The sequence below is a fragment of the Aureimonas ureilytica DSM 18598 = NBRC 106430 genome, assembly GCF_000382705.1.
Lineage (GTDB): Bacteria > Pseudomonadota > Alphaproteobacteria > Rhizobiales > Rhizobiaceae > Aureimonas > Aureimonas ureilytica.
The window spans coordinates 1-56842 of the sequence record NZ_ARQE01000014.1 but is presented as its reverse complement, the minus strand read 5'-3'; the positions used below and the strand labels follow the sequence as shown (position 1 = coordinate 56842).

General features: G+C 62.4%; 53 protein-coding genes and 5 pseudogenes (1 of these 58 cut by a window edge). 34 read left to right on the top strand and 24 right to left on the bottom strand.

The annotated features are described in order from the left end of the window. Positions 1–152: the 3' end of a fatty acid desaturase gene (locus B146_RS0121555; RefSeq protein ID WP_019998562.1), read on the top strand. 883 nt of this gene lie to the left of the window's left edge; the window shows 152 of its 1035 coding nt (coding positions 884–1035); the start codon falls outside the window, past its left edge; its stop codon occupies positions 150–152. A 27-nt stretch (positions 153–179) separates the two neighbouring features. On the opposite strand, the gene B146_RS29980 is transcribed toward B146_RS0121555, so the two are convergent. Together B146_RS29980 and B146_RS0121545 are read right to left on the bottom strand one after the other, a co-directional pair. Then, on the bottom strand, positions 180–1283 hold the full coding sequence (locus B146_RS29980; protein WP_274532751.1) for an extracellular catalytic domain type 1 short-chain-length polyhydroxyalkanoate depolymerase: 1104 nt from the start codon (positions 1281–1283) through the stop codon (positions 180–182). An 80-nt stretch (positions 1284–1363) separates the two neighbouring features. Continuing rightward, positions 1364–1783, bottom strand: a complete 420-nt coding sequence (locus tag B146_RS0121545; RefSeq protein ID WP_026358840.1) for a CopG family transcriptional regulator — start codon at positions 1781–1783, stop codon at positions 1364–1366. Between the two features lie 218 nt (positions 1784–2001). On the opposite strand from B146_RS0121545, the gene B146_RS0121540 reads away from it, so the two are divergent. Further along, the gene (locus tag B146_RS0121540; RefSeq protein ID WP_019998559.1) at positions 2002–3309 is read left to right on the top strand and encodes a cation:proton antiporter; all 1308 of its coding nucleotides are present in this window, start codon (positions 2002–2004) and stop codon (positions 3307–3309) included. 301 nt (positions 3310–3610) lie between these two features. On the opposite strand, the gene B146_RS0121535 is transcribed toward B146_RS0121540, so the two are convergent. After that, on the bottom strand, positions 3611–4498 hold the full coding sequence (locus tag B146_RS0121535; RefSeq protein WP_244498262.1) for an EamA family transporter: 888 nt from the start codon (positions 4496–4498) through the stop codon (positions 3611–3613). Positions 4499–4762: 264 nt separating this feature from the next. Here B146_RS0121535 and B146_RS26980 point away from each other — a divergent pair. Then, positions 4763–6045: pseudogene (locus B146_RS26980) on the top strand (transposase). Between the two features lie 274 nt (positions 6046–6319). On the opposite strand, the gene B146_RS28015 reads toward B146_RS26980, so the two are convergent. Beyond that, on the bottom strand, positions 6320–7948 hold the full coding sequence (locus B146_RS28015; protein ID WP_060577690.1) for a methyl-accepting chemotaxis protein: 1629 nt from the start codon (positions 7946–7948) through the stop codon (positions 6320–6322). Positions 7949–8521: 573 nt separating this feature from the next. Between B146_RS28015 and B146_RS0121520 the strand changes: the two genes are divergently transcribed. Next, a complete protein-coding gene (locus B146_RS0121520) occupies positions 8522–8776 on the top strand; it encodes a hypothetical protein (protein WP_019998555.1) in 255 nt (84 codons plus the stop codon). Between the two features lie 20 nt (positions 8777–8796). On the opposite strand, the gene B146_RS29405 is transcribed toward B146_RS0121520, so the two are convergent. Next, positions 8797–9006: an integrase core domain-containing protein gene (locus B146_RS29405; protein ID WP_019998554.1), complete on the bottom strand. Its 210-nt coding sequence runs from the start codon at positions 9004–9006 to the stop codon at positions 8797–8799. 238 nt (positions 9007–9244) lie between these two features. Here B146_RS29405 and B146_RS29600 point away from each other — a divergent pair, with 238 nt between their 5' ends. Beyond that, complete coding sequence (locus tag B146_RS29600; protein WP_040408859.1) at positions 9245–10477, top strand: IS110 family RNA-guided transposase; 1233 nt, start codon at positions 9245–9247, stop codon at positions 10475–10477. 23 nt (positions 10478–10500) lie between these two features. Here B146_RS29600 and B146_RS29975 read toward each other — a convergent pair. The 3 genes and pseudogenes from B146_RS29975 to B146_RS30310 all read right to left on the bottom strand — a co-directional run. Next, a pseudogene (locus B146_RS29975) lies at positions 10501–11401 on the bottom strand (IS3 family transposase); the annotation flags it as partial. Positions 11402–11588: 187 nt separating this feature from the next. Further along, positions 11589–11975 (bottom strand): type II toxin-antitoxin system VapC family toxin, encoded by a 387-nt coding sequence (locus tag B146_RS0121495; RefSeq protein WP_019998551.1) that lies wholly within the window; start codon positions 11973–11975, stop codon positions 11589–11591. A 4-nt stretch (positions 11976–11979) separates the two neighbouring features. After that, positions 11980–12228 carry an AbrB/MazE/SpoVT family DNA-binding domain-containing protein gene (locus B146_RS30310; RefSeq protein WP_019998550.1) on the bottom strand — a complete coding sequence of 83 codons (249 nt, stop codon included), beginning with the start codon at positions 12226–12228 and terminating at the stop codon, positions 11980–11982. Between the two features lie 217 nt (positions 12229–12445). Here B146_RS30310 and B146_RS0121485 point away from each other — a divergent pair, with 217 nt between their 5' ends. Continuing rightward, positions 12446–13030: a recombinase family protein gene (locus tag B146_RS0121485; protein WP_019998549.1), complete on the top strand. Its 585-nt coding sequence runs from the start codon at positions 12446–12448 to the stop codon at positions 13028–13030. Positions 13031–13172: 142 nt separating this feature from the next. On the opposite strand, the gene B146_RS0121480 is transcribed toward B146_RS0121485, so the two are convergent. Further along, positions 13173–13613, bottom strand: a complete 441-nt coding sequence (locus B146_RS0121480) for a BLUF domain-containing protein (protein ID WP_019998548.1) — start codon at positions 13611–13613, stop codon at positions 13173–13175. Then, positions 13610–15283: a putative bifunctional diguanylate cyclase/phosphodiesterase gene (locus B146_RS0121475; protein WP_019998547.1), complete on the bottom strand. Its 1674-nt coding sequence runs from the start codon at positions 15281–15283 to the stop codon at positions 13610–13612. The genes B146_RS0121480 and B146_RS0121475 overlap by 4 nt, the downstream gene beginning before the upstream one ends. A gap of 376 nt (positions 15284–15659) precedes the next feature. Between B146_RS0121475 and B146_RS0121470 the strand changes: the two genes are divergently transcribed. From B146_RS0121470 to B146_RS0121440, 7 genes are all read left to right on the top strand, one after another. Continuing rightward, complete coding sequence (locus B146_RS0121470) at positions 15660–16571, top strand: LysR substrate-binding domain-containing protein (RefSeq protein ID WP_019998546.1); 912 nt, start codon at positions 15660–15662, stop codon at positions 16569–16571. Between the two features lie 282 nt (positions 16572–16853). Next, positions 16854–18230 (top strand): NAD(P)H-dependent oxidoreductase, encoded by a 1377-nt coding sequence (locus tag B146_RS0121465; protein ID WP_019998545.1) that lies wholly within the window; start codon positions 16854–16856, stop codon positions 18228–18230. Then, positions 18227–18556 carry a putative quinol monooxygenase gene (locus B146_RS0121460; protein WP_019998544.1) on the top strand — a complete coding sequence of 110 codons (330 nt, stop codon included), beginning with the start codon at positions 18227–18229 and terminating at the stop codon, positions 18554–18556. The genes B146_RS0121465 and B146_RS0121460 overlap by 4 nt, the downstream gene beginning before the upstream one ends. After that, positions 18549–19445: an NAD(P)-dependent oxidoreductase gene (locus B146_RS0121455; RefSeq protein WP_019998543.1), complete on the top strand. Its 897-nt coding sequence runs from the start codon at positions 18549–18551 to the stop codon at positions 19443–19445. The genes B146_RS0121460 and B146_RS0121455 overlap by 8 nt, the downstream gene beginning before the upstream one ends. A 38-nt stretch (positions 19446–19483) precedes the next feature. Continuing rightward, positions 19484–20482 (top strand): DctP family TRAP transporter solute-binding subunit, encoded by a 999-nt coding sequence (locus tag B146_RS0121450; protein ID WP_019998542.1) that lies wholly within the window; start codon positions 19484–19486, stop codon positions 20480–20482. A gap of 75 nt (positions 20483–20557) precedes the next feature. Continuing rightward, positions 20558–21115, top strand: a complete 558-nt coding sequence (locus tag B146_RS0121445; RefSeq protein ID WP_019998541.1) for a TRAP transporter small permease — start codon at positions 20558–20560, stop codon at positions 21113–21115. After that, the gene (locus B146_RS0121440; protein WP_026358838.1) at positions 21115–22398 is read left to right on the top strand and encodes a TRAP transporter large permease; all 1284 of its coding nucleotides are present in this window, start codon (positions 21115–21117) and stop codon (positions 22396–22398) included. Before B146_RS0121445 ends, B146_RS0121440 begins: the two co-directional genes overlap by 1 nt. 384 nt (positions 22399–22782) lie before the next feature. On the opposite strand, the gene B146_RS0121435 is transcribed toward B146_RS0121440, so the two are convergent. Continuing rightward, on the bottom strand, positions 22783–23595 hold the full coding sequence (locus tag B146_RS0121435; RefSeq protein WP_019998539.1) for an oxidoreductase: 813 nt from the start codon (positions 23593–23595) through the stop codon (positions 22783–22785). 82 nt (positions 23596–23677) lie between these two features. Between B146_RS0121435 and B146_RS0121430 the strand changes: the two genes are divergently transcribed. Beyond that, a complete protein-coding gene (locus tag B146_RS0121430; protein WP_019998538.1) occupies positions 23678–24121 on the top strand; it encodes a winged helix-turn-helix transcriptional regulator in 444 nt (147 codons plus the stop codon). A gap of 383 nt (positions 24122–24504) precedes the next feature. On the opposite strand, the gene B146_RS0121425 is transcribed toward B146_RS0121430, so the two are convergent. Then, a complete protein-coding gene (locus tag B146_RS0121425; protein ID WP_019998537.1) occupies positions 24505–27978 on the bottom strand; it encodes a YhaN family protein in 3474 nt (1157 codons plus the stop codon). Next, on the bottom strand, positions 27978–29231 hold the full coding sequence (locus B146_RS26965) for a metallophosphoesterase family protein (protein ID WP_040408858.1): 1254 nt from the start codon (positions 29229–29231) through the stop codon (positions 27978–27980). Before B146_RS26965 ends, B146_RS0121425 begins: the two co-directional genes overlap by 1 nt. 260 nt (positions 29232–29491) lie before the next feature. Between B146_RS26965 and B146_RS26960 the strand changes: the two genes are divergently transcribed. From B146_RS26960 to B146_RS0121395, 3 genes are read left to right on the top strand one after another with little or no spacing between them, the layout of a single operon-like run. Next, complete coding sequence (locus tag B146_RS26960; RefSeq protein ID WP_051091617.1) at positions 29492–31756, top strand: ATP-dependent nuclease; 2265 nt, start codon at positions 29492–29494, stop codon at positions 31754–31756. Further along, on the top strand, positions 31753–33696 hold the full coding sequence (locus tag B146_RS0121400) for a UvrD-helicase domain-containing protein (protein WP_019998532.1): 1944 nt from the start codon (positions 31753–31755) through the stop codon (positions 33694–33696). Before B146_RS26960 ends, B146_RS0121400 begins: the two co-directional genes overlap by 4 nt. Before the next feature lie 52 nt (positions 33697–33748). Next, positions 33749–36154, top strand: coding sequence for a hypothetical protein (locus tag B146_RS0121395; protein ID WP_019998531.1), 2406 nt, complete (start codon positions 33749–33751; stop codon positions 36152–36154). 386 nt (positions 36155–36540) lie between these two features. Here B146_RS0121395 and B146_RS28575 read toward each other — a convergent pair. Further along, positions 36541–37293 (bottom strand): annotated as a pseudogene (locus B146_RS28575) (IS5 family transposase). Positions 37294–37826: 533 nt separating this feature from the next. Here B146_RS28575 and B146_RS28570 point away from each other — a divergent pair. The 3 genes from B146_RS28570 (at position 37827) to B146_RS0121375 (ending at position 39161) form a co-directional block, all read left to right on the top strand. Next, positions 37827–38285, top strand: coding sequence for a helix-turn-helix domain-containing protein (locus B146_RS28570; RefSeq protein ID WP_081631072.1), 459 nt, complete (start codon positions 37827–37829; stop codon positions 38283–38285). A gap of 146 nt (positions 38286–38431) precedes the next feature. Next, positions 38432–38869 (top strand): hypothetical protein, encoded by a 438-nt coding sequence (locus tag B146_RS30305; protein WP_081631081.1) that lies wholly within the window; start codon positions 38432–38434, stop codon positions 38867–38869. A 19-nt stretch (positions 38870–38888) separates the two neighbouring features. Continuing rightward, complete coding sequence (locus tag B146_RS0121375; RefSeq protein WP_019998527.1) at positions 38889–39161, top strand: hypothetical protein; 273 nt, start codon at positions 38889–38891, stop codon at positions 39159–39161. On the opposite strand, the gene B146_RS0121370 is transcribed toward B146_RS0121375, so the two are convergent. From B146_RS0121370 to B146_RS28010, 3 genes are all read right to left on the bottom strand, one after another. Continuing rightward, positions 39148–39609, bottom strand: a complete 462-nt coding sequence (locus B146_RS0121370) for a hypothetical protein (RefSeq protein WP_019998526.1) — start codon at positions 39607–39609, stop codon at positions 39148–39150. The two genes, B146_RS0121375 and B146_RS0121370, sit on opposite strands and share 14 nt — an antisense overlap. A 6-nt stretch (positions 39610–39615) precedes the next feature. Further along, on the bottom strand, positions 39616–40218 hold the full coding sequence (locus B146_RS0121365; protein ID WP_019998525.1) for a thermonuclease family protein: 603 nt from the start codon (positions 40216–40218) through the stop codon (positions 39616–39618). Between the two features lie 88 nt (positions 40219–40306). Continuing rightward, on the bottom strand, positions 40307–40705 hold the full coding sequence (locus tag B146_RS28010; RefSeq protein WP_155897631.1) for a helix-turn-helix domain-containing protein: 399 nt from the start codon (positions 40703–40705) through the stop codon (positions 40307–40309). 451 nt (positions 40706–41156) lie between these two features. Here B146_RS28010 and B146_RS0121355 point away from each other — a divergent pair, with 451 nt between their 5' ends. The 10 genes from B146_RS0121355 (at position 41157) to B146_RS28005 (ending at position 50446) form a co-directional block, all read left to right on the top strand. Continuing rightward, entirely contained in the window at positions 41157–42062 is a 906-nt protein-coding gene (locus tag B146_RS0121355; protein ID WP_019998523.1) for an ArdC family protein, read from the top strand. Positions 42063–42130: 68 nt separating this feature from the next. Next, a complete protein-coding gene (locus B146_RS26945) occupies positions 42131–42397 on the top strand; it encodes a hypothetical protein (RefSeq protein ID WP_019998522.1) in 267 nt (88 codons plus the stop codon). Between the two features lie 72 nt (positions 42398–42469). Then, positions 42470–43144 carry a hypothetical protein gene (locus B146_RS0121345; protein ID WP_019998521.1) on the top strand — a complete coding sequence of 225 codons (675 nt, stop codon included), beginning with the start codon at positions 42470–42472 and terminating at the stop codon, positions 43142–43144. Then, positions 43141–43764: a hypothetical protein gene (locus B146_RS0121340; RefSeq protein ID WP_019998520.1), complete on the top strand. Its 624-nt coding sequence runs from the start codon at positions 43141–43143 to the stop codon at positions 43762–43764. Before B146_RS0121345 ends, B146_RS0121340 begins: the two co-directional genes overlap by 4 nt. A gap of 11 nt (positions 43765–43775) precedes the next feature. After that, positions 43776–44561, top strand: coding sequence for a hypothetical protein (locus B146_RS0121335; protein WP_019998519.1), 786 nt, complete (start codon positions 43776–43778; stop codon positions 44559–44561). A gap of 74 nt (positions 44562–44635) precedes the next feature. Then, positions 44636–44890 carry a type II toxin-antitoxin system Phd/YefM family antitoxin gene (locus tag B146_RS26940; protein WP_040408862.1) on the top strand — a complete coding sequence of 85 codons (255 nt, stop codon included), beginning with the start codon at positions 44636–44638 and terminating at the stop codon, positions 44888–44890. Beyond that, positions 44844–46829 (top strand): hypothetical protein, encoded by a 1986-nt coding sequence (locus tag B146_RS29595; protein ID WP_192843352.1) that lies wholly within the window; start codon positions 44844–44846, stop codon positions 46827–46829. The genes B146_RS26940 and B146_RS29595 overlap by 47 nt, the downstream gene beginning before the upstream one ends. Positions 46830–46910: 81 nt before the next feature. Then, positions 46911–47348 carry a hypothetical protein gene (locus B146_RS0121320; RefSeq protein WP_019998516.1) on the top strand — a complete coding sequence of 146 codons (438 nt, stop codon included), beginning with the start codon at positions 46911–46913 and terminating at the stop codon, positions 47346–47348. Continuing rightward, positions 47345–48178 (top strand): DUF7007 domain-containing protein, encoded by an 834-nt coding sequence (locus B146_RS26935; protein ID WP_019998515.1) that lies wholly within the window; start codon positions 47345–47347, stop codon positions 48176–48178. The genes B146_RS0121320 and B146_RS26935 overlap by 4 nt, the downstream gene beginning before the upstream one ends. Positions 48179–48382: 204 nt before the next feature. Next, on the top strand, positions 48383–50446 hold the full coding sequence (locus tag B146_RS28005; protein ID WP_019998514.1) for a methyl-accepting chemotaxis protein: 2064 nt from the start codon (positions 48383–48385) through the stop codon (positions 50444–50446). Positions 50447–50473: 27 nt separating this feature from the next. Here the strand turns inward: B146_RS28005 and B146_RS29170 are convergent, their stop codons facing one another. After that, positions 50474–50659, bottom strand: a complete 186-nt coding sequence (locus B146_RS29170; RefSeq protein ID WP_026358835.1) for a hypothetical protein — start codon at positions 50657–50659, stop codon at positions 50474–50476. A 234-nt stretch (positions 50660–50893) separates the two neighbouring features. On the opposite strand from B146_RS29170, the gene B146_RS0121300 reads away from it, so the two are divergent. Together B146_RS0121300 and B146_RS30300 are read left to right on the top strand one after the other, a co-directional pair. Beyond that, positions 50894–51352, top strand: a complete 459-nt coding sequence (locus B146_RS0121300) for a LexA family protein (protein ID WP_244498264.1) — start codon at positions 50894–50896, stop codon at positions 51350–51352. 6 nt (positions 51353–51358) lie between these two features. Beyond that, a pseudogene (locus B146_RS30300) lies at positions 51359–51472 on the top strand (Y-family DNA polymerase); the annotation flags it as partial. 125 nt (positions 51473–51597) lie between these two features. Here B146_RS30300 and B146_RS26925 read toward each other — a convergent pair. Then, positions 51598–52485, bottom strand: coding sequence for a LysR substrate-binding domain-containing protein (locus tag B146_RS26925; RefSeq protein WP_019998511.1), 888 nt, complete (start codon positions 52483–52485; stop codon positions 51598–51600). 68 nt (positions 52486–52553) lie between these two features. Between B146_RS26925 and B146_RS0121285 the strand changes: the two genes are divergently transcribed. After that, complete coding sequence (locus B146_RS0121285) at positions 52554–53543, top strand: EamA family transporter (protein WP_019998510.1); 990 nt, start codon at positions 52554–52556, stop codon at positions 53541–53543. Positions 53544–53610: 67 nt separating this feature from the next. Here B146_RS0121285 and B146_RS0121280 read toward each other — a convergent pair whose 3' ends face one another. The 5 genes and pseudogenes from B146_RS0121280 to B146_RS26920 form a co-directional block, all read right to left on the bottom strand. Then, positions 53611–54117, bottom strand: coding sequence for a hypothetical protein (locus tag B146_RS0121280; RefSeq protein WP_019998509.1), 507 nt, complete (start codon positions 54115–54117; stop codon positions 53611–53613). Positions 54118–54337: 220 nt separating this feature from the next. Further along, positions 54338–54949: a LysE family translocator gene (locus tag B146_RS0121275; RefSeq protein ID WP_019998508.1), complete on the bottom strand. Its 612-nt coding sequence runs from the start codon at positions 54947–54949 to the stop codon at positions 54338–54340. Further along, positions 54946–55623 carry a B3/B4 domain-containing protein gene (locus tag B146_RS0121270; RefSeq protein ID WP_019998507.1) on the bottom strand — a complete coding sequence of 226 codons (678 nt, stop codon included), beginning with the start codon at positions 55621–55623 and terminating at the stop codon, positions 54946–54948. The genes B146_RS0121275 and B146_RS0121270 overlap by 4 nt, the downstream gene beginning before the upstream one ends. Before the next feature lie 96 nt (positions 55624–55719). After that, a pseudogene (locus B146_RS29965) lies at positions 55720–55908 on the bottom strand (helix-turn-helix domain-containing protein); the annotation flags it as partial. A 15-nt stretch (positions 55909–55923) separates the two neighbouring features. Beyond that, positions 55924–56532, bottom strand: coding sequence for an AraC family ligand binding domain-containing protein (locus B146_RS26920; RefSeq protein ID WP_019998506.1), 609 nt, complete (start codon positions 56530–56532; stop codon positions 55924–55926). Positions 56533–56627: 95 nt separating this feature from the next. Between B146_RS26920 and B146_RS0121260 the strand changes: the two genes are divergently transcribed. After that, positions 56628–56842, top strand: a 215-nt coding sequence (locus tag B146_RS0121260) for a helix-turn-helix domain-containing protein (protein WP_244877430.1), incomplete at its 3' end; no start/stop codon positions are given.

Genomic DNA, 56842 nt, shown 5'->3' with positions numbered 1-56842 from the left:
TAAACCCGCGGATCCCAAACTACCGGCTGCAGGCCTGCCTCGACGCCGAACCGGCGTTGGCGTCCCTATCGCGTCTCACGATCCTTGAAAGCCTCCAGTGCGTCGGGTTGGCTCTCTGGGACCCCACGAAGCGTAAGCTCGTCGCTTTCTGAGTTGAGCCCCGGCTACGGCCCAGCAGCCTATTGTAGTTCGTTCATAAAGAAGCGCAGCATCTCGCGTGAAGCATCAGGACCGGCCGGGTCCGCATAAGATCCGTTGGCGTCGCCACCGGACCAGGCATGGCCGAGCCCTTCGACGCGCCAGTGTTCGACACCCGGTTCCTCGTGCGTGGCGGCCACCACGCTGCGGATGTAGTCGCGGCCGTTGACCGAACCGCTTTGTGTGGTGGTGCGGTTCCTTCCGGCCTGCTCCAGCCCCGCCAGACATTCGCCGTTGGCCGGGTGGACCGTCGTGTCCCGTGCGCCGTGGAAGACGATGGTGCGAACCCGTCGCCTGCTCCCGCCTCCGCTCTGTCTACCGCTACGCATGACCGAGAGCGCCGAGGCAACGTTGGTCGCCGAGCCGTAGGGCAAACCGGAATGGATGCCGATGCCAGCGAAGACGTCCGGGTAGGTTGCGCCGAGGACCGCCGCCATGGCCCCACCCGCCGACAGGCCGGCCACGAAGATGCGGGTCCGGTCGACCGAATGGCTCCTCGCGATGTCTTCGACGATGCCGGCCAGGATCGCCGGCTCCCCCGCATCTCTTCGCTGATGAGCGGGCTCGAACCAGTTCCAGCAGAGCGAGGCATTGGCAGCTCGCCCCTGTTCCGGATAGGCGGCAAGAACGTTCCGCTCTTCGGCCAACTGGTTCATGCGCGTGCCGAGGGCAAAGTCCTCAGGATCCTGCGTGCAGCCGTGCAGCATCACGATCAGCGGTCGCGGCCCGCTAGCCAGCGTAGACGGCACGTAAAGACGATAGCTTCGTGCCCCAGCGTGTCCCTCGTGCCTGAGCCGTAGGAACTCGGCGCCCGCAGGTACAACGAGGGTCGGCCTGTGGAAGCCGGGGCGGGGCGTTGCCGCGCCCGGTCGAGGAAAGCGGGGCCGGCTGGGCGGTGGAGCGTCGGTCGGCGCTTCTTGCTGACCTCGCCCAACCCGCTCGGCACGCAGCTCGATCGTCGGGCCTTGGAACGGTTGTGGGGATGCCGTGGCCGTGTCGATGGGCGAACCGCCGAGCCGTGCCTGGATCAGCGCTGTAGCGTCCAGAAGACGGTTGGCGGCGACAAGGCTACGGGCCTCATCCATGAAGGAGGGGATGGATCGGGGCATTGGACGGCTCCTTGCGGACAGAACGGTGGACGACGTGGAACGCGAGGGTCGTGTGGTTAGCGGATACGGTCCGCCAGAACCGCCTTCACCGCTGCGCTCGCTTGGAGGGCGCCGAGAACGGTGATCGATCCGATCGTCTCCTGTACCAACTCCGGCGATACGTCGTCGTCGAAGCTGGCGAGTCCCAGGACGCGCACGTGAAGCAGCCGTTTCTCGTCGCGCGCCCGTTCGAGATCGGCTCGCGTGAATCGCCGAAGGCCTAGCTCCAGCGTCAACTGCTCGGCGGAACGCTGGATCGCAGCGTCGTGAGCGTCGAGATGCTTGCGGATCGCGGTGCGGATGACGTCGCTGCGGTTGGCGTAGAAGCCTTCTCGCACGAGAAGGTCGATGCGGCCGAGATCGATGAAGCCGAGATTGATGGTGACCTTCTCGGTATCCGGTCCGCGATCTTGCCCTTCCGCCTTCTTTGGCATCATCAACTCATCTCAACATCCAAGTGGATGGTAAGTGGTGGGTCGGCGTTGGACATTCAAGGGTATATGGCGAGGCCAACCAAACGGGACGTTAGCCTCCGACCGTCCATGCCATCGCTATCCTCAAAACAGATGGATCGGCTGTCCGAGGTCTGGTCTCCCCATTGTCGCGACGTAGCCTTCCTGATGGACCCAACCGCCCACTCTTCGGGTTCCTGTCCATGACCTCAACCGACTGGCTGCCCGATCCCTACATCCTCCTCTTGACCGGGACCGGCCTCCTGATTGCGCTCGTGGCTTGGTTGCCGCTGGTTCTGAAGCGTCTGCCGCTTTCACTTCCGATCTTGTGCATGGGCATCGGTGCAGGCCTGTTCCTACTCCCACAGATCGTGCTTCAACCGCTGCCGCTCCGGTATCCCGACATCACCGAACGCTTCAGCGAGCTGGTGGTCATCATCGCCTTGATGGGTGCGGGGCTGAAGATCGACCGTGTGTTCGGCTGGCGACGCTGGAGCGTGACGTGGCGACTTCTCGCCATCACCATGCCGCTTGGCATCCTCCTGATCACGCTGCTCTCAGCCTGGGTGCTTGCGTTGTCATGGCCGGTTGCCTTGCTTCTGGCTGCAAGCCTTGCACCCACCGATCCGGTGCTCGCCTCCGACGTTCAGGTTGGTGCGCCCAAGACCGGCGAGGAGGACGAGGTCCGCTTTGGCCTGACGTCGGAGGCCGGTCTCAATGACAGCGCGGCCTTCCCCTTCGTTCATCTCGCGATCCTGCTGGCCGCGGCTTCCGCCACAGGTGAGCCTTGGCTTGGCGAGTGGCTAACCTACCGCGTGGCCTGGGAGATCGCGGGTGGTGTCCTGGCGGGCTGGTTGATCGGTCGCGCCTTCGGCTGGCTGACGTTCCACGTGCCGTCCGAGAACCGTCTGGCCAAGACCGGCGACGGCCTGATCGCCCTCTCGGCAACGCTTGTTTCCTACGGCCTGACCGAGATCATCCACGTCTACGGCTTCTTGTCGGTCTTCGTCACGGCCTTGACCTTCCGCCATACCCATCGCGAGCATGAGTTCCAAACCGAGATGCATGAGATCACCGAGCAGGTGGAGCGGCTCGTCATGATGCTGATCTTGATCCTGTTCGGTGGCGCCTTGGTAAGCGGTCTGCTGGCTGGGGTCACGTGGATCGATGTTGCCGTTGCCGGCGCAATCCTGCTTCTTGTGCGCCCTCTGACGGGCTGGCTGGGTCTGGTTGGCCTGCCGATCGACAGGAGCGAGAAGCTGACGCTCGCTTTCTTTGGCATTCGGGGGGTGGGGTCGATCTATTATCTCGCCTACGGCATCAACCATATGGCAGTACCGCAAGCGGAGCGCCTGTGGGGATTGGTTGGACTGGTGATCCTGTTCTCGATCCTCCTCCACGGGCTGACGGTCACGCCTGTGATGCGCCTTCTCGATCAGCAGCAGGGACGGGACCCCGATACTGGATCGGCGGCGCCGCCAGGCCTGCAGGGTCCTGCCGCAAGGAACTGAACGTCGGATAACCGTGCCGGAAACAAAGGATATGTCGTGATCGGTCCTACATGCGAATGACCTGCGAATGCATGATAGGTCGACGGCGTTAGAAACTGTCGTCTTATCAGCCTCCAAGTCCAGATAGTGGTGCCACACAACGTCCGCTCTTGGAAGATCTGAACGTCAGCACGAATGACGTGGAAGGGTCGAAAGCAGATGGACAGCTTCCGGACGTCAGCTTCCTACGCCGCCTGAAACCGGACGGGGTGGTTTCCTGCCTGTCCGCTTCGGAGCGAAGGCGTCCGATAACGGACATTGGTCAATCTCGCTTGGCAGCCACGTCCAGCAGGAGGAACCCCGACACGATCGCAACCCCCAGCGCCGTCAGCCATGACCATGCATAGGCGGGCGAGAAGCCCTCGATCGCGAAGGTAAGGACCGGTAGCGCAGCCATGGTCACCATGACGGTATAGGGATCGCAGCGCCCGATCCCGATCTGGAGCAGGTAGAGCGGCGCCAGGACGCCGATGACGGACACGACGAGAAACATGGCGACGAGCCCGCCCGTCCACGCGACCGGCGCGCCACCGCTGCCGATTGCGAGGACGAGCGAGGCCGGGAGGATCAGGTAGAAGCGGTGCGCCAGCACCGCGCCGAACCGCCAGCCTCGGTTGAGGAGCGCTCGCGACGACAGGGTGATGAGGACCGCACCGACGCCGGCAGCCACGCTCGCGCCCAATCCGATCCAGGCCTGCGGGCCGAACGAGGCGAAGCCGCTTCCCCTCAGCGCCGCCATCCCCAGCACGGCGCAGCCCCCCAGGATGCCGAGGCACACGAGGACGCGGAGGGGCGACGGTCGCTCGCCGGTAGTCGCCATCGCGATCAGGACCACGATCACCGGACCGATGCCAATCTCGACCGCCCCGACGATCGCGGGCTCGATCAGCTTCAGGGCGTAGAAGAAGCTGATGAAGGTCAGCGCCGTCGCGGCGTTCAGGAGAAGAAGCGCACCCCAGGCCTGCTCGCCGACGCCGCGCCGCGACACGGCCAGAAAGAAGGCCGCCGTCAGCGCGAAACTGAGGAACACGAAGAGGTTGGAGGGAACGGCGCCGAGCCACGTGCCGTAGGCGACCTTGCCTAGCGCCTGCATGAGGACCGCGAGCACGATCACGGCCCGCCCAAAGCTCACTGATGACAACGCAGCCATACTAGTTCCCATGACACGACGGGACGGCCGGTACGCGATCATGAGACCGGAGGGAAGGGCGACGTCCGCTTCCGGCAATCTCGTGTGGCTACCGGATGGGCGTTAAAGGGTCGAAAGCGGAGCGGCAGCTTTCCATGCGTTTGCACCGTAAGCTGCCGGTCCGCTTTCGGCCCATTTATCTGGGTCGGAAGATAGCGAAGAGAGGTGGAGGCTGTGTGGAAACGCCGTTCCTTGCTACCTTTCTGGTAGCGCTGGAGGGGTGGGATGGGCCGTTTCATCGAAGGCTGCGAGAGGCATCAGACCCTTCTTCTGGCAGGTTTCGTGGATGACTGTATCGGCGCAGAGAACCTCGTCCGGGTAATCGACGTGTTCTTCGATGAAATGGACCTCGCCTCGATCGGCTTTGAAGGTGCGGCCGCGACGGGCCGTCTTGGCTACCATCCGGCGACGCTCCTGAAGCTCTACCTCTACGGATACCTGAACCAGGTGCAGTCGAGCCGGCGCTTGGAGCGCGAAGTGAGCCGCAATGTCGAGGTCCTGTGGCTGACGGGCAGTGAACACGCGCGATCTTAACTACACGCCCGGTGCGATTCAACGGCGCATCGAACAGGTCGAGGCCGGGATCGAGCGCTACCTCTCCAAGCTCGACACGGCAGATCGGCAGGAAGACGATGTCGCCGAGATGCGCACGACACGTCTGAACGAGCGGATCGCGGCGCTCCGGCAGCAGATGCGTTCCCTTAGAATGATGGCAAAACAGGTCGAGATGGTGCCCGACCGTCAGGTCTCGCTGACGGATCCGGACGCGCGTGCCATGGCCACGCACGGCAAGGGCTCAGGCCTTGTCGGCTACAACGTTCAGGCCGCCGTCGATACGGACAAGCCACATCGTCGTGGCGCATAAGGTCACCAATCTCGGGCACGACCGCACCCAGCTTGCTAACATAGGCCGCCACGCGAAGGAGGCGGCTGGAGCATCTAGCATTACCGTCCTGGCCGATCGCGGCTACTTCTCGGGCGAAGAGGTCCTCGCCTGCGAGGCACAGGACGTCGTTCCAATCTGCCCCAAGCCGTTCACGTCAAGCGGACGCAAGCTCGGGTACTTCGTGAAGGAGGACTTCCGCTACGAAGCCGATCGCGATCTCTACCTCTGCCCCGCCGGCCATGAACTGACACAAGCCAAGGCACGGCCAGACCGCGAGACAGACATCTTCTTTTACCGGAACTTTAAGGCGCGCCAAGATTGTACAATACGGTCGCGACGCACGCCGGAGGCTGTCCGGCGCACCCGGCGCTGGGAGAACGAGCGCGTTCTGGATGCCATGCAGCACCGGCTCGACCGCATACCCGATGCCATGCGCATTCGTCGGCAAACAGTCGAGCACGTGTTCGGCACGATCAAGGATTGGATGGGGCGCAGCCACTTCACAACGCGAAGGCTGCCGAATGTCGGCAAGGAGATGAGCATCCACATCCTCGCCTACAACATGAAGCGGGCCATCGCCTTGCTCGGAACGCCCTGGCTCATAACTGCTATGCGGAGGTGAAAGCGGATTGGCTTTACCGCGCCGCCGTCAGCCTCCGCTCAGACCTGTTTCCACACAGCCTCGGTGGTCGAGCGCGCCTTCGCTTGGCTCGCCCAGTTCCGCCGTCTCGATGTGCGCTACGAACGCTGCGCCGACATACACATCGCTTTCATCAAACTGGCATACGCCATCATCTGCAACAGATCAGACGGTTTTCCCTAGCTCCTGTCGAGCCCTACCCGGGACGGCGGCAGCGGGCGCACGGGTTCTGATCGGCGCTCGTTGACCGAAGGCGTCAGGCGCTCATGCGATCGAAGCCACCGCCGGGATGGATCTCCGCAGTCTTCTCTCCCGACGCGGTCTCCTGGCGCGGCCGCTGGGCTAGCGCGGCGAGGGAGCGCTTCGGTTGACTGGCGACCACCGCCAGCCGGACGCCACCTGCGGGGGCGGGGGCCTCGACATCGCCCTCGCCGCCCAGCCGGAACGCATCGGTCTGGTCGCGCAGGCGTTCGGATTCGCTCGAGAGTTGGATCGAGGTCGCCGACATTTCCGTCGCCGCACCGGCATTGGCCTGGATCACCTGGTCGAGCTGGGTGATCGCCTGGTTGATCTGATCGACGCCGATCGACTGCTCGCGGCAAGCGGCCGTGATCTCGGCAACAAGCTCGGCCGTCTTCTCGATGTCGGGCACCAGGCCGTTCAACATGCGCCCTGCGTTCTCCGAGCTGGTGAGCGTCGAGGCCGACAAAGCGCCGATCTCGTCGGCCATCTGCCGGCTGCGATCGGCCAGCTTGCGCACCTCGGAGGCCACCACCGCGAAACCCTTGCCGTGCTGGCCGGCGCGCGCGGCCTCGATCGCGGCGTTGAGGGCGAGAAGATCGGTCTGCCGGGCGATCTCCTGCACCACGGCGATGCGCTCGCAGATGATGCGCATGGCCTGCGCGGCATCTTCCACCGCCCGGCCGCTCTGCGAGGCGTTGGCGGCCGCCAGCGCCGAGAGCCGCTCCGTCACAACGGCGTTCTCGGCATTCTGGCGGATATTGGCCGCCATCTCCTCCATCGCGGCGGCCGCCTGTTCGGAGGCCGCCGCCTGTTCCGTCGCGCCCGACGACAGGCGTTCGGCGGTGATGGCCGACTGCGACGAGCCGCCGGAAACCTGGGCGGCGGACGAGGCGATGACGCCGAGCGCGCGCGACATGGTGTTGCGCATCTTCTCCATCGAGCGGGACAGATCGCCGATCTCGTCGCGCCGCGTCAGGCCTTTCGTCCGGCTGCGGAAATCGCCCTCGGCCAGGGTTTCCATCTGATGCACGGTATGGCCGAGCGGGCGCACGGCGCGGCGCTGGAACCAGATGAGGCCTGCCCCCAGGAGCAGGAGCGAGAACAGGACGGCAAAGCCGCTCAGGATGGCATAGAAGCGCGTTTCCTGCCCGGCCTCGTCCTCGCGCGTGTGCAGGAAGGCGCTGGATTTCGCGACGAAGCTGCGCACCGCCGCGTCGTGCTGGGTGAACAGATCCTCCATCTCCTCGAGCGCGCCTCTCGCGCCCTCGACGTCCCTCGCGTCCAGCCGGCGCAGGAAATCGCCCTCCAGTCGCGCCCAGAACCGGTCGGCCGAAAGACGGACCGGCCCCTTGAGGTCCGCCTTCAGCTCTTCCGGCAAGGCCGAGGCGAGCCAATGGGCAAGCTGCCCCTCATAGGCAAGCTTCAGCGCGGTCAGCTTATCCTTGTTGACGGCCAGCCGCTCGGAATCGAACTGCGTCTCGAGCGCCAAGGCATAGCTCTCGACGAGATAGAGAGGCGGGGGTGCGGTGTCGGCGATCGCATCCTTGCCGGCCACGATGGCTTCGTAGGCCGAGCCGTTGACGCGCAACTTTTGAAACGCTGCGCCCTGGATGCCCATGGCCATCGCGAAACCGATCGCCACCAAGCCTCCGAACAAACCGAGAGAATGGGAAATTCTCATCTTACCTCGATGTTTATAAGGCGACCTTGGAATACAGGATTATTGAAAACGCCGCGTTGTGCTTCTGGCCCAAAGTCTACCAACAACCAATCAAATAATAAGCGGTAGAAGTAGATAATTCCTCGATTATATGATTATATACTTACCAAATCCCTAGCCATTTTTGAGATCAGAACTCATTGGCCAGACCGATGCCTGGCGTATGTAATTAGACAGGAGGTTGTCTCGGGTGTATGGGAACTCACTTTTTCAGCCGCTATTTGGAGAAAGAGAGTTCTGAAAAATTTGAAAGTACGACTGGCAATATTTAAAATTTCAGAAACCAATATAGCAAAAAGGGCTCCATATTTTGAGCCTTTTTCAAAATGCTTACGGCCTTTAAGCAAAAAAAATCATAAACACTGAAAAATTCAGCTGACCATAAGAACGTGGTCGTTACAGCGGGTCACTTTGATGTTGTGGCCAAGGGTTTGGGCGTGGTTAGGGCCTGAATCGCTGACTCGATTTGCCAGAGACGAGGATGGCAACGTTGCATTGGTCGTTGCGGTCTCCCTCTTGCCTATGCTTATCGCCGTCGGAGTTGCCTTTGATACGGCCCGCCTTCGCAACAGCTACGTCAAGGCGCAGGCGGACTTGGATTTCGCATTGATCGCGGCGGTCAACGAAATCGGCACCGAGGACAAGCCAAAGATCGAAGCCAAGCTCAAGGACTGGTTCCAGAGACAGCAAAGCAATGAGGGAACTTTCGCCCTTGGAAGGGCTCCGTTGCAAACGGGCAAGTGGTCCTGACCCGGACTTTGGCCCAGGTGTCATGAGCGTTCTCGGGCTGTTCTGAGTTGATCCACGAACTCGGCCGGGTTCAAGTTGCCGAAGCTCGTGTGCGGGCGGTGGTGGTTGTAAACCTCCCGCCAGGCGTCGATCCGTGACCGGGCGTTGACCATGGACAGGAACCAGGAGGCGTTCAGGCATTCGCTGCGCATGCGGGCGTTGTACGCCTCGATGAAGGCATTATCCGGCATGATGGGGCCGGTACCCTGTTCCTGAGATCGGTTGGAGCGGATAGCTTCCTCTGATCCGGGCCACGGGGTACCGGGAGCACGAAGAGTGCGGGCAGGCCGTCGCACTGACATGAGCTGCGAGCTCGAAGTCGTTATCTGGCCGCCCCTGCGACTAGCCCGGATGCGCTGCGAGCGCGGATCCGTAATTGTCGTGTCGCCCGCCGGCTCCCCTGATGTCACAGACCAGGAGGAGGAGGACATGCGTATCATTGGTATGGACATCCACCGGGTGGCGGCCGGGGCCGTGGCGCTGCTCGACGGAAAGTTGATGAAGCTCGGCCGCCTTCCTATGCTGCGCGACAGTCTGGAAGCATTCGCGCGAACAGCCCTTGCCAAGGACGATCACGTGGTCGTCGAGGCGACAGGCAACGCCGCTGCCGTCGTCGAGGTGCTGGCGCCTCATGTCGGCCGCGTCGTCATCGCCAATCCCAAGCAGGTCAGGCTGATCGCGCATGCCAAGATCAAGACCGACGCGATCGATGCGGCCGTGCTGGCCAAGCTCTACGCCACCGGCTTTCTGCCGGAGGTGTGGGTTCCGGACGAGCCGACCCTTGCCCTGAGACGGCAGGTCGCTCGCCGGACCCAGTTCGTGCGCCAGCGTGTCCGGCTGAAGAACCTCATCCACTCGATCCTGCACGCGCATCTCGTTCCGCCATGCCCGCATGGGAACCTGACCGGGATCAGCGGGCGCAAATGGATTGCGGCCCAGAGACTACCCGGCGACGAGCGCGCCGCCATCCATCGCCATCTCGCACAGATCGATCTCATCGAGGGATCGCTCAAGGAGGTCGAAGCCGACATCGCAAGGGCCACGATGCCCGACCCCGTCATCCGGCGACTGATGACCCTGCCGGGCATCGACATGACGGTGGCGTCCGGCGTCGCCGCTGCTATCGGCGACATCCGGCGCTTTGCCGATCCCACGAAGCTTGTCGGCTACCTCGGCCTGAACCCGAGCACCCGGCAATCCGGCGAAGGGCCGGCTTACCACGGACGGATCACCAAGCAGGGTCGTGGCCAGGCGCGAGACATGCTGGTCGAGGCGGCATGGGCGGCGGCGCGCTCGCCCGGCCCCTTGCGCGCCTTCTTCCAGCGTATCGCAGCCAAACGGGGCAAGCCGATCGCGGCCGTCGCGACCGCCCGCAAGCTGGCGATGATCATCTGGCACATGCTGACGAAGAACGAAGACTACATTTGGGTGCGACCGGCCCTTCTGGCCCGCAAGTTCCGCAACATCGAACTGAAGGCTGGACTGCCAGCCGAGCACGCCAAGCGCGGAGCGGCCTACGACTACAATGTCCCGGAGAAGCGAGCAGCCGAGCGAGCACCCGTCGAAGCGGCCGAGATGGCGTACACCAACCTCACATCCAAATGGCGGACCAGACCGGGCGCGAGGAAAGCCGGGAAGGAGAAAGCGCCGGCACCATCATAAAGGGGCTTTCCAACAACATCCGTGTCCGTCGGCTTTCCGGGCCTCGAGAAGTCCAGCTCGACCTTGTTCAGGTAGGCCCACTGATCGAGCATCCGACCGGCGAACTGCGGGCCGTTGTCCACTCGAATGCTCGTCGGTTTGCCGCGAAGGGCGACCAGCCGGTCGAGCTCTTCGGCTACCTGATACGCGCGGAAGTTCGTTCTCGCACAGGTCGCGAGAGCCTCTCTCGTATGGCAGTCTAGGATCGTCAGGATCCGGAACGGCCGATCGTCGAAAAGCCGGTCCGACACGAAGTCCATCGACCAGACCTCGTTGGCATGCTCTGCCGTGGCCCGACCCACCTGGTACCGCGATGACCGGCGCCGCTTCGGGCTTCGCGTGCGGATCGACAGCCCTTCCTCGCTGTAGAGCCGATAGACGCGCTTGTGGTTGACGATCCAGCCTTCTCGCTGGAGCAGGACATGCAGTCGTCTATACCCGTAGCGCACCCGGCTCGCGGCCAAGTCCTTCGACCGCATGCGCAGCGCCGGCGCCGGATCGCGGCGGGACTTGTACCGATGGGAGGCCCGCCCGAAGCCGCTGGCCTGGCGGCCCCGACGCTCCGACACGGCGAACGCCGCCTGAAAGTACCGGACCATTTCGCGGCGTCGGACGGGCTTCACCGCTTTTTCTAAGGGCATCCTGCAACATCTTCTTGTCCAGGCTGAGGTCGACGACCAGACGCTTCAGCTTGGCGTTCTCCTCCTCGCGTTGCTTCAGGCGCCGGATCTCCGACACGCCCATCCCGGCGTAGACCTTCTTCCATCGATAGAACGTCGCCTCGGCAACACCCATCTAACGGCAGATTTCGCCAACCAGCGTGCCGTTCTCCGCCTGCCGCAGGGCAAAGGCGATCTGCTCGTTCGTGAACCGCTTCTTAGGCATAAACTCTCTCCTCTCGTCGAGAAATCGTGCCCGAAAATTCTCATTCCGTCCGGACCAGTTTCACGGGTCAGGACCAATAAGCAGACAGTCCGAAGACCACCCACGATCGCCATCAGCAGCCGTCTAAAGCAGATGGGTATCGAGCGCACCGCTCCTTGTTATGCTAAACCTTGACTGGCAAATCCGATCATCGCAGCAACTCGACCTGTAGGTCGAGTTCCAACGCAGCCCAGGCCCGATCGGTCGTCAACGCCGGTAGATCGCGAGCTGCTGCGAGCGCGAGACAGGCGCGGTCTCCGAACGACAGACCTGAGGTTCGCGTGACCTGACGGAGTTCACCCGCGCGCACTGCCTGCGATCGATCGAAATCGACGATCTGTATGTGGAGGGGATCGAGCATGGCTGCCGCCAACTCCCTGGTCCCGCCACGCTCCACGATCTTGGCCACGACCTCCGAGTAGTTTACCGCTGAGATGACCGATCCGTCGAGTGAAGCTTCGACGCGTTCAGCACCATCTTCCTCATTCAGGAGACAAAGAAGCGCCGACGCGTCTAATACGTAATGCTGTACCATTCTGCTATTCTGTGTCCGCTTCGGCCCGCCGGTCCGCAATGAGCTCGTCCGACAAATTTACATCTTTCGGGACGAGCTGCCGCATTAACCGCCGAGCATTGGCGAGGGCGAAGGAGCGTGAGCGTACCCGTAGCTCGCCATCGGCCACTTCTAGCACGACCGTATCACCGACGTTGATGCCCAGTTCGCGACGGAACTGCGCCGGTATGACTAGCTTCCCACCATCGACTATCTTCACCGCTTTCGACGTCATGACCCATCTCGATATAAACGGAACATTTCGGGTATCATACCGGAAGCCGCCTAAGGTACCAGCTGGTTTAATGAGCACAAGCTTCTGTGCGCCAAAAAGGTATACCGCTAAGGAGCAATCAGCTGGAACGCCTGGCGTCGTACCATAGCGGTCTACTTTGGGTTCTGGTACAGAGGGTGCATTCCAGCCACCCTTTTGGTACGAAAGCACGCTACTTATGCCCCGTTTTGGCTATGCCCGCGTCTCCTCGACCGATCAGGACCTCACCATCCAACTTAAGAAGCTGAAAGCTGCCGGCTGTCAGGTGGTTCGCTCCGAAAAGATGTCGGGCAAGTCCGCCGAGGATCGGCCCGAGCTTGCGACCGTCATGCAGTTTTTGCGGCAAGGGGACGAGCTCGTCGTGGTGCGTCTCGATCGTCTAGGCCGTTCAACACGAGACGTCTTGAACCTCGTACACGAGCTCGACCAGAAGGGTGCTTCCTTACGTATCCTTGATCCAGAGCTCACCACCGGGGGTGATGTCGGACGCATCGTGGTCACGGTGCTCGGCATGGTGGCTGAGATGGAGCGCAAGTTCATCTTGGAACGCCAGCGCGCCGGGATCGAGGCAGCAAAGGCGAGGGGCATCTACGCTGGCGTCGGACGTTTGAAGTCTGTGCCGGACGACGAGATCCGGCGCCGACATGCTGCTGGGGAGGGGCCTACGCAAATCGCAAGGGCCCTAGGGATTGGACGGACTAGCGTCTATCGTGCGTTGGCGAACATGCAGCCGACAGGCGATGAGACCCAAGCTGATGTATAATAAGGGCCGAAAGCGGAAAGTCTGCTTCGAGGAAGCGGAACGCGGACAGCGGACCTTCCGCACCTGTTTCTTCGAATACGCGGAACGGTCGTGTCAGCCAACCTAACGCACACGAGTTCATCTTCCGGTCGCAGAGCGTCTGCTACGCAGCCGCTTCCTCCTCGATCGTAAGGTCGCGGAGGAGCGTATGGATCTGGTCGCCGCTTAGGTGTGAGGGGTCAAACCCGCTAGCCGTGGCGACGCCGGTGAAACGCTCTGCATCGACGTCTGATGTACCGACGAAGCCCATCGCCCAGTTCGGGAAGCTGCGATGGCTGATGGGATCGAGCGCCAGCAGCGAGACGTCGCCATGCCGGTCGTCCTGCTGAATACGTTCGAAGGCGGCCTCGACATTCTCAAGCGGACCTTCCAAAACCTGCGCGAAGCAGCCAGCGTTGAATAGAAGCGCTCCGGTGATTTGATCGCGAACGTTGTTGGATCGACTCTTGGCTAGGATGTCATCAACGTTTGCAGCGAACATGCCATCGTCGCTGGAGATGTGGTTGCGGCTGTAATACACAAGCCTGTACAGGCTCTGGGTCATGGGGACTCTCTCTTCCAATCTGGGTTCGAATTTTTCAAAAAGTCTGCGACAAGGTTCGCTGCCATGGGGCGCCCAGTCAGGTAGCCCTGGACATGCGTGCAGCGCTCGTCGCGGATCCGAGTGAGCTGCTCGGCGGTCTCCACGCCTTCGGCTGTGATCGCCATGCCGAGGCTTGCGCCCAGACCTGCGACCGCTCGCAGGATAGCCTCGCTGTCGGGGTTCGCGTTGGCGACGAAGGAGCGATCGATCTTGATCTTGTTGAACGGAAACTTCTGGAGGTAGCTGAGGGACGAGTAGCCGGTCCCAAAGTCGTCCATCGAAATTTTCACGCCAATGTCGCGAAGGGCAATAAGCGTCTTCAAGACGTTGTCGGTGTCGTCGAGCAAGGCACCTTCGGTGATTTCGATCTCGAGACGATGGGCGGGCAACCTGGCCTTCTCCAGTGCCGACGCTATCGTCTCGAGCAGCGTGTCGGATTTGAATTGTAGCGGCGAAACGTTGACCGCTACGATCATCTCGCCTGGCCAGGATGCCGCCTCCAGACAAGCGGTCCGGAGCACCCATTCGCCGATCTTGACAATCAGGCCGTTCTCTTCTGCGAGCGAGATGAAGTCCAGCGGTGGGATATAGCCCTTCACTGGGTGCTTCCAACGGAGGAGCGCCTCGAATCCGATGCAGGTATTGCTCGCGAGATCCAGGAAGGGTTGGTAATTCAGCTCGAACTGCTTCAGCGCAAGTGCACGGCGTAGATCGATCTCCATCTCGCGGCGCTTGTGCAGAAGGTCGTCCATTCCGGTCTCGAACAATCGATACCGGCCGCGACCGGCACGCTTGGCCTCGTAGAGGGCAAGATCCGCGTTGCGGAGCATGTCTCGGGCCTGCGCAATATTGCTCCGCAGGGCGACGCCGACGCTCACACCGATATTGATTGTGTGGCCACTGATAACATAGGTCCGTCCGATTAGATCAACCATGCGAGACGCGAGCTTCTCGGCATCCGCGGGTTCATGAACGCCGATCTGAAGAACGACAAATTCGTCGCCTCCCAACCGCCCGACGACATCGCCCTTCCGGCAAACGCTGGAGAGGCGATCCGCGACCTTCTTCAAAAGAAGGTCGCCAATAGCGTGGCCCAGCGTATCGTTGATCATCTTGAAACGGTCGAGATCGAGACAGTGGACCGCGACGCTCGAACCCACGCTCTTCGTCAAAGCTCTGGTCACGTGCGACATGAACATGTTGCGCTTGGCAAGCCCGGTCAGGTCGTCGAGATCTGCAGCGATGGCGGGTCCATCCTGCTCGAGCGTCAACCTGAGATCAACGACGAACTGACCGTCGCCCAACGGGGTCAGCAAGGCGTCGTAAGTCGAGTCCTGCTTCGTCGTCAGGATCATGGAAGACCCCTGCGTTGCGCTCACGCTAGAGAGCGCGAACCCGCAGAAGAGATCGCGTATGTTGAGGCCTATGATCCAACCGCCGAACGACGCTTCGGCCGCTGCGTTCGCAAAAGTCACGTCTCCCTCGGCACTCAGCGCGAGCACCGGATGGGACAGGTTCTGGAGGATGCGCTCGAAGCTCGGCATGACGAGGGTGTTTTCGACGACCGCTGACGTGAGTATGGTAGGAACGGTCAAGGTGGCTTTCTCGACATGATGGAATAGGAAGAACATTGCCTACAAACGTTAGCAAAACAGCATCGCGCGAGCCAAGCGGACTACGTTGTGAGCTATACCTCTTACAACGGTTACCGTTGGGTTGATTTGTTGGGATCGGAATGTCCTATTTTGAGATGCTACGTTCGTGCGCTAAGGGTCGGCTTTCCAACCCAAATTATTTGTAAACCCTACTGTGGGGTTGGGCCGATAGCTGACTGGCAGCTTTTCCGCGGATGCGTGGGATAGCGGACATACGCGTTCAGCCGTGGCAGATAAATTGGGTGCCGCACTCGCAGCGCCTTCGCAGCGCCTTTTCTTAAACCATGTCGATTTCGCATCTCGTCCATCTGGCGTATGAGGTCAGCCGGCCTCCAGAGAGGGGAAGGTGCCCATGGCGATCCCGTTTCGTGCGATCACGACGTTCCACGCGACGGTCAGTGCCGGCAGCGTGAGCGCCGCCGCTCGGCAATTAGGCGTGACGCCCTCTGCCGTCAGCCAGCAACTGGCGCTTCTGGAGACCTATGTCGGTACCGCCCTGCTTCTGAAGGTCGGGCGCGGCGTCAAGCTGACGGAAGCGGGCGAGACGTATTTCGGCTCAATCGCAGGCGAAGTTGCACAGGTCCTGCAGGCGACGGATCGGCTGCGCGGCCATCGCACCGTGACCACCCTCACCGTGCGGGCGACACCCAGCCTTTCCACGAAATGGCTGCTGCCGCGCCTGTCCTCCTTCGTGGACGCCTTTCCGCAACTCGAACTGCGCATCGACGGCACGAACGAGCCGACCGACTTTTCGCGCGAGGACGTCGACGTGGAACTGCGCCATGGGCGCGGGCAATGGCGCGGTCTCTATATCGAGGCGCTGGCGGAGGAGCGGCATTGGCCGATCGCAGCGCCTGGCCTTCTTGCCGCCTCGAGCATTCCCGCCGCGAGCCTCGTCAGCCATCGCCTGATCCATTCCGTCCGCTCGCAGGTGCAGTGGCCGCAATGGTTCGCGGCGGCGGGCCTCGATCCGGACCTGCGCTGGCGACGCGTCCTCTTCGACCGCACGCATATGGCGATCGACGCCGCCGCCGACGGCATGGGCGTCGCCCTGGAAAGCGATCTCATGTTCTGGCGCGACTGGCGCGCCGGCCGGATCGTCTGCCCCGTTTTCGACGCGCCGCAGCCTCAGCCGATCGTCACGCAGTGGATCGTCTGTCCAAGCGACAAGCTGCATCTCTCGCGCGTCCAGTGTTTTCTGGAATGGATCCGCCATGAGCGCGACCTGTGGCAGGCCGACCTTGGCGCACACCCGATCTGTTAGATATTCTAACGCTTCCGCTCCACTTACTAAATTGCGCTAAGCGTTCTCTCTGATCTAGCTTGGCTCGAACGCTTCCACCGAGGAGCGGACCAGACCGGCGCAACAGCCGGCGGAGGAACAAAGAAGACCCAACCCTTCGTCAGGACCGCGCCGGTTCCCGCCGCGCCGTTCCGAACAGGCCGCCTTTGCGCGGATCGCTGCTTTCCCCGGCCGGCCTCGCGCGGCCGGGATCGAGGCCGCGCGCCCGCTCGCCACCATCATCGACATCGATCGAGGACCAGCATGAATCTTTACTCTCTCCTCGCCGCGCGTGCCGCCGAAGGCCGCCCCGTGCGCGTCGGTCTCATCGGCGCCGGCAAGTTCGGCTCGATGGTGCTCGCCCAGGCCCAGCGCATTGCCGGCTACCACATGGTGGCGGTCGCCGACCTCAACGTCGGCAAGGCGCGCGAGTCGTTCGCCCGCGTCGGCTGGCCCGCCGAGCGCTACGCCGCCACCAGCGCGGGCGAGGCCGTGCGCGAGGGAACGACGTTCGTCACCGACGATGTGGCGGCCATGCTGGCCTGCGACGAGATCGAGTGCGTGATCGAGGCGACCGGCCATCCGATCGCCGGCACGCGGCACGCGCTCGCCGCCATCGAAGCCGGCAAGCATGTCGTCATGGTCAATGTCGAGGCCGACGTCATGTGCGGCCCGATCCTCGCCGAGAAGGCGCGTCAGAAGGGCGTCGTCTACTCGATGGCCTACGGCGACCAGCCGGCGCTGATCTGCGAGCTCGTGGACTGGGCCCGCGCCACCGGCTTCGAGGTGACGGCCGCCGGCAAGGGCATGAACTTCGAGCCGCGCTACCGCTACTCGACGCCCGACACGGTCTGGGGCTTCTTCGGCTGGACCGAGGAGGAGGTCGCGGCCGGCGACTTCAACCCGAAGATGTACAACTCCTTCACCGACGGCACCAAGGCGGCGATCGAGATGGCGGCCGTCGCCAACGGCACCGGCCTCGACTGCCCCGAGAACGGCCTCGCCTTCCCGCCGTCGGGCCTTCACGACCTCGCCCGCGTCTTCCGCCCGATGGCCGACGGCGGCCGCATGGAGCGCTCGGGCCTCGTGGACATCGCCGCCAGCCAGGAACCGGACGGGCGCGAGGTCTTCAACAACATCCGCTACGGCGTGTTCGTGACGATCAAGGCGCACAACGAGTATGCGAAGGCCTGCTTCAAGCAGTATGGCCTCCTGACCGATCCGTCCGGCTGGTACGGCTCCATGTGGCGCCCGTTCCACATCATCGGCCTGGAGACCTCGATCAGCGTCCTGTCGGCGGTGCTGCGCGGTGAGGCCACCGGCTCGTCCAAGGAGTTCCGGGGCGACGCGGTGGCGACGGCCAAGAAGGCCATGAAGCCGGGCGAACTGCTCGACGGCGAGGGCGGCTACGCGGTCTGGGCCAACGCCATCCCCGCCACACGCAGCCTGTCCCTGAAGGCGCTGCCGATCGGCCTCGCGCATCACGTGAAGCTGAAGCGCCCGATCGAGCGCGACCAGATCGTCAGCTTCGACGATGTGGAACTGGTGGACGATCTCGACGTCGTCGCGCTGCGCCGGCAGATGGAGGACGCGGCCCGCCCCGCGCTCGGGACGACATCCGTCGCGGCGGCCGCCGAATGACCGTCGCCGGCGCGTCCGCGGGCGATGCCTTCGTCGTCATCGCCGAGTTCCGGGTGAAGCCGGACGCCATGGAGGCCTTTCTGGCGGCGGCGGCGGACGACGCGCGCCACTCCGTGGCGGACGAGCCGGGCTGCCGGCAGTTCGACGTGGTGCGTCCCGAGGGCGGGGAGGATGCGGTCGTCTTCTACGAGGTCTACGACAGCCGCGAGGCGTTCGACCACCATCTGACGACGCCGCATCTCAAGCGCTTCCAGGCCGCGTTCCCGGCCCTGGTCCTGGAGGAGCGGCCGGTGCGCTTCGCAAGCCGGCACCATCCCCATGGCTGAGGCGGGCGGCCTGCGGATCGGCTTTCTCGGCACCGGCATCATGGGCGCGCCGATGGCGCGGCGCCTGGCGGCGGCGGGGTTTCCCGTCACCGCCTGGAACCGGAGCGCGGAAAAGGCCGGCGGTCTGGCGGCCGACGGCGTGTCGGTCGCCCCGACGCCGAGAGGGGCGGCTGCGGGAGCCGACGTCCTTGTCGCGATGCTGAGTTCCGGCCCGGTCTGCGACGAGGTTCTCTTCGGGCCCGAGGGAGCGGCCTCCGCCCTCGCGCCGGGCGCGACGATCCTCGTCATGAGCTCGATCCCGCCGCAGACGGCACGGGCACAGGCCGACAAGGCGCGCGAGATGGGGCTCTCCTATGTCGACGCCCCCGTCTCCGGTGGCGAGAAGGGTGCGCAGGCCGGAACGCTCGCCATCATGGCGGGGGGCGAGGCGGCGGTCGTCGATCGCCTCGCGCCGGTCTTCGCGCCGCTCGGACGCCCGACCCATGTCGGGCCGGCGGGCGCCGGTTCGCTGACGAAGCTGTGCAACCAGCTGATCGTCGCCACCACGATCGGCGCGGTCTCGGAGGCTCTCGTCCTGGCCGAAAGCGGCGGGGCGGACCCGGCGCGCGTGCGCGAAGCCTTGCTGGGCGGCTTTGCCGATTCCACCGTCCTGCGTCAGCACGGTTTGCGCATGGTCACCGGCGACTTCAAGCCGGGCGGCCCCGCGAAGTATCAGATCAAGGACACGGGCGCCGCCCTCGACGTGGCCCGCGCGGCCTCACTCGACCTGCCGCTCGCCAGCGCGACGCACGCCCTGTTCGAAGGCATGGTGGCCAATGGCGGCGCGGACCTGGACCACAGTGCCCTGATCCTCGAAATCAAGCGCGTGAACGGCCCGAGGAGGGGCTGATTCGCGCGGCAACAGACATGCAAACGGGAGGAACCGATATGCTGCACAAAACCCTTGGCACCCTTGCCGCCGCCGCGATGCTTCTCTGCGGCACGGCGCTCGCCCGTGCCGAGACGCTCACCCTGTCGACGCCGGATTCCGACGTGTCCGAGATCACGGTGGCGGCCAACCACTTCGCCAAGCTCGTCTCGGACAAGACCAAGGGCGAACTCACGCTGAAGGTCTTCCCGAACGGCACGCTCTATGGCGGCGACCCCTCGGCCGGGGTCAAGCAGCTCGCCGGCGGCTCGCTCGACGGCCTCATCCTCTCGACCTCGCTTTATGCGACGTTCGAGCCGAAGTTCTCGGCGATCGCCGTTCCCTATCTCTTCAACGATGTCGATCAACTCCGCTCCTATCTCGGTGGCACGCAAGGCGACACGCTGCGCACGGGCCTGTCCGACATCGGCATCGAGGCGATCGATCTCTGGTCGCGGCCGTTCCGCCAGATCACGAACTCGAAGCGCCCGATCCACACGCCGGAGGACGTGAAAGGGCTGAAGCTGCGGGTTCCGAACAACCCGCTCTGGGTGAAGTTCTTCGGTGCCATGGGCGCGGCGCCGACCCCCATGGCCTTCGCCGAGGTCTACAATGCCCTCCAGCTCGGCGTCGTCGACGGGCAGGAGAACCCGGTCAACGTGCCCGTCAGCGCGCGGCTCTACGAGGTGCAGAAACACCTGACCATGAGCAACCACATCGCCGACGCCTGGGTGGTCGGCTTCAATCCCGCGCGCTTCGAGGCCTTGAGCGAGCCGCACAAGGCCGCCATCCGCGAAGCTGCGGTCGAAACGGAAACCTGGAAGGCCGAGAACGACGCGGCCGACATCGCCAAGTCGCTGGAAACCCTCAAGACCAACGGGATGGAGATCACCGAGCTTCAGCCAGCCGAGCGCGAGGCTTTCGTCACCGTGGCCAAGGGGCTCTATGGCGAGTTCGCCGGGCTCGTGAAGGATCAAGCCTTCTTCGACGCGACGCTCGCCTTCGTCGGCAAGAAGTAACCGCGCCCCCGCGCATCCTGCCGGGCCGCGCCCGGCAGGAGTTCCGGCCACCCGGTCTTGCGAACGGAGCTTCCCATGTCTTCCCGACTTCCCAGCCTTGGCGCGCTCGTCAGGATCGTCGCCGACGTCTCGGCGGGCCTCGCCTGCTTCGGCATCCTCGTCGTCGTCTTGATGCAGGTCGCCGGACGCCTCCTCGGCCATCCCCTGCCCTGGACGGAGGAGGCCGTGCGCTTCCTCTTCGTCTGGATGGTGTTCCTGGGGCTCGCCGCCGGCTTCCGCACCGTCGAAAGCGCCCGCGTCGTGGTGTTCCTGGCCTATGGCCGCCGCGTATTCCAGCATCTGGCGGTGCCGATCTATGTCGGCTCCTCGGTTCTGTTCTTCGTCCTGATGGGCTGGACGGGCACGACGCTCGTGCGCCAGCAGATCATGATGCGCGAGACCGCCGCCACGGTTCCCATTCCGATGTGGGTGATCGGGCTGATCATGCCGGTCTCGGCCGTCGTCGCGATCCTCGCCATCATCGACTCGGTTCGCCACCGCCACGACCTGATCGCGCTGCCCGAGCCCGGCCTGCCCCAGGCCAGCGAAGCCATGTCCGTCCACCCCGACCTCAGCATGAGGGTCCAGCCATGATGAGCCTTTTCCTTCTCGTCGCCTTTCTCGTCATGTCCGTGGTCGGCGTGCCGCTCGCGGTGGCGCTTGGGCTGGCCAGCGTTCTGACGCTCGTCCTCTTCACCCACATGCCGCTCGACCTCCTGTCGCAGACGATGTTCTCCTCGATGAACTCGTTCCTGCTGGTCGCCGTGCCGCTCTTCATCCTGGTCGGCGCCGTGATGGAGCAAGGGCGCGTGGCGGAGCGCATCTTCGACTTCGCCGAAGCGCTCGTCGGCTGGCTGCCGGGCGGCCTTGGCCATGTGAACGTCGCCTCGTCCGTGATCTTCTCCGGCGTGTCGGGCTCGTCGGTCGCCGACATCGCCTCCGTCGGCGCGATCGAAATCAAAGCGATGGAGCGACACGGCTTTCCCAAGGGCTACGCCGTCGGGATGACGCTCTGCACCGCGACGCTCTCATCCATCATTCCGCCCTCGATCCTCGTGGTTATAGCCGGCTCCATCGCGAACGTCTCGATCGGCGCCCTCCTCGTCGCCGGGCTGGTGCCGGGGCTCTTCATCGCCTTCGCATTCATGGTGTTCAATCACTTCTATTCCGTGCACTACGGCTACAACCCGCCGAGCCCGTTCGTCCTGCGCAATGTCTTTGTGACCGGCCTCAGGGCCATCCTGCCGATGATGACGCCGGTGATCCTAATGGCCGGCATCGCCAGCGGCATCTTCACGCCGACTGAAGCGGCGGCGGTTGCTGTGGTCTACGTGCTCGCCCTCGGGCTCGTCGTCTACCGCACAATCCCGCTCTCCGCCGTTCCGGGAATCCTGATCTCGACCGCCCGTATCTCCGGGACAATCCTCTTCATCGCTGCCACCTCGCAGGTCGCGGCCTGGATCTTCACCTACGAGGACCTGCCGTCGAAGGTCGCCGTGCTGCTTGACGCGATCAGCTTCGGCCCGGTGTCCGGGCTGCTCATCATCTTCGTCTTCCTGCTCCTGATCGGCATTTTCATGGAGGCGATCCCGGCGATGTTCATCCTCATCCCGGTGCTGATGCCTTCGGCCCTCTCGCTCGGTATCGACCCAATGCACTTCCTGATCGTGACGGTGATGACGCTGACGCTCGGCCTCGTCACGCCGCCTGTCGGTGTCTGCCTCTTCGCGGCGGCGCAGGTGGCGAACATGCGAGTGGAGGACGTCATTCGCGGCTCGCTCGCCCCCATGACGGTCCTGACGGTCGCGATCCTCCTCCTCGTTCTTTTCCCAATCCTGACGGTCGGACCGATCCGCTGGCTCGGTCTCTACGGTTAAGCGACATCTGCGGAAGGGGGCCGAAAGCGGCCTGTCCGCTTTCCGGGCGATCCAGCGGAAAGCTGCCGCTCCGCTGTCGACCCAACCATGCCATCAACGAACCTCAAACAAACGCATGTAAGCAGTCATTCCTCCGCGTCCTAGATGGCTGCGTTGATGAAGTCTGCGGACGGACGGGTTGCCTGCATGGCGTGCAGGACGGCCTCCAGCGCTGTCGCGCCCTTAAGCTCGCAGTCACCCCTCGAAGGCGTAAGACATTGCTTGGATGCGCTGTGGCCCAACCTACTCCGCCGCCGTTGATCGCCATCGCCCCTTTCGTGCCGAGCCGCCAGCGACGGGCAGAAGCGTCCGTCCAGTTTGCCTGCGGTAAGCGGCAGAAGGAATTCACGAGGTTAGATCGTTGACCTTGTGCAGGATGCGATCAACGACCCGTTCTGGCAGGAAGCGACGCATGGACCGGACCAGGCCCGACTGCTTGCCTGCCGAGTAGCGGAGTCTCGGACGTTTGTTGGTTGCTGCCTTCACGACCATCTTGGCGACAATCTCGGGGGCGTCCCCCTCCTCGACCCATTTGCGCATGAGCGTCTCGCTGGCCGATCGTTCGGCCGCGTAGACCGTCATAGGCTGGTCGCCGCGCGTCAGGTTCTCCTCGAAGGAGGTGCGCGTCACGCCCGGTTCGACCAGCACGGCACGGATGCCGAACCTGCGGATCTCATGATCGAGGGACTCCGTATAGCCTTCCACCGCATGCTTGGTGGCAGCGTAGAAGGCATTGAAGGGTGACGGAATCAGGCCGAGGATCGAGCTCATGTTGACGATTCGGCCGGACTTTTGAGCTCGCATCATGGGCAGCACCGCGTTGACCACGCGGGCGACTCCGAAGACGTTGACGTCAAAGAGGCGCTGGGCCTGGGCGATCGACGACTCCTCGGCAGCGCCCAGCAGGCCAATCCCGGCATTGTTGACGACGAGGTCGATGCGTCCCGCTTGGCGGACAATCTCGGCGATGAGCGCCTCCACCGATGCCTCGTCCGTCACGTCGCAGAAGAGCATCGTGATGCCGGGCATGTTGCCGAGCGCCTTGCGGCTGGTCCCGAACACTCGGTATCCCGCCTTCGAAAGTGCCTGCGCCGTGACGAGGCCGATGCCGGAGGAGGCGCCCGTGACGAGAGCGATACCTTTGTTTGCCGTGCTCATGAATCCGTCTTTCGGGTCGGGGTGGATTGCCGTTGTGTGAAGCGGTACTATCAAATCGATATCTAGTCACTACCGAAAAGATATGGACAAGCAAATTTCGCCCTTTGCCGGATGCCCTGTCGCTCGCGGCCTTGAGTCGGTCGGTGACGCCTGGAGCATTCTCATCCTTCGCGACGCGCATGCAGGGCTCAGCCGCTTCGATCAGTTTCGCAAGAACCTCGGGATCGCGCCGACTATGTTGACGAAGCGCCTAGGTGCTTTGACGGAACACGGCCTTCTGGAAAAGCGGCTCTACTCCGAGCGACCGCCGCGAGAAGAGTACGTCCTGACAGCCAAGGGCCAGGACTTCCTGCCCGTCCTCCTCATGATCGGGGCTTGGGCACAGCGAAACTGCGGAGCGAACCTCGCGCGCTACGTCGATGTTGAGGCGGGGCACGAGATCCAGCCGATCGGCATCGACGCCGTCACGGGAGCCACGCTGGGAAGCCGGGCGATGCGGATGAGCGCCGATGGGAAGGAACGGTGACGTCGGGGGTGCGCGGACCCTATGAGCCTTCGGCCTCGTCGCGCTGTCACATTGACAGCAGCAAGAAGCGGAACGTCGGCTTTCTGCTTCGGCGGCCATCGAGCGGAAGGGCGCTTTTCCACCCTTCTACGCCACCTGCTGACCCAGATGAATGGGCCGAAAGCGGACAGGCAGCTCTCGGACCGGCAAGAATGATAGCTGCCATTTCGCCCACAGACCGAACGCCGGCGCATCGTAAGGCTGCCCAACGGTCCGCGTTGAGTATGCCTTTAGAGGACCGGATGGAGCCAAACCATTTTAGGTGAAGCAACAGTTGGCCGATGTGCATCTGTCGCAGAAACGACCGTCTTTGCGGAAAACTCTGAGCTGGTATCAGCAGGGTCCTACGCGGCCGCAGTCGTATCGAGGTTGGATACGATGCGTTGCAGCTGGAAGCCTCCCGCACCGAGCGCTTTTCGGGCAACCTCAATCAGATGCTCGTGATGGCTGAACACAATGACCTGAGTATGCGCCGCAGCGGCGGCAAGGACTTCGAACAGGCAGGCGGCTCGTGCGTCGTCGGCAGTGATTAGGAGATCGTCGCAGATCACTGGCAGCGTGCCTACGCCGGACCGGCCTTCGATCGAACCAAGCCGCAGCGCCAGGTACAGCTGATCGCGCGTGCCTTCGCTCAGGGCCTCGACGCCGACTTCAGCACCATCTGCGCGTCGGGCGAGGATGACTGGTTTGTCGTCCGCGCCGTAGCCAACACCGAGACCTGCGAAGGCTCCGCCGGTGATTTTGGCAAAAAGGGCACCAGCCCGCGCAATGAGCGGGGCCTGATTGGTGGCCCGATGGCGATCGAGCATCCACCGCAAGAGGGCGGCAGCCGAAGCCGTCCGCACATGTTCCTCCGCCACTTCGGCAAGCTGATGGGCCACTTCCGTCGCCTCTTGCTGCGCGTTGGCGGCGGCGCTGTCGCTAGCGGCACGCTCCATTTCTTCTTCTACAGCGTTGAGGGCACGACCAACCTCTTCGCGCTCGCTGGCAAGATCCAGTCGGCGATCCTGGATGCGGCTGCGGGCCGCCGCTTCTTCCTCGGCGGACAGTTCGGCGATCTCGACAGCCAGCGCGTCGAGTCCTGCGTTGTTGTCAGCACCGGCAAGGTCCATGAGCGCTTCGCGCTCGACCGTTCGCAGGAGGGCCCGGCGATCGGCCTTTGCGATCGTTTGATCAAGTGCCATTTCGTCGGCGACCCCCGCTGCTTGCATCAGCACGCCGATCACAATTTCGGCGGCGTCGAGTTGGGCCTTCGTCTGCGCGAACTCCTCTGTGAGCCGCGTGCGTTCACCGCTTTGCGTGTCCCGCTCTTCGGTGTCGCGAATAGCATCATCGAGCCCAGCGGCAAGCGTCTGCACCTGGTCGACCGCCCTGCCTTTCCGGACTTGCCTAAGCGCGCCGAGCACGGTGTCGAGATCCGCCTCGAACGCGATCCTGTCGCGCTCGATGCCGACGATCTGGCGAGCCACGCCTTCACGTGTCGCGGTCTCCTCGGCGATCCCTTCGAGCGCAGCCAGAACATCCACCAGCGCGACTTCGCCGCTCGTCTCCGCAAGACCCGCCTCCTCCGCGAGGGCCCCGATTTCTGCATCGAGAGCCAGACGCTCCTCGTCGATGCCTTTCTCTTCCAGTTCAAGTTCCGCCGCAGCGCGATCGATCACCACCATCTCCCGAGCGATGCGTTCGCGCGCGGTGGCGCTCTCGCTCGAAACAGCGACAAAACGGCGAGCTCGTTCAATGAGCCCAGGATCATCCTGCGCAACTCCGCCGCCACCGGCATCTGCCAGCGCTTGCCGGATCCGGCTTCGAGAGCGCTCGATCGAGGCTCGCAACTCTTGCAGTGTCTCGAGCGCTTCCGTCGCTTCGCGCCCGGCTTCGAGTGCCGCCGTCCGCTGCATCAGCCAGTTTGCAAAATCGGCGGCAATGATCGGTCTCTCGAACCCCAGCGCGCCGAGGCGAGCGGCCCACTCAGCCTCCGCCCGCTCCAACTCGGCGGCCCACACGCTCCGTCGCTTCTCCGCTGCAGCGCGCAATTCCTCGGCTTCGGCGAGGCCCACGACGGCGAGCCCGTGTTCGGCGATACGCGTGGCTTCACCGTCCCGTCGATCTGCGAGGCGGTCGGCCTCGGCGACCGCCTCCCTCAGCGCGTATCCGGTAGCCTCGTCGTCGGCGCGGCGCTCGGACGCGAGACGTTCACGCACAGCATCGACCACCCGGTCGCGGGAGGCACGCTGTGCCGCAATGGCATCTGGCGTCGGCAGCGTATCGCCTGCTGTGATCGTCGCCAGCTTGCTCTTCTCTCGGATCGCGGTCGTTTCTGCAGCCTCTGCTTCCTTGCGCGCAGCGAAAGCCTCGTTTCGAGCCGTATCGATCGTTCTCTGCGCTTCACCAGCTTCCGCGGCGCTCGGCAGCTCCAGCCTCGCCAGCACCGCCGCGGTGCCCGCCCATGGACGAAGGCCTTCCAGCTGGCTGTTTGCGCGTGTGTGCCTCCGCGCGGCATCCTTCTCCGCCTGTCCGAGCCTTGTCTCAACGTCCATCGGCAAAGTGGCCAAGGCCTCGTTCACTGCTCCCGGATCGACGAAATCGCCTAGTCGAGCGAGTTCGGCCGCGCCCTCCGCGCGAGCGACCGCAATTCTCGCTCGCTCCTTGCCTGCAACTGCTTCGCGCTGGCGCAGATCGCGGCGCGCTTCCAAATGCGTGACGGCACGTCGGCGCCAGCCGACCGTCGGGAGCGCAACTCCGTCCCTAAGGTGCGCCTCGGCGCGTGCGCTAGTAATCCGCGCGTCTATACGCTCCAGTTCGGCGCGTCGGCGCTCTAGGTCCATGGCTGCCGTGGCGATCACCGGGCGGCGCTCATCTAACGCTTCGATCGCTGCGCGCTCGGCAAGGATAGGACCCGGCACTGCAATGGCATCGATCACAGCCGCGACACGCGCGATATCTGCCTCGACCCGCGTCGCCAGCGCAGCGAGCGTGCCGCGCTCGGCCTTCGCCAAGGCGAAGCGTTCGCCGGCGTCCGGGGCCATGTCCGGAACATCGCGCAGCTCGTCCAGTTCGCGTCGCGCTTCCTTCAGCCGGGCGAAGGGGGCGCGCGCCCTCGCAATGCGATCAAGCCGCGCCTGCTCGCGACTCATGGCTTCCGCTTCCTCGATCAGCGCCCGGCGCCGCGTTTCGGCATCAGTCCGGCGTTGGCGTACCTTCATCCAGTCGGCATCGCCAATGGAAGATTGGCGGACCCGACCCAACGCCTCGGTGCGCTCGCGCAGCAGGCGGTTGACGGGCGGGTTCTGACCCGCCGGCTTGAACAGCGCGACAGCGGCCTCTTCGAGCTTCTTCAACTCGGTTCCGATATGCGAAAGGCCGGTACCTGCTTCGAGCGTGATCCGCGCAGCGTCATCGCGGCCGCTGAGGATCCCCTCGCCGCCGCGGCGAAGTTTCGTGTGGTCGAGACCGAACATCCGCTCGAACGCCGTCCGGTCCAAACCGCCGAGAAGCTTGGCTAGTGGGTCTGCCTTGAAGGGCGTTCCGTCAGCTTGCAACAGCGTATCCCGGTTGCCCTTGCGCCGCGTTACGTCGATCGTTTCCCCGTCGTGCTCGATTAGCGCGCGCAGCCTAAGCTGGGAATAGTCGTAGTGCCAGTTCTGGCTGCTTTGACCGGGGATTCCGAACAGAAGATCGCCGATCGCTGCAAGCGCAGTGGATTTGCCGGCCTCGTTTGGTCCCACCACCAAATGCAGATACGGCCCGCCCTCACCGAAGTCGAAGACGCGATCGGCAAAGCCCCCGTAGCGGATGAGTTCGAGCCTCCGGAAGCGCATCAATCCTTGTCTCCCGCGAGCCGCGCTTCAATGAGGCTGCGCGCTGCCTCGACAATAGCTTCGCCGTTGCCGGCCCTTGCAAAGGCGATGAGCGGTGCGGTCTCAGCGTCCCCAATTTCCGTCGGAAGCTTTCCGACGAGCGGCGCGATGGCGGCCTCGATCGCGCGGCGACAGTCCGGGTCGGTCATCGCCTGGTCGAGGAGATCGCGAAGTTCCGGCGGCAGACCGTAGGTGCCCGCTTCTGCACGCGCCGCGACCTTCACCCGTTCGATCCAGAGCGTGTCGGAGATGCCTGCGGCGTGACCCCGCACTTCCGTTTCGAAGAAGGACGGATCAGCATTAAGTCGCATTGCCAGTGCTGCATCGGCCACAACGGCAACACGCGCCGCGACTGGGCGCCCCTCAGCTGCCGCTACGACCGGGCGAAGTTCGGCTTGTATCGCGGTGAGGGCTTCGAGGGTATCACGTGCACAGCTTGCATCGACGCGCAGATTTGCCCAACGGATTTCGTCGGTCGCCCGGTGCTCGACGGTGCTGATCGCTCCATCTTCGGCGCGCACGACGACCACGCCTTTCGGACCGGTTTCGCGAACGTGCCGTCCTTGCGTGTTGCCCGCGAAGACCACATGTGGATGCGTCGAGCGCACGGCATGGTCGTGGACGTGGCCAAGCGCCCAGTAGTCGTGTCCCGCCGCCTGAAGCTCAGCGAGTGAGCAGGGCGCGTAATTCGCGTGGCCCTCGTGCCCATCGAGCGCAGTATGGAGCATGGCGACGTTGAGCATCCCCTTCACTGGTGGGCAGTAGGTGGCCGCGATATTCTCCGTGGTGGCAGCCTGCTTGTAGGAGCGACCGTGGATCGCAACGCCGAGATCATCGAAAAGCACAGTCTCGCACCTTGCATTCGCCAACATGTAGACACCTTCGGGCGGCGTCAGATGTCGGGTGACGCGGCTTTCGGCGTCATGGTTGCCAAAGGAGATGACCGCACGGATACCGGCACGCGTCAGCCGAGCGAGCTGCGCGACCGCAAACTGGCCGGTAGACTGATCCTTCCAGGCGCCGTCATAGAGATCGCCTGCGATCACCACGAAGGCAGCGCCTTCATCGATCGCGAGGTCAACGACCCTAGCAAACGCAGTTCGCGTCGCCCCGCGTACGAGCTGCGAGAAAGCCTCATCCTTGCGCGAAAGACCATGCAGTGGACTGTCGAGATGGATGTCAGCGGCGTGAACGAAAGTGAGAGGCGTGCGCATAACGCACAACGTTAACGCGACTTCAGCAAGCGTGCTACAGCCCACACGATCTAAAACTCAACTGGAGGAGGGGCACGATACCGACTTGGCGCCTTCGACACTTCTCGAACCCCAGCCATTAGGGAAGCAGCAATCCGCTGACACAGCTTGTAGCGACCATATGCCGCACATTCGTTAGTTGTGATTGGAGAAGAGGATGGGTCTGCTTTAATGCATTGTAACGGTATCGCCACGCACGCATTACATTTGAGTCCTCGACTATGTATCTGCATTCGTATCGTTTGAAGAATTTTCGTCGGCTTCGCGACGCGCATATTGAGCTGGGATCGGACATTTCGATCTTTGTCGGCTCCAACAACAGCGGCAAAACATCGGCTACTCAAGCCATAATGATGTTCCTGTCTGGCTCGAAGGACCGGTTCACGCTGTTTGACTTCAGTTCACACACATGGAAGCAGCTTAACGCTCTTGAGGTGGCTGATCCTATCGGCGACGCCACTGCCGAAATCCCATCCATCGTGCTGGATTTATGGTTCAAGGTGAACGCAGAGGATCTGTACCTTGTGATGCCGATACTGCCGAGCACGGCATGGGAAGGCAGCATGGTCGGCATGCGAGTGGAACTGGCTGCTTGCTCGTCATCAGAACTGCTGAAGCGTTTCAGGGAGCGCAAGGCCGCGGTGACGGAAAAGGCTGCTGCGCTGCCGAACGAGGCTGGCGACTACAAGCCCTGGCCGAAATCGCTCACCGATTACCTCGAGAAGGAACTTCACCTCGAGTTCGAGCTCCGCTACAGCGTATTGGATCGCGCGCGGTTCGATTCCGCTTTGGTGGAGGAAATCGGCTACAGCCCAGCTCCCCTCGCTGGCGAGGTAAGCGGGGCTGCTGTACTCAGGTCGCTTGTTAGAGTCGATTGTCTTAACGCCCAACGCCACCTCGCCGATCCGGCGTCGAAAACCGAAGGCGGTTCGGGCCGGTCCGAGGACCTGTCCCGCCGGCTAAGCCGGTTCTACGAACGCAACCTCAGCCAACGGGAGGAAGACCACACGGCCCTCAGGGCGCTTTTCAAATCCGAAGCGGGGCTCAACGACCACCTCAAAGACGTCTTCAAGGACACGCTCGACCGTATTGCCACTCTCGGCTATCCCGGCCTTAACAATCCACGGCTAGAGATCAAGTCAGCGCTCAACCCTGCAACGGTAATGAGCCAGGACGCCAAGATCCATTACGTGCTCGGCGATGGAGACGACGCCGCTCGGTTGCCCGATAGCTACAATGGCTTGGGTTTTAAGAACTTGATCTACATGGTGGTGGAGATACTCGATATTCACGGGAAGTGGAAGGCCGAGGAGGAGAATCGCGCACCGCTACACCTGATCTTCATTGAGGAGCCTGAGGCGCACCTGCATGCCCAATTGCAGCAGGTCTTCATCCGGAACGTGCTAAGCCTTGTCAAAGAGGACGAAGAGAGCGCCTACAACAGCCAAGTTGTGATGACGACCCATTCGCCGCACATCCTCTACGAGCGAGGCTTCGCTCCGATCCGATATTTCCGGAGGCATGCTGATGGGGAGCAGACTACGCTTGTCCTCAATCTCTCAGCATTTCAGGCTGGAGAGGCGCCTAGGGACCGGCATTTCCTCCAGCGCTATCTGAAGCTGACTCATTGCGACCTGTTCTTTGCAGATGCCGCCATCTTGGTGGAAGGCAACGTAGAACGGCTCCTCATGCCCATCATGATCGAGCGAGAAGCGCCGACGCTTCGGTCCGCTTCGCTTTGCATCCTCGAAGTCAGCGGCGCTTTTGGTCATCGATTCAAAGAGCTGATTGAGTTTCTTGGCATCACAACACTTATTGTGACGGACATCGACAGCGTGACCGCCAAGCCGATCCCAGATTCAATCGACGAGGATGCGGAGGAGGACGAGGAGGTCGAGTTCGAGGTTCCTGACGCTGAGGAGGGAAAGCCAGCAATGAAGCGATACGGCAAGGCCTGCCTTCCCTCGGTCGAAAATGCTGAAACTTCAAACCAGACTTTGATCAAGTGGCTACCCAAGAAGCGGCTCATAGGCGATCTGCTGAAAGCGGACGCAGCCGAGAAAACAGCTCATATCACCGGCTCCGAACCGGCGAAGGTTCTGGTGGCGTATCAGGTTGCCACCGACGTCGCCTGGGGTGGCGCGACGGTCTCAGTGTGCGGTCGCACGCTCGAAGAGGCCTTTGGTCTCGAGAACGCTGAATGGTGCCAAGCCATCGAGCGCAAGGACGTGGGCCTTAAGCTCAAGAAGGCTCCTGAAGACGTCGCGGCACTTGCGGAAGGCCTACACAAGCGGGTTGGTGGCAAGCACTTCGACAAGACAAAATTCGCGCTGGAAATCATGGCCTCCGGCACGGAGGGCTGGACGACTCCGAAGTACATCAGGGATGGTCTCAGCTGGTTGGCCGAACAGGTTGATCTCGAGGTGGTACAGGAGGCCGAGGCCGTCGTCGGTGCGGTAGAGGCCGTCGAGGGCGAAGCTGAATGAGCGGTGGGCGGATCGACAAGCCGGACACCGAGGCCGACAAGCGCGTCAAGGCCTCCCTTGGTGGCAAGGAGAAGCGTGGTTTCGTCATGGTGGCGGGAGCCGGCTCAGGCAAGACCACGTCATTGGTCAAGGCGCTGGCCACTGCCATCCATATGCGAGGGGAGGAGCTCAAACGCAGCCGCAGGCGGATCGCCTGCATCACCTATACGGAGGTAGCAGCCGCCGAAATTTGGGCAGATGTAGGCAACAATCCGCTGCTGCACGTCTCGACCATCCATAGCTTTCTGTGGTCGATCACGCGGTCCTTCCAGACGGACATCAAAGCCTGGGTGATCCGTCGGATCAATGAACGCATCGCGGAGCTCGAGGCGACGGCCGCCAATTTCGGACCGCGTGTCCAGCCGCGCACGCGCGTTAAGAACCGCAACGACCTCGATCGGTATACCGCCTCGATCCCTATGGTCGAGAAGGTGGGGGCGTTCAACTACGGGACTGGTAGCGATTATTCTCGTGGCGTACTAGGTCATGACGACATAATCCGCATGGCCGCCTATTTTATGGTGGAGCGCCCACTGTTCCGGACCCTGGTTTCACAGCAGTTCCCGATTGTCTTCGTAGACGAGAGCCAGGATACCCAGCCGATCGTCGTGGGGGCTCTCAAAGCGGTGGCAGCGCAAGCTGGTGCCGATTTCTGCCTCGGCTTCTTCGGCGACCCCATGCAACGCATATATGCTACTGGCATCGGTGACATCCCGCTTGAGGATGGCTGGGAAACGATTGCCAAGGAAGAGAACTTCCGGTGCCCAACGCAAGTGCTAGCCGTGGCGAACGCCATTCGGCGCGACGGTGACGACCTCGTGCAGACTGGAGGCCGCGTGGTGCAGAACCCTGCCGGCGGAGCGCCCCTTCCTGTCAAAGGCTCGGCGCGCATCTTCGTGCTGCCAGCTGATGGCAATCGGGATGAGAGAATTGCCGCTGTCCGACGTCTGGTTTCGAACGAGGAGGCCGATCCCTGCTGGGCCGACGGCCCCGATGCTGACTTCAAATTGTTGGTCATCGTGCATCGAATGGCGGCCAACCGTTTGGGTTTTGGCCAACTCTATGCCGCTATGAACGATAAGGCGCCGAGCGCGTTCGGCGACGGCTTCCTCGATTCAACGTCATGGCCACTTAAGCCCTTCGTCAATTTCGTCCTGCCCGTCGTTGAGGCGATGGAGGTCGGTAACGAATTTGAGGCGATATCGCTCCTGCGCAGGTCGTGCCCTAGGCTCCAGCGTGAGGCGCTGTCCAAGTCTAAAGTCGCGGACCTACTCGCCTCGTTGCGAACTGCGGTTGCCGAACTCGTAGCTATGATGGCTGACGGCAGGGCTACAGTTCGAGACGTCCTCGTCCATCTGGCGCAGAAAGACCTCACAACTCTCGATCCACGTATCTCAGCGTTTATTGGGGAAGCGCTTCCTAAGAATGACGACGCCTCAGAGGACGAGGAGCAGAGAGAAGAAGGCGAGGACGAGGAGTCGGCTTCGCTAGAGATAGATGCCATGGACCGCTACCTAGCATGCCCAGCTCGCCAGTTCCGCGGGTACAGGACATACATCAGGCAATCGTCGCCCTTCTCGACGCAGCAAGGGATTAAAGGTGCTGAGTTCGAGCGCGTGCTTGTTGTCCTCGACGATGATGAAGGAACCCATGCGCAGTTCTCCTATGACAAGTATTTCGGAGTAAAGCCCCCGTCCAAGCGCGATCTGGAGAACATGGCTGAGGGTAAGCCGACCTCAATCGATAGAACGAGACGCCTTTTCTATGTTTGTTGCACGAGGGCACTTAAGGACCTAGTCGTCGTCTATTTCAGTGACAATCCTTCGACTGCCGAGGAGTGCGTGCGCGCGCTGCATATATTTCCCGACGAGGCAATCCTAACGGAGGCCGCGCTCGGATAACTTAAGCCGACGCTCCGGACAAGAACCTAACTCAGCAGGATTGCCTAGACTTATGACACTGAAGCAGGACCTCTCGAAGGCAAAGACAGAGGAGGACGTCAAGGACGCCTACGTCAAAGCAATAGGACTAAAGAGCTACAATAAAACCCTTGTCGACATCCGTACCGACGAGGTTTGGTTTGAGGCGAAGGGCTCCCCAACAGCGCCAGTGACAATGTTCGCCCAGCTGTTGTTCTACGTCCGCAGCGCTCGCAAGCTGGGCGAGCAGATACCTCCCTTTCTCTGTGTCATTGATACAGAGAAGGCGGCAGTCATGGAAACGGCGAAGGCACTGCCAATCCTCGACGACAAGCTTATCAAATGGCCAAAGTCGGGATCGAAGATTGACAAGTCTCTGGCGGTGCAGATCGCACCATACATTGAGACCCACTTCGTCGTATACCAGCTCGATCATTACGAGAAGGACTTTATCGCTGCTATCCGGCAAGCTATCAGCGCCGGAAAAATCATCCGAACACCCATCACACCGGACAACCTGCGACAGGTTTTCGACAAGTGGATCTCGATGATTGGCGAGGAGCTGGATGGCGTCTCGCGGGTGGACTACGCGCTGCTTTTCTTCGCCGACATCATGCACGATGGCACCAAATCAGCCATGAAAGACCTTCCAGCCAAGCTGCTCCATGATGGCGACAAGCCAGTCTTCGTCCTGAACGGGACCACTTACGAGCTCAACAGCCTGCGCGGCTATCGGAACTTCTGGGCGATCTATCACAGACCTCCCGAAGAGGAGTACAGACACTATCTACTCGAGCGCAGGGACAGCCTACTTCCTATCATAGAGCGGGAATTCAAGGGCGCCTATTATACACCACTGCATGTCGTAGATAAGGCGTATGCCGAGCTAACCGACGTCCTCGGCAAGAATTGGCAGAAGCGTTATATCGTATGGGACATGTGTTGCGGCGTCGGCAATCTCGAAGTTAAGCACTCAAATTATCGCAACGTCTTCATGTCGACGATCGATCAGGCCGATATTGACCTCATGCGGGCTTCTCAGACATGCGTCGGCGCGACGATATTTCAATACGATTACCTAAATGACGACGTGAACGAGTTCGGCAACATCGACTATTCCCTTTCGGGAAAGTTGCCGATCACACTGCGGACCGCGATTGCCGATGCACGGATGAAGAAGAAGGGCGCCAAGAAAGTCTTGGTACTGATTAATCCACCATATGCCGAGGCGACCAGCTCTGAGAACGCCGTTAGCCGAGGCATAGACCGTAGCAAAAAGCACGTCGCTAGGTCGAGGTTCGCGGTGGCCGGAATGGAAGGTTATGGCAAGGCAAGCAACGAGTTGTTCACGCAATTCCTTGCTCGCGTTCATAAGGAAATTCCTGTCGCCACCGTCGCCACATTCGGAACACTCAAGTACATAAACTCCCAAGCTTTTGAAGATTTTCGAACGGTTTGGCTAGCGAAGTATCTTGGCGGCTTTGTCGTTCATAGTCGCGCCTTTGACGGCCTAAAGGGTGACTTCCCGATTGGGTTTTTGATCTGGGACACCTCGAAGCCGGAGAGAATAGACGAGGTGGAGGTCGATGTTCTAGACAAGGATGCTGTCTACATCGGCGATAAGATTTTCACGAATATCGAGAACCATCTCCTCCTTTCGACATGGCCGGTTCGTCCACGTTCCAACAAAACGCCGGCAATCCCGCTCAAGGGTGCGGTAGAGCCTGCCACATCGACGGGGGATATCCGGGGTCGTGCCTGGGCCGACGGAGCGCTCGGCTGGTTCAATTGCGCCGGCAACGATCTCCAGCAGGCCGGGAAGTTGACTATGATCATGTCCTCGGGATTCGGAAGCGGACGTGGCTTCTTCATCACCGAAGCCAACATGTGGCAGGTCGCAGTCATGTTCGCCGTCCGCCGTTTGATCCGTCCGACTTGGCTCAACGACCGTGATCAGTTCCTACAGTCGAATCATCTGCTGAGCGATTCTTGGAAGGCCGACTGCCTTGTATGGACCTTATTCAACAGCAGTAACCTCTCCGCCGGCGCCGACAAGCTCAAGTACGGTGGGAAAGACTGGTCCCTGATCAACCATTTCATCCCCTTCACCGAGAAGCAGGTCGGACTGAAGACCGGACGATTCGAGTCTGATTTCATGTCGAAGTACATGAGCAAACTGAAGCTGACGCCAGAGGCAAAGCTGGTGATGGACGAGGGACTGAAGCTGTTCCGCCTCTTCCATGGGCAGAAGTTTGGTAAAAAGATCATTGACGAATTCAAGCTTGGGCGGCCGGATGCCGGCTGGTATCAGGTCAGGCGGTCGTTGATTGCCAACGAGGTAAACGAGGTGACGGACTTCGCCTCCTTCAACCAGGCCTATCTCGCTCTAACTCTAAAGCTACAGCCTCAGGTCTACAGCCTAGGTTTCCTGCCAGCTTAGTGAGGCGGTCAGGAAAATTTTAACCGTCGTAGTGCTCAATACGAGAGTTCATGAATAGAACGAACACCTTGCTGGCTGCGGTTGAGAAAGCCGATCGCAGGCCGCTCGTTGACACGCGAGATATCGCCAACGCGATCCGCTACATGAGTCGAAATAGTGGCGCCTGGCGAATACTTCCGCAAAGCATCCTTCACAGCATGTTCATCAATGGCATTCGATGCCGTCGGCCTCCTTTGCTGTATATAACCTAAGCGGGGAGATGGACGATATCATAATGGTCCGTTTTGAGGGTGCCTCTCCGAGACCGAGCGAGTTGTTATCTCCACATATGCGGAGGCCACGTTTGATGGGCAAACGGCAAAGAGATCACCTAGGGAGCGGGCTCATTACGCATTGATCCAGATGCGGACGGCTGCGAGCTTGATGGCGGCGAGGAAGTTGTCGGGCCGTCGGTCGTAGCGGGTAGCCAGACAGCTACTGCTTGAGGCGGTTGAAGAAGCGCTCGACGAGGTTGCGCTGGCGATAGACCCAGCGGCTGAAGGCGAAGGTGGCCTTGCGCATCGAGCGGGGCGGGATGTTCGCCCAGGCACCTCGCGCAGCCTTGAAGGACCGGATACCGTCCGTGTCGTAGGCCTTGTCTGCGATGACTGTCGCACCGGGCGCGACGGTGTCGAGCAACCTCGCCGCCATGGGCGCATCGCCAGCTTGCCCGGCGGTGAGTTCGAGACGCACGGGCCGGCCCTTGGCATCCACCAGGGCATGGATCTTGGTCGTTAGGCCGCCGCGTGAACGTCCCATGCAAGGATCGGCAGGCCCCGTTTTTTGCCCACGGCGCCGTGCTGATGGACGCGGACGCAGGAACTGTCGATCATCACGATGTCGCCGTCGTAGGCTCGGCTCACAGCCTCCAGCAGCCAATCCCAGACGCCGGCGGCGCGCCAGCGCGTGAAGCGGTTGTAGAACGTGGTGCGAGGGCCGTAGCGCTCAGGCACGTCCCGCCAGGACGACCCGGTCCGAAACCGCCACAGGATGCCGTTGATTACCCGCCGGTCGTCCACGCGATGCACGCCGCGGCTGTTCTTGGTCAATAGCGGTTCGATCACCGACCACTCCTGATCCGTCAATTCATGGCGACGCATGCCAACCTCCTTCTCAGGAGATTGAATCAGATCAACCCAAAACCGTGAACCCTGTTATGGGGACACTGCCTAGAACGGACCGATCCTGAACGTTCGCTGCGCTGGCGTGACGTCCGCTTTCGGGACGTCGAGAGTTTCGTCTGGTCGACAGGACTGGGCGCTTTGCTGCCGTGATGGCGCTGCAGGACGGCCCCACTCGTTGACAGCGGATATTTGTCGCAAAAACGGTCGTTTCAGAGACATTCTCACCCGTGGAGCGCTTCTAAATTAATCCGAACGCTGTTCAACAAATGTGCAGATGCAAAGTTGTAAGGTTCAGGTATCAAATTGAGAACGTTAAATTGATGTGACGCGTTCGAACCCCTGGAATGCCAGTGCATTGACGGTTCGTTTTGCAACTTCCGGTGCCACGGCGGATGGGCTACAGGAAAGAATTCGAGCTTAAATGAAGATCCGGATTAGGTATACAGCGTTCCAGGCCACTTAGGGTTTGAATAGATATAGAAGCTGAGTCGTGTGCAGGCGGAAATGTGATGGAGAGTAGTTTGAAAAACAAAAGACCAGACTTGGACCCGTACGATGTCATGTTCGGTGCAAATCTTCGTAATCTCAGAGTTCATCGCGGGATAAGCTTGACATCCCTTGGTGAAATGCTTGGAGTCAGCTATCAGCAAGTTCAAAAATATGAGACTGGGCGAAACAGAGCTTCCGTTTCGACGCTCGTTCGGATCACACAGTTTTTGGAAGTCGACGTATATAGTCTTTTGGCTGGAATTGACGGCATAAATGGGACAAAGAGGGCTGAAATAACGGACATGGAACACAAAATCAAGCGTCTTCAGGCGCAAGTTCCGCAGACGGCTCAGCAGCTCGCTTACTTGGTTGAGGCCTTGAACGATCTTCATCAAGACTTCAAAGGTCCGCAGAAGGCAAAAAAGGGAAGGGACGCCCCCTTCGGGCGCGCTCTAGGAGCATCGCTCCCCAGGCCCTGAGCGGTCCTGGCCCATTCGGGTGACGATCGCTGGCGCGGGTCCTCTACGAAACCCGATTTCTCGCTTGGCCGAGGAGTCCACCTTCCGCTAGACTCACGGTCGAACCCCCAGCGAACGACCGTTCGGTTCCAGCCTTGGATAGCCTCGTGCCGATTAAACCTGAGATGCGAGGCTTCTATCCCATTGACTGGCCGCAGCTTTCGGCCTCGATCCGCTTTCGCCGCGCCAATGGCCGTTGTGAACAATGCAGGCGTCCTCACAAGCAGCTCGTTTGCCAATTGACCGATGGCCGTTGGTACGATGGCGAGGCTCAGCGCTGGCGTGACGAGAAGGGGAGGGGGACCCGAACCAACCTTCCAGCTCCCAAGCATCTCCCGTCAAAGATCCCAGCCCGCTTCGTCTACGTTGTGATTGCGTGCGCTCATCTCGATCATGACGTGGCCAACAATGATGCCGCCAACCTCCGCGCGCTTTGTCAGCGCTGCCATCTCGCACACGACCGTCCTCGCCATCGCACCCAGCGATGGCTCACCTGGCGAGCGTCGAAAGCCATCGGCGACCTCTTTACCGGCCAATACCGCTGATCCAACCCAAGGATATCCCGTGCTCCAAGCCGATTACGAAAAGCTCCCGAACTTCGTCATCCCAGCGCATGTTTCGGATGCCAGCGAGCTGGTCGAAACATCTGTCGGACCCGTCAGGGTCTACCATTTTGACGATGGCAACATCGGCTTATGGTGGCATTTCCACGGCCGTCTGCATGATCGCATGATGCCGATCATCGAAGGCCGGTCGGAATGGAACACCGGCGCAAAGGCGTGGCATATTCCTGCGGAGAACGCCGCCGGCATTATCGGCGACATCAGGGCGCTTTGATCGTCCCTGTCGTCACGTCGGCTCGTCCGTCCTCGATTGAGCCGTCGCCGTCCTGTGCTGCCTCTTCGTCCACGCGGAAGAAGGTCCACTGCCCGGATTTGGGATCGATCACCTGGAGATCGCTGGGATCGGTATGCTTCTGCCAGACTAGCTCGGCCTCGCCTGCCGCCCATTTGGCCCCGGCTTCATCGAAGCTCGTCGCTCGCACCCGGAAGGTGCGTTTCATCACCGTATCGATGCGAAGCTCGAACTCGCGCTCGCTCCGATCCTCTTCGGCAACCTGGCGAGCCCGAACCGCATGGATCCACATCCAGGCGTCTTCCTCACTCTCGTGAAGGCGAGAGTGATGTGCGAGCGTCGCCGGAAAGAGCGACCGCACGCCATCCAGGCTGCTCTCGATCGTGAACGTCTCGCCGTTCCCAGCGTCAATTTCAAAGGCGCGCTGCATCCCGGCTCACCGCTTGGCCGGGCGCCATCCGGCCGCCTCTGCTTCCGCGGCCGTGCAGAACCAACGCTCGCCGGCAGCCTCGTCGATCTGCGTTTTGGCGTAGTTCTGCTGACCCGGCGAGTGATAGATCCGGTTCGATCCTGAGATGTTGCCCTTGATGGCGCATCCCTCCGGCTGACCAGACGCGACACGCTCGCTCGCGAGCCGATCGCCGCTGTTGCGCCACTTCGACGGCTCGATGAACTGGCCCGCCCATAGCCCGCGTTTGGCCGCCTTCGCCTCAGCCTCTTCCCGATCGTAGCGGCCGTCGCTGTACTGGCGGTACTCGATCGCCCAGCCCGCCTTCACCATCGCGGCGTTCAAGACGACGTTCTGCGGCGTCGAGCACTCTGCCACGATCCGACCATAGCGGTCGCGGTCTTCCTCGAAGCACGTCACCCGACCCGAGCGGCCGATGAGATCGGCCAGATATTGCGCGGCCTGGCCACCGCAGAGATAGCGCTTGCCACCGGCATCGTCGCAGGTCTGGCTGCTCTCCGGCGCGTCCACGCCATAAAGGCGAATGCGAGCCTTCGAGCCCTCGATGGCGAGCGTGTCGCCATCGACCACTGTTGCCCGCCCTTCGATCCTGCTCCCTTGGGCCTGAGCACCAATCGATCCGAACAAAGCCCAGCCGATAGCGAGCGAGAGAAGAACCCTAGGGATTGTTGCCAATGCGTTTGACCTTCGAAACCAGCTTTTCGAGGATCTCTGCCAAATCCGGGTCCAGGCCATCAAGCTGCCTGAGAATTTTATGGCCCTGAAGGCCGACTTCAGGCAGCTTCTGCTTCGTCCTGGGATCCACCAGCCCCGAGAAGAAGTGGCCGGGATGGACCTCCAGGATGGAGGCGATCCGGAACATCATCGACCCCGAAACGCGGTTCGCTCCGGACTCGTATTTTTGAAGCTGCTGCTGACTGATGATCCCGAGCCGCTCGCTCAACGTCTCGAGCTTCATATTGCGAGCCAATCGGGTGTCGCGAATGCGCTGCCCGATGTGGATGTCCAGCGGATCATACCCACCTTGTTTCGGCTTGTTCACCGACGATTCCAGCACAATCCCGAAGTCCCCCGATGACAATCTTATCGTATCCGTGAGTTGGCAACATCCCAATTGGTCGCGGTCTTAGCACGTCTCGCTGGAATGGTCCTCGCGTAATCTAAAGACAAATGAGCGTAAAACGCAATCGCTCGGAACGCTGTCATGATCAAGTATGGTGCCCGACCCAGAGCACACGATTATGTTGCCTTAGCACACACCACGGTTGAGGCTTGTTACATCAAGCCACACACAAAACCAATGGGCGCGTGGGTTTTGCCCCTGAGATTTTAGTGCTCGATGTTGGCTTGGGTTGTACATCGAATTAACCGTGATGGCCTGAGAATTGCGACGGTTGTAATCCTGCCTGCCTGTCTGCGCGACAGAGGGAAAGTCAGGGAAAGCCCGGTGACGGGCTTTGAGTGAGAGAGAGGCACAGCGCCTCCCGGCCCGTCAAAGGATCTTCGACATGGACCGCGCCTCGATCTACGACACCGTGACCGCCAAGATCATTCGCGACCTCGAAAGCGGCATTCTGCCCTGGACCAAACCCTGGAAGTCGGGAGTTGGTAAGGCAGGGTTCTCCTTCCCGGCCAACGCCACCACCGGCAACACCTATTCCGGCATCAACGTCCTGCTTCTGTGGCTGCACGGCTCGGAACAGGGCTTCCCCACGCAGCGCTGGCTCACCTTCCCGCAAGCGGTTGAGGCCGGCGGCCATGTGCGCCGGGGCGAGAAGGGCACGCAGATCGTGCGCGCCGGCACCTACACGCCCAAGGGTGAGAAGGTGCGCGCCGCCGAGGAAGGCCGCGATGCATCCGTCGTGCCGTTCTTGAAGGCCTACACGGTCTTCAACGTCGCGCAGTGCGATGGGCTGGACGCGGCTATCACCGGCATCGAGGCGCCCGACATCGACCCCGATCGCGACCTGCCGCGCGTCGAGGCCGCCGATCGCACCATCGCCGCCACCGGCGTTCGCTTCATCAATCACCCAGACAAGGCGTTCTATCGTCCCGCCGACGACGTGATCGCGATCCCGCTGATGGCGGCTTATACCGACCCCATCAACTGGTACAGGACAGCTTTCCATGAGCTCGGTCATTCGACGGGCGCTAAGCACCGTTTGAACCGCGAGTTCGACCGGTTCGGCACCGAGAAATACGCGCGCGAGGAGCTCGTGGCCGAGATCGCGGCGGCCTACCTTTGCGCTGCCCACAACATCGTGCCCACAGTGCGCCATGCCGACTATATCGGCAACTGGCTGGAGGTGCTGCGTGGCGACAGCAAGGCGATTTTCCAGGCCGCTTCATTGGCAACCAAAGCGTCCGACTGGATACTCGACCGGGCTGCAAAGCCCGAGGCGCTGGCAGCGTGAGGAAGTCAGTTGGACGAGACGCTCCAGCGCCGATCGGCGCTGGATCTGGAGGGTGCGGTGAGGACGCAATGAGCGAGCGACGCAAGCCTGACATTCACGCCCTGTTCGGTGCGGAGAACCTGCCGGCGATCGACGCCGGCATCGCCAGTATGGTCACGCATCCCGCCACAAGCGACTGGCTCCGGCAGGCTCTACTGGACGCCGTGCGGCGCGATCCGGTGGACGCGCTGAAGGACGCCGAGTTGCTGCGGGAGCTAATGGAGCTGCGGCTGAATGCCTGCCTGCTGGCTTATGGCCACGCCGAGTTCAGAAACGACGATCTCGAACCCAAGTGAGAGGAAGGGGAGCCCGTTCGACGGGCTGATAGGAGGAGAGCGAGGCTTTCCCGGCTCGTCGGGAGCGACCCGATGGTTGGATTTGCCGAGCGCTACGCCGAGACCTTCCCGCGCGAAGGCGGCGCCCTTCATTCGCAGTGGACGAGCTTTGCCTTCCAGCTCGCCCATGCGCTGACGACCTTGACCGGTCAGGGCTGGGAACCGGACCATCCCGAGGAGGCCCATTCCGCCAGCCACTATGCCAGCTACAGCCTGGTCCGGTCCGACGGCTTCCGCCTTCGCATCTCCAAGCATGGCAGCCAGGGCGTCGCCAGCATGGACACGCCCCGCCCGCGCAGCCATGTCGTTCTCGACCGCAGCGCGCCGCTGCCCTTCCGCAAGCGGCCTGCCTTGCACGCCTTCGATCAGTCCAAGCCGGTTGCCGACATCGCGGCCGAGATCCTGGCGCAGGTCGTTGCGCGGGCGGAGCCTGACTTCCAGCGCCAGCTCGACATGCAAAACCGGCGTGCCGAGACGGCCGATCGTCTCGCCAAGGCCAGCGCCGCACTGGCCGAAGTCGCCGGCCCCTGCGTGTCCGACCCACGCGACAACGATGGTCGGTCCCATCTTCTCCAGGACGGCGCGGTGTTCGGGCGCATCCGGCTCAGCCGCGGCGGCTCGTCCTCGCTTGAGCTGAACGGGCTCGACCATGAGACCGTGATCGCCATCGCCGCCCTCATCAAGAGCCGCCAGGAGGCCGCCGCATGAGCGCCGGCGCCCTGCTTAAATGGGACCTGCCCCTGCTCGACAGGGTTCTGACCCGGCAGCCGGTCAAGCGAGCCAAGCGCTCCTCGCGCCTGGTCCTCATTAGCTGTTCGGCCACCAAGCGCCCGGATGGCGCCAGGATGCCGGCGATCGAGCGCTACGACGGCCCGCTCTGGCAGACGCTGCGCACCGCCGATCCAAACGGAACCCTTGCCCAGGTCGCCTTCCTGTCCGCGCATTACGGATTCCGATCTGCGTCGACGCCGATCGCCGACTACGATGCGCGGCTGACTCGTGATCTGGCCGACGCTATGATCGCCGGTGGGATGACGACCCGCTGGCCGCGCCCGCGCCTCGCTTCCATGCCCGACACCGTGGGCGCCCATCCCGGCGTCGAGATCGCCGGTCTCTATCATGCCGCCGGCGAGCCGCTGCGCGACATCGCCTTGGTCGGCGGCGCCCTCTATCTCGAGGTGATGCGCGCCTTCCTCGTTGGCTTCCGCGAGATGGGCTGCATCGCAGCCGATGCGACCGTCACCGAGATCAACGGTCCGATCGGCTTCATGCGCCGCGATCTTCGCCGCTGGCTCCACTCCGATCCGACCCGTCCCCAAACGCGATAGGAGGCTCACCCGTGCGCTTCAAACGCTGGCCCCGCGTCGAGGGCTATACCGAGACCCCGCGCAAGCGAGCGGCCTTCGTGCGCTCGCAGCGCCAGAAGTGCGAGAAGCTGCCGCTGTTCGCGGAGCTGATCCGCGAGACTCAGTACGACGTCGACACCGAGATGGCGCGCCGGCACGAGAGCTGGCCGCGCGCCCAGCAGCGGCGCCGCGACGAACGCGCCGCCAAATGGCGAGAGGCGCGCCGGCGCCTTTGGCAGCACGGCGACAATATGCGCCGGCTCCTGCGCGATCTCTGGCGGGAGTGTCCGTACCCGGCTGATCCCGTCTACCTCCTCGATCTGTTCCACCAGATCGATGTCGGCTGCATTGATCCCGAGCGCCCGCCCTGGCGCTTTCACCGCGCGATCACTCCGCGCGTTACGTTGAACCCGTCGACCTTCGACGAGGCGTTCCGGCAGATTGGTCGTGCCAAGGTCGGCGGGGGGCCGAAGACCCTCCCTGCTGACAAGTTCACCTTCTGCGGCAACATCGGATCGGGCCTGCTGTTCCTGACCTCGCAGGTCCGGCTCGTTGAGCCCAACGAGAGCTTCTACACCTCGTCCAACCATCGCCTTCGCGACAGCCATGTCGGGCGCAGCGGCCATTGGGTCGATATCCAGGTGTTGGGCAAGGCCAGCGATGAGGAGCTCGCGACCATTGAGCGCCTGGCGCAGATGGCCGACACTCGACCTGTGCGGGTCCGCCTGTCCGGCAATTGGGCGTGTAGTTCGATCGATGACATCGAGCGTGTTGCCTGAGAGATGCCAACAAGCCCTCTCCTACAAATCCATGAAACCCATGCTATATGGATATCATGGATCGGAGAACGACGATGCGAACATTCACCACCGCCGATTTGAACAAGCAGGTCGGGGAGGTCACGGAGGCCGCCATCAAGGCGCCCGTGTTCATCACCCGGCGCAGCAAGCCGAAGTTTGTCCTCATGAGCATCGACCACTACCAAGAGATCACCGGGCAGCCCGATCCACGACGTGCCTTTACGCTCGATACAATGCCCTCCGACATCGAGGTGGGTTTGCTTGCCGCTGCTGACGCCTTCGAACGCGAGCACGGCAATGACGACTGAGCCGCCGGAAACCGGCCTTGTCATCCGCTACAGCTTTCTTTGGCCGCGAGAGCATGATAGGGGCGAGCGAGATGGCCGCAAGGCACGGCCCGCCTGCCTCGTCGTTCCCTTGAACGTCGCCCCCCGCGCCGTCGTCCTGTTCCCGATTACGACCCAGCCGCCGGGAGCGGACCGCATTGCCATTGAGGTGCCCGAGACAGAGCGCCGGCGCCTACGTCTTCCCGGCCTTGAGCGGTGCTGGGTCATGCTGGATGAGGCCAACGCTGACATCATGCCGGGCTCACTCTATGTCGAACCTCTTTCCTACGATCCGGTCGTAACGAGCTATGGGCGGTTCTCGCCGCCGTTCACCCAGGACCTGTTCTCGTCCAGCGACGAGACGTTCCTCGACGACGTTGGCCTCCTCAATGACCTTGCCACGCAGCGGCTGGAAGACGCCGCCGCGCCCATGCGCGAGTTCTGGAAGTGGGTCGAGCCCGCCCACGAGGTATCCTACGAGACGATCAACGCCATGGGCCGGATCTATCCGGAGGCTGCCGACCTCCCGGACGAGGTGCAGGAGGAGTTCGACGCGATCACCGACCAGATCAACGCCTTCGAACACGCTGATGAGCTCAGCGACCTCGAGCAGGCCGAATGGGAGGGTTTGGAGACCCGCTACGCCGAGATCGAGGCAATGGCCGCGCCTGTGTTCGCGCCCGAACTCATGGCGCTTGCCGGCGTGTTCCTTTCGATCGGGCACCAGGGTGAGCTGAAGGTCGAGGCCGGCATGGTCCGCGGCGAGGACATGCAGGCTCTGGTCGATCTCAGCAAGGCGAAGGAGGCGGCGGCAATGGAAGCGCGCCAGGCCGAGCGCCTTGCGGCCATCGCGGCGGCCGCCGCTGAGGACGGGTCGGACGAGCCCGATACAGCCTCCGCCTACATCGACGTCGACGCCGAGCCTGAGAGGACCGTTCCCGCGCTGCGCTTCCAGGCCCCGCGCAGCTTCAAGCCGGCGTCCACCGACGATGAGGCCGAAGCCGGTCCCTCGATGTCCGGCGCGCTGGTCGCGGACCTTCGCGCCATCCGCCATCAGGTCTTCCAGGCCCACCTCGCCAGCGACTTCGAGGTGGCGTTCGATCTCACGCTCTTCTCGATGTGCCAGTCGGCCTTCAGCATCGGCTACAGCCGCAAGCCGATCGATCTCAGCATCACATCGGCGCAGACATATGGCTCCGAAGCCCACCGCACCGGCACCGTCTCCGAGACGATCCTTGCGGCGCTGAAGGCCAACCTCCGGCTGGAATGGATGGCGCTGCCCAAGGCCGAGAGCTTCAATGCCATGTGCGCGCTGACGCCAGCGGAGAAGCAGGCCCTGTTCACCTTTGCCGCTGCGCAGGGCGTTCAGCAGCAGCTTTCCACCGACAGCGATGCGATCCCGGCGATCGAGGCCGCAGGTGCGCGCATGGACATCGCGGTGGAAGAGAACTGGCGCCCGACGGCCGCCAACTACTTCGGCCGGGTCAAGAAGGCCATGCTGCTCGAGACCGCCTGCGAGACGATCGATGCGCAGTGGGCGCACGACCATTCCGGGGGCAAGAAGGCCGACTTCGCGAAGACGATGGAACTGGCCTTCGGACCGGATGGCCGCCAGCGCGTTGGCATTGCCGCCGACGCGGCCGATCGTACCACCGCCTGGCTGCCGGTCGGCATGGCCTTCGCCGGCAAGCACGAGGCAACCGTCACCGCTGCGCCGCTGATGGACGATGCAGCGTCAGTCGAACACGACGAGGGTGAGGCCGGCGCCGCCCTTCCGGCCTTCCTGACCGGCGGCGATGCCGAGGTGCCGGCCTTCCTCACGGCCTCCCAGGATGTCGAGGACGAGGTTCCCGAGACCCACGACTTCGTGGGCGTCGGATACGACCCGATGCAGTCCCACTACGCGATCGCGGCCGAATAACCCGATCCGCTTTCATCCCGATCCACGCGCCGCCGGCTGACCCCGGCGGCGTTTTTCGTTTCCGGCCCATTGAGGACCATTATGTCGCTTCACACCCTGATCGAATCCTCGCCGCTTGGCGCTACGCTTCTCGTCTCCAACGGCAAACCCCGGCCCCCGGAGCGCTTCAATCGCAAGCTCTCGGACTGGAACAGAGAGAACTATGTCGGAACGCTGGTCGCTACAGAGATGGCGCCGGGGCAACGTCCCGCCATTATGGTTCGCAAAGGCTCCCTGGAGGATAACGCACTTGTTATTTTCAGCGCCCGCTATCCTCTGGATACGTCCTTGCGTTTCGAGGTGAAGCGCCGCCCGACACCAGGCTCCGCGCGGGTCGTTCGCGCCAACCGGCGCGAACTCCTTCACCTGGCCGCCAACCACGCCGGGGCGGTGAAGTGGCTCGCCGACAACCTCATTAGCGACGCGGTGATCGAGATCGTCACCGAAGCGGAGAGCGACATCGCGGAGGACGCGGCATGAGCGCTCTCGTCGCCGCCTACGGCCGCACGGCCGACAACCTCGTTGCCGCGCGCTACGGCGATGATGCCTATGCCATGGTGCCCAAGCGCGGCGGCGGGTTCTTCGTCGCGATGGGCTGGCACCTTCAAGGCCACTTCTCCGACTGGAACCGCGACAACTTCTTCTCCCATTGCGGCGACGTGGCGGGCGAGGACGGGTTCAAAGCGCATGTCGAAGAGGCGCTTCGCCACAAGCGCGAGAAGGCCGCCCTTGGCCGCCAAAGCCAGTCCTTGCGTCATGAAACGCCCTGGGGCACGGCGCAGCACGCCGAGACCTACGGTGCCGGCATCGTCGCCTACTCGACCGCCGGCCACGGCGGCTTCCATGTCGCGCCGAAGGCCAACGCTCGCATCCATCCCGCCCTGCGCGCCACGGATGGCTGGTACGAGGAGGACCGCGCATGGGCGGCGATCGCGCTCGCGTTCGGTGAGCTGTTCACGACCATGGAACGCAAGTCGGCCCGAAAGACCATCCGCAACGCGCAGCCGGACGCCTACGAAGCCATCTTCACCACGACGCTCACGCCCGGCGAGTCCCATGCCAAGGATCGGCGTGCGTTCCAAGCCGCCAACGTGGCGAACTGGATCGTCGGTTCCGCCATCATCTTGGACGAGCGACCCGGCTTCACCGAGGTCGTTGCCAGCGTTGGCGATCAACACCAGGAGCGCCGGCGGTTTCTGATCCCGCGCGGCGAATATGAGGTCGGTCGCTTCGGCTTCGTAGTCGATCCCGCACGATACGAGGAACTGCCAGACGACGCGCCCAGCGCCTTCATTGGCTGGAGGAGGTGACGGAAAGGAGGAACCTTAGGCTCTCTCTTTTTTGTGTTCACAACTCGGGGCGATTATAGCACCCTAAAGATTGGCAGGCTTACTAACATCATATTTACCAAAATACTTTTCGTGGACCTGCGTCAGGTCCTGTTCGTAAGTTCCATTTAGATCTCATGCACATTTTTTGACTACCACAATCGGAGATTACCGAAGGATATCTCCATGCGCTTCAGCGTCACTGCCAAACTGCTGCTCGCCTCTAGCGCCGCTATCGCGCTCACGGTGGGAGTGACGACATCGGTTCTGGCCTGGCGGACCGCTTCTGAGGTCGAAACGACGATGCAGACGCGCGTGGATGCAGAGATGCAGCTTGCTGCGCGTACGGTTCTGGGAGACCTGACGCCAATCGCTGCAAGCGCGCAAGTTACTGCAAAGAGCTTGGGTGCACGACACGCTGCCGGCGAGCTCGAGCGAAGGAGTGTGATCGAAGAGGCGAGAATAGCACTGGAGACCTTCCCGATGGCGGTCGGGACCTGGTTCATCGAGTTGCCCGGTCATGCGTTCGACGGGCGAGCCAATCAGAACGATGCAGCTCTTGGTGCGAACGCCAACGGTGACTTTATGCCTGCCTGGAGCCGGGATGCCAGCGGGCAACTCGTCATGACACCTTATCCCCTCAGCTACGAAGATCCGATCTGGGAGCAGACTTACACCGACGGCAAGGCGTCCTTCACCGAACCCTCACTCGATACGCTGATTGCGGATCCCATCCTCTATGCCAGCACGCAGTTCCCGGTCATGTCGGGAACCCGCCAGATCGGTGTCAGCGGGATCGACATCGGTCTTGGTGAGATCAGCAACGCGCTCGCGCGAATGAAGCCGCTTGGGACGGGCCGGGTGATGCTTCTATCCGATGAGGGCCACTGGATTGCCCACCCTGACAAAAGCCTTTTGACGAAGCCCTACGGCTCCGTAGCGGGTGCGGAAGCCTTAGCTGCCGCCTTGGCCACGTCCCAGCCGCAGCGCATCGCTAATCTCGACGTTCCCGAACTTGGCCTCGTTGAACGCTCATTTGTCTCCCTCGACCTTCCCTATGCCGATGGTCACTGGGTCGTCGTTCTGGACGTTCCGATGGCGACGTTGTCCGCACCGGTCCGAGAGGAGATCAACTCGCTCGTGCTGAGTGGATTGGCAATACTGGTCGGAACGCTCATCCTATTGTGGCTTCTCGCTGACCGCCTGGTTCGACGCCCGATCGATCGGTCGTTGAAATTGGTGGAGAGCATCGGCTCAGGCGATCTGACACAGACGATCGAGGCTCGCTCGCGTGACGAGATCGGGGACCTGCAACGTGCCCTGGGTTCCATGTCGAGCCGCCTGCGTGAAATCGTGTCGGACGTCCGTTCGTCGGCGGACCAAGTGGCATCGGGATCGACTCAGTCTGCTGCGACCGCAGATCAACTGTCATCTGGTTCCACGGAGCAAGCAGCAGCCAGCGAGCAAGCCTCTGCAGCGGTTGAGGAAATGACGGCAAACGTCCGGCAGAACGCTGATAACGCCACCCAGACCGAGCGCATTGCGGTCTCCGCGTCGCTTAACGCAGAACGTTCCGGTCACGCCGTGGCGAAATCGGTGGACGCGATGGAGACGATCGCCGAGCGCATCGCCGTAGTGCGGGAGATCGCGCGCCAGACTGACTTGCTTGCACTGAATGCAGCGATCGAGGCAGCACGGGCCGGGCAGCATGGGAAGGGCTTTGCCGTAGTGGCGTCGGAGGTGCGGAAACTCGCCGAGCGCAGCCAGCAGGCGGCCAGTGAGATCGATACCCTATCACGCGAGACGCTTGGAGTTGCGCAGGAGGCTGGTGAGCTCCTGCGACAGCTGGTGCCCGACATCCAACGAACGTCTGATCTCGTATCTGAGATCTCGGCCGCCTGCCGCGAGCAGTCGGTGGGTATCGAGCAGATCAATCAGGCAATCGTTCAGCTCGATCAGGTGACGCAGGTCAACGCGAGTGCGGCCAACGAGATGTCGGCGACCGCTGCTCAGCTGTCGGAAGAGGCGGGACACCTCAGCGAGCGCGTGGCCTTCTTTCGGGTCACAGCTGGCACCAGCAGGTCGCAGATGGCAACGTCTGGCCGACTCGATCCAGTGTCACAGGACCGTGACGTCGTGCAGGCTGTAGGGCACGTCCGACCGGCAATACGAACGACAGTTCCACAGGAGCGTCATAAGGATGGCGTCGATCTCGATCTCGGTCAGGGCTTCGAGCGCATGAGCGCCTGAACTCACAGTCCCATCATCGATCGTAGTTCAGCGATGGGTTCGATCACACTCCTGCCTCGCGGCCAGGGTCTGGTCGAGCCTATTCAGCCGCTCTGCAAGAGCATGCGGAAGATCGTAAACGGGCTGCAAAAGTTCGACCCGGTGCATCACTTGTGCCGTCGCTCGCTGCAGGTCGCGGATATGCTTCTTCGCTGCTATCTGCGATTGCTGCATCGTCGTCCCAACTCCAACCGGCCCCCTGCCAGCTCGCAGGTTAGGACGCCATTCTTGTCGCAGCCTTTAGCTAGGCGAGAACCCGAGGTTGCAAGGTCTGCAAAATTTGTTGAACAAACGCCTTATCCACAGGGGCAACCCGCGGCTGGGGATAGCTTGCCCCGAGCGTTCTTGTTCTGATCTCCTTGGGTTGACGATTAGGAGTTACGTCCTCCTTATGGACCCGTATTGTTCATGGTCCGTACCCTCATGCCTGCCCTTTCGACCCTCATCCCTGTCAAAGTCGCAGACATCCCAGCGCGCGAGTATCGGGTGGCGCCGATCTGCGTGCCCGCCGGCTTCCCCTCGCCTGCAGGCGACGATCTTGAAGACAGCATCGACCCGATCGCCTGGATCGTGCGGCGCGAGAGTTCGACCTTCTGGTGGAAGGTCTCCGGCAATTCGCTGGTCAACGAGGGCATTCTGGATGGCGACCTGATCGCCATCGACCGCGCCAGCAAGAAGCGCCTCGGCCGGGTCATGCTGGCCGTCGTGGACGGCCAGATCACCTTGAAGAAGCTCGCCCGCCGCGACGGGCTCTACTTCCTCGATCCCGCCTCGCCGGACTCGTCCTATCGGCCGATCCGGGTGACGGAAGACACTGAAATTTGGGGCATCCTCGCCGGCGTCGTGCGCCGGCTGCCAATCGACTGACCGGCCATGGCCATCCCGATCGCCCTGATCGACTGCAACAACTTCTACGTCTCGTGCGAGCGCGTGTTTGACCTTCGCCTGCGCGGCGTGCCCGTTATCGTGCTCAGCAACAACGATGGCTTCTGTAATCGGGCCTTCGCCGTCAAGCGCAAACCCATGCTACGTCTGCCGATAGGCATTTCGGGTGGAAAGCTTCCGGTCAGCTTTAGGCAAGATGTGGGGCAATAGCTGCCGTTGGGCGCGGACTACGCGGCGGTGGCCATCCCGTTCGACATCCACCGCAGCAGCGCGTTCAGGACGGCCTTCGTGGCAGGTTGTTCGTCGGATCGAGCGTAGAGCCCGTAGGGAACGGCAAGCGGCTTTAGCGGGGAGAGCGCCTCGGGAAGCGGACGCATCTTGGATCGATGGACACTCTGCGCAGGCAGCACGGTCGCGCCGAGACCGTTCTCGACGGCAGTTTGCACGGCCGGGATGCTCCGGCTTGTGAAGGCGATCCGCCACGGTTGGCCGATGGTGTCGAGCGCCTGAATCATTCGACGTCGCCATGCGCAGGGTTCGGGGAAGACCAGGAGATCGAGCGGTTCGCCTTCGGCTGGAGCGTAGCCGAACCCACATACCCACTCGAGATCGATGGTCCACGTCGAGGCAGGCACGGCCTCGTCGGTCGGCATAAGGGACGGAACCCCGATCATCACGTCCAAAGCGCCGTCGCGCCAGAGCATCCCGTTCCGCGTCGTGTCATCGACCACCACGTCCAGCCGCACCTGTGGATGCTTCAGTCGAACGTGTCCCACAACGCTGGACAGGGCTTGGGGTATGATCTCCTCCGGCAGACCGATGCGCACGACCCCTTGGACTTCGGAAGTTCCCTGGAGGCGGATCATTGCCTCGTCGCCGAGCGAGAGCATGCGCGTTGCGTAGCCCAGGAACACCTCGCCGTCCGGGGTGGCGACGACGCCCCGTCCCGTGCGCTTCAGCAAGGTGACACCCAGCAGAGCCTCAAGGCGCCGCATCTGCGTGCTGAGGGTCGGCTGGCTGCGGCAAATGACTGCGGCTGCTCGCGTCAGACTGCCCTGGCGAACGACCGCGACGTAAGAGCGAAGGAGATCGAGATCGATGGCGGCAGGTATCATGATCGGCCATATCTGACTGGAGCGATATCGACCTACCGTAATAGGTATCAGCGTGCCAGCGTTCGATCATGTATCAGCGTGCAAGCCAGTCCTCGTCGTCCCTCACACAACCCCAAACGCAGGCCGAGGTTCTGACCGCAGATGAAAGGGCGACTGGACGCGCGACATCAACGGTCTCGCGCTCGCTGAAAGGTATCCTGCTTGTCCTCCTGTCCGCCTGTGCTATCGCAACAGTGCAGACCTTCGCGCGTCTGGCGTTCGACGCCGGGAGCAACACGCTAACCGTGGTCACTGTGCGCGCCACGATCGGCGCCGCGATCATCGCGCTGTTCATGGTCGGTACGTCCGCAGACTTCCGAATGAAGCGGAGCGCGCTCCTGCTCTGCCTTCTGATCGGAGGCGCTTATGGCGCCATGTCCTTCGGCTTCATCGGCTCGGTGGCCTATGTCCCGGTGGCGGTGGCGGTCCTCGTGTTCTTTACCCACCCGGTGCTGATCGCCGTTGCCGCACATGTTCTGGGACGGGAGCGCCTGACCCGACGCCGCCTCGTGCTGGCATTGGCGGCTCTCGTCGGGATCGCCATCACGCTCGGTCAGGGCATGGGCGAGATCGACCTGCGCGGCGTCATGCTCGCGGCGCTCGCCTCCGCCGCCATCACCGTGATCATCCTCTTGGGCGACCGGGTGATGCGATCGGGCGTCGGCAGCGTCTCCATGAACTTCGCAATGACGGTGCCCGTCGCAGCGCTGGCTGTCCTCGTCACGACGATCGCGGGGGCTTGGGCATTCCCGTCGACCCTTCTGGGCTGGGTCGGGCTCGTCGGGGCGGGCGTCGGCACTGCGGTCGGGATGCTGGCTTTCTTCGCGGCCTTCGATTTGATCGGCCCCGTGCGGGCGACGATGCTCAGCAACACCGAGCCCCTTCTAGGGATCGTCGTGGCCGCGATCGTCCTTGGGGAGCATCTTCAGACGTATCAGTGGGGCGGAGTGCTTCTGGTCGTTGCCGCGCTGGTCATGTTCGAGGCGGCAGGAGGTCGAAGGGTGAAGCCAAGACGCTGATCTCTTCCGATGCTTCTCTGACCTCCCCGTAATGCTATGAAATGTAGGTTTGCGGCAGGGTGTCCAATCATCCCGCCGCTGCTTTCGAGCGCCGGGTGCCAAGCTCGGCAATCACCAGAGTGATGATACCCTCCGGGGAGGCGTCCGGACGGCTAGCCTTGATCTGCTGGTAGAGCTTATGGATACCGGCTGGGTCGGCGAGAATATCCTGCCTGATCAATGCCCCTGCGGCCAAATGCTGATCGAACGCAGCCCGCACTGAGTCTGGAAACGTAGCGTTCTCTAGCAGCCAGCCGTCCTTCTCGTAAATCTTGTCGTAGGCTTCCGTGACATAGTCCAAGATTGCCCGTACGGTCGCGTCCTGCTCCTCCGAGATCGTCGTCACCGCGTTGAAAATGGCCGAACTGACCGACTTGGCTGCCGAAGTGCTGGAGACGTTGGCTCCTGCGGCAATCTGAGCGACGGAAGGTGCTGCCTGGTCTGTCGATGATGTCGAGTTCAACCCCACAGTTGGCGGAACATTGATCGCCTTCAGAAGGGTGGAGGCTGTCGAGAGACTTTGGAGGGCCACCATGGGTCGATCCGTAAGGGAGACGCGCTATGCGTCGCGAGAATGAGCTTGATTTTGCTGAATAGTAGTTGAAAAATCCTGATTGGTAGCCAAGGCGTCGAGACCTTTTCTTCAGTGATTTAAAGTGCGCAGGCGGTTCCGCTTGCAGGATTGTGCCGCAAAGACATCCCCGATCTGAGGGCCGCTCAAGAGATCCATCCCATCGAAGTAGGGATGTTTGCCCCTACCGATTGGTTGCGGCGAGTTGCAGCGCCAGAAGACCGAACGCCGTGGCGAAGCTGCGTTGCATCCAGCGTTGCACCCTCAAACTCGTCAGGACGTATCGGCGCAGGGTCGATGCGAAGACGCCATATGTGGCAAACACGGCGAACGTCATCGCCATGAACACCAGACTGAGCAGCAGCATCCGGGCGATCGGTGCCGGCTCGTCGGCTCCGACGAACTGGGGCAGGAAGGCGAGGAAGAAGATCGAGAGCTTGGGGTTCAGGAGGTTGATGAGGATGGCTTTCCCGATCACCTGCCTTGCATCCAGCATGGCCCCATCTTGATCGATACCCAACGCTCCTTTGGCTCGCAGCATCGACCATGCCATGAAGAGGAGGTAGGCGACGCCCGCGAACTTGAGCGCCTGGAAAGCCATATCGCTCGTATGGAACAGAGCCGCCACGCCGCTGATGGCGGCAACCATGTGCGGGACGATCCCGAGGGTGCAGCCGCAGGCCGCGACGAGGCTCGCCTTGGCGCCGCCGGACAGACCTGCTGCGAGCGTATAGATCGCTCCGGTGCCGGGAGATGCCACCACGATGAACGTCGTCAGAAGGAACTCCCAGCTCATGCCGCGTCCTGGTCCTCGACCGATGCCGTCGGCCAAACGGACTGGACGGCTTCACAGAGGGCGGAAACTAGGCGTGTCACATCCGCTTGCGCATCAGAATGGAGAGCTTCCGCGACGATGAGGGCGTTTGTTGTGGTTGGCCCGACGGCCGAGATCGCGCTCTGACGGTTGGTCCATCGTCGCGCATGGGCTCGCCCCGCATCGTCGGCGAAGATGATCTCTCTTGGCTCGGGTGTCTCGGTCGTCCCAGAGAAGGTGTCGTAGCGCTCGTCACCTCGTGCGGGGCGAACGGTCAACCGGCCCTCGACCTTCTCGATGTCGAACACCGCGATCGGAGTGGCGAAGGCCACCGAAATCGCGTTGCAGAGATCGACCAACGGATGGAGGGACGGCAGGGTCCCCTCCTTGCGAAGACGCCGCAGAAGGGCTTCGGATGCGCAGCGGTACTGGGTCGGCTTGAGACCCATGAAGGAGAAAGCGCGTCGCCACGCTTGGACCTCGGGAAAGTCGCCTTCGTTCTGATGCGCCAAGCGCTCGAGGGCGCGATCGATGTAAGGACGTGCGACGACAGAGGCATCCGGCGCGGACGAGATGCCGGCGATCTGGACGACGCCGCACGCGAGCGACGGGAAAGCGGTTTGGACGGCTCTAGCATAGGTGAAGGGTAGGAGCATTCTGGCGGGTCCGGATGAGATCGGTGCACCAGATGTGAAACGACCAGCCAGTTCGGTCTTGAACGAAATTGCGCCCGCTGCCGAAAGCCGTTTGTGTCAGCTTCGAGCCCGGGCATAGGCTCCTGGTGTCATGCCGTAGCTTCGCGCGAACAGTCGCGTCATGTGGCTTTGGTCGGCAAACCCCGCTTCGGCCGAAGCGTGTGCGAGCGACATCTCGCGACGGAGCAGGCGACGGACGAGCTGAAGGCGGCGCTGCACGATGTAGGCATGAGGTGTCATCCCCGTTTGGGCGGCGAAACCTCATATCAGATGGAATCGCCCGACGTCGGCGATCGATGCCAGAGATGCAAGGCTGTGCGGTGTAGTCGGATCGTCGTCGATAGCCTGCTGGGCACGCCGAAGGCCGATCGGCGTACTGTTTCCTTGGAGAGACCCCGCTCCACGGACCGCGAGGCGGTTCACGAGGAGGATAAGCGTCTCCATCATCGCATCCTGCTCCTGCCCTCGCACCAGGGATCGAAACGCCTTGCGAAACAGTGAAGCGGCTGCTGGATCGGTTCGAACGGGGTGCGCAAGCTCAAGGCCCGCGCTGCGTTCATCGCTCAGATCGAGGGCGATCTCGCCGATGCGCTCTGGATCGAAGTAAAGCATCGCCCAGGTGCGGACTTGGCCGCCGATGGGGGCTCCATCGTGGACTTCGCCGGGATTGACCGTGATGATGTCGCCCCGCACGGCTTCCACCGGTCCGCGTCCGCTCGCGGAGCGTTGCGCACCGGACAGAACGACGCCGATCCCGAACTGGTCGTGAAAGTGCCGGGCGAACGTCCGCGTCGTTCGAGCAAACATGGGCTCGATGCCCGACGCGGCGCTCGGAAGAGGACGAATGACTGTTTGGGATGAGCTCGGCATGAGCCGACGCTAGAGCGTTTTCCCTCCGGGTAGAGTCTTAGCGTCATTCATGATTCCCTCTGTCGATCGGAAGGGAGGCAAGGATGGCAAGAGCTTTGTCGATCGATCTTCGGCATCGGGTTTTGCGGGCGATGCGCGAGGGCGCCTCGACCCATGTAGCGGCTGAGCGGTTTGGGATCGCGATTGCCACGGCGGTGCGCTGGCGCTCGCAGGATCGGGCGGGGCGGAGCGATCCGCTGCCGATGGGCGGGGACAGGCGCTCGGGCCGCATCGAGGCGGAGGCCGAGTTCCTGCAAAGTCTGGTCGACGG

Bases quoted from the DNA above. Each gene is read 5' to 3' on its own strand.
- B146_RS0121435 (WP_019998539.1), bottom strand. From the start codon at position 23,595: ATGAGCACGGCAAACAAAGGTATCGCTCTCGTCACGGGCGCCTCCTCC.
- B146_RS26940 (WP_040408862.1), top strand. From the start codon at position 44,636: ATGCGAACATTCACCACCGCCGATTTGAACAAGCAGGTCGGGGAGGTC.
- B146_RS26965 (WP_040408858.1), bottom strand. From the start codon at position 29,231: ATGCGCACGCCTCTCACTTTCGTTCACGCCGCTGACATCCATCTCGAC.
- B146_RS28005 (WP_019998514.1), top strand. From the start codon at position 48,383: ATGCGCTTCAGCGTCACTGCCAAACTGCTGCTCGCCTCTAGCGCCGCT.
- B146_RS0121355 (WP_019998523.1), top strand. From the start codon at position 41,157: ATGGACCGCGCCTCGATCTACGACACCGTGACCGCCAAGATCATTCGC.
- B146_RS0121495 (WP_019998551.1), bottom strand. From the start codon at position 11,975: ATGGTACAGCATTACGTATTAGACGCGTCGGCGCTTCTTTGTCTCCTG.
- B146_RS26960 (WP_051091617.1), top strand. From the start codon at position 29,492: ATGTATCTGCATTCGTATCGTTTGAAGAATTTTCGTCGGCTTCGCGAC.
- B146_RS0121545 (WP_026358840.1), bottom strand. From the start codon at position 1,783: ATGATGCCAAAGAAGGCGGAAGGGCAAGATCGCGGACCGGATACCGAG.
- B146_RS0121275 (WP_019998508.1), bottom strand. From the start codon at position 54,949: ATGAGCTGGGAGTTCCTTCTGACGACGTTCATCGTGGTGGCATCTCCC.
- B146_RS0121320 (WP_019998516.1), top strand. From the start codon at position 46,911: ATGTCGCTTCACACCCTGATCGAATCCTCGCCGCTTGGCGCTACGCTT.
- B146_RS0121460 (WP_019998544.1), top strand. From the start codon at position 18,227: ATGACCGTCGCCGGCGCGTCCGCGGGCGATGCCTTCGTCGTCATCGCC.
- B146_RS26945 (WP_019998522.1), top strand. From the start codon at position 42,131: ATGAGCGAGCGACGCAAGCCTGACATTCACGCCCTGTTCGGTGCGGAG.
- B146_RS0121535 (WP_244498262.1), bottom strand. From the start codon at position 4,498: ATGGCTGCGTTGTCATCAGTGAGCTTTGGGCGGGCCGTGATCGTGCTC.
- B146_RS26925 (WP_019998511.1), bottom strand. From the start codon at position 52,485: ATGATACCTGCCGCCATCGATCTCGATCTCCTTCGCTCTTACGTCGCG.
- B146_RS0121300 (WP_244498264.1), top strand. From the start codon at position 50,894: ATGGTCCGTACCCTCATGCCTGCCCTTTCGACCCTCATCCCTGTCAAA.
- B146_RS0121395 (WP_019998531.1), top strand. From the start codon at position 33,749: ATGACACTGAAGCAGGACCTCTCGAAGGCAAAGACAGAGGAGGACGTC.
- B146_RS0121400 (WP_019998532.1), top strand. From the start codon at position 31,753: ATGAGCGGTGGGCGGATCGACAAGCCGGACACCGAGGCCGACAAGCGC.
- B146_RS0121270 (WP_019998507.1), bottom strand. From the start codon at position 55,623: ATGCTCCTACCCTTCACCTATGCTAGAGCCGTCCAAACCGCTTTCCCG.
- B146_RS0121430 (WP_019998538.1), top strand. From the start codon at position 23,678: ATGGACAAGCAAATTTCGCCCTTTGCCGGATGCCCTGTCGCTCGCGGC.
- B146_RS0121485 (WP_019998549.1), top strand. From the start codon at position 12,446: ATGCCCCGTTTTGGCTATGCCCGCGTCTCCTCGACCGATCAGGACCTC.
- B146_RS0121280 (WP_019998509.1), bottom strand. From the start codon at position 54,117: ATGGTGGCCCTCCAAAGTCTCTCGACAGCCTCCACCCTTCTGAAGGCG.
- B146_RS29405 (WP_019998554.1), bottom strand. From the start codon at position 9,006: ATGCCGGATAATGCCTTCATCGAGGCGTACAACGCCCGCATGCGCAGC.
- B146_RS29170 (WP_026358835.1), bottom strand. From the start codon at position 50,659: ATGCAGCAATCGCAGATAGCAGCGAAGAAGCATATCCGCGACCTGCAG.
- B146_RS28570 (WP_081631072.1), top strand. From the start codon at position 37,827: ATGGAGAGTAGTTTGAAAAACAAAAGACCAGACTTGGACCCGTACGAT.
- B146_RS0121345 (WP_019998521.1), top strand. From the start codon at position 42,470: ATGGTTGGATTTGCCGAGCGCTACGCCGAGACCTTCCCGCGCGAAGGC.
- B146_RS0121455 (WP_019998543.1), top strand. From the start codon at position 18,549: ATGGCTGAGGCGGGCGGCCTGCGGATCGGCTTTCTCGGCACCGGCATC.
- B146_RS0121465 (WP_019998545.1), top strand. From the start codon at position 16,854: ATGAATCTTTACTCTCTCCTCGCCGCGCGTGCCGCCGAAGGCCGCCCC.
- B146_RS30310 (WP_019998550.1), bottom strand. From the start codon at position 12,228: ATGACGTCGAAAGCGGTGAAGATAGTCGATGGTGGGAAGCTAGTCATA.
- B146_RS29980 (WP_274532751.1), bottom strand. From the start codon at position 1,283: ATGGATGAGGCCCGTAGCCTTGTCGCCGCCAACCGTCTTCTGGACGCT.
- B146_RS0121445 (WP_019998541.1), top strand. From the start codon at position 20,558: ATGTCTTCCCGACTTCCCAGCCTTGGCGCGCTCGTCAGGATCGTCGCC.
- B146_RS0121480 (WP_019998548.1), bottom strand. From the start codon at position 13,613: ATGACCCAGAGCCTGTACAGGCTTGTGTATTACAGCCGCAACCACATC.
- B146_RS0121370 (WP_019998526.1), bottom strand. From the start codon at position 39,609: ATGCAGCGCGCCTTTGAAATTGACGCTGGGAACGGCGAGACGTTCACG.
- B146_RS26935 (WP_019998515.1), top strand. From the start codon at position 47,345: ATGAGCGCTCTCGTCGCCGCCTACGGCCGCACGGCCGACAACCTCGTT.
- B146_RS26920 (WP_019998506.1), bottom strand. From the start codon at position 56,532: ATGCCGAGCTCATCCCAAACAGTCATTCGTCCTCTTCCGAGCGCCGCG.
- B146_RS0121285 (WP_019998510.1), top strand. From the start codon at position 52,554: ATGTATCAGCGTGCAAGCCAGTCCTCGTCGTCCCTCACACAACCCCAA.
- B146_RS0121475 (WP_019998547.1), bottom strand. From the start codon at position 15,283: ATGTTCTTCCTATTCCATCATGTCGAGAAAGCCACCTTGACCGTTCCT.
- B146_RS0121440 (WP_026358838.1), top strand. From the start codon at position 21,115: ATGAGCCTTTTCCTTCTCGTCGCCTTTCTCGTCATGTCCGTGGTCGGC.
- B146_RS0121450 (WP_019998542.1), top strand. From the start codon at position 19,484: ATGCTGCACAAAACCCTTGGCACCCTTGCCGCCGCCGCGATGCTTCTC.
- B146_RS0121540 (WP_019998559.1), top strand. From the start codon at position 2,002: ATGACCTCAACCGACTGGCTGCCCGATCCCTACATCCTCCTCTTGACC.
- B146_RS0121470 (WP_019998546.1), top strand. From the start codon at position 15,660: ATGGCGATCCCGTTTCGTGCGATCACGACGTTCCACGCGACGGTCAGT.
- B146_RS29600 (WP_040408859.1), top strand. From the start codon at position 9,245: ATGCGTATCATTGGTATGGACATCCACCGGGTGGCGGCCGGGGCCGTG.
- B146_RS0121425 (WP_019998537.1), bottom strand. From the start codon at position 27,978: ATGCGCTTCCGGAGGCTCGAACTCATCCGCTACGGGGGCTTTGCCGAT.
- B146_RS0121340 (WP_019998520.1), top strand. From the start codon at position 43,141: ATGAGCGCCGGCGCCCTGCTTAAATGGGACCTGCCCCTGCTCGACAGG.